Annotated in this window: 35 protein-coding genes and 1 riboswitch; of the genes, 10 read left to right on the forward strand and 25 right to left on the reverse strand. The window is 39.5% G+C overall.

The window, feature by feature from the left end; translation table 11 throughout:
- Positions 1-241: 241 nt before the first annotated feature.
- Entirely contained in the window at positions 242-400 is a 159-nt protein-coding gene (locus tag J3U42_RS10980; protein WP_267336466.1) for a hypothetical protein, read from the forward strand.
- A 762-nt stretch (positions 401-1,162) separates the two neighbouring features.
- On the opposite strand, the gene J3U42_RS10985 is transcribed toward J3U42_RS10980, so the two are convergent.
- The 15 genes from J3U42_RS10985 to J3U42_RS11055 all read right to left on the reverse strand — a co-directional run bounded on the left by J3U42_RS10985 (position 1,163) and on the right by J3U42_RS11055 (position 20,537).
- Entirely contained in the window at positions 1,163-1,957 is a 795-nt protein-coding gene (locus J3U42_RS10985) for an ABC transporter ATP-binding protein (protein ID WP_267336467.1), read from the reverse strand.
- A gap of 1 nt (position 1,958) precedes the next feature.
- Positions 1,959-2,903: an ABC transporter permease gene (locus tag J3U42_RS10990; RefSeq protein ID WP_220218292.1), complete on the reverse strand. Its 945-nt coding sequence runs from the start codon at positions 2,901-2,903 to the stop codon at positions 1,959-1,961.
- Positions 2,904-2,962: 59 nt separating this feature from the next.
- The gene (locus tag J3U42_RS10995) at positions 2,963-3,940 is read right to left on the reverse strand and encodes an ABC transporter substrate-binding protein (RefSeq protein WP_220218291.1); all 978 of its coding nucleotides are present in this window, start codon (positions 3,938-3,940) and stop codon (positions 2,963-2,965) included.
- A 325-nt stretch (positions 3,941-4,265) separates the two neighbouring features.
- Positions 4,266-5,228 carry an ABC transporter substrate-binding protein gene (locus J3U42_RS11000; protein WP_267336468.1) on the reverse strand — a complete coding sequence of 321 codons (963 nt, stop codon included), beginning with the start codon at positions 5,226-5,228 and terminating at the stop codon, positions 4,266-4,268.
- Positions 5,229-5,453: 225 nt separating this feature from the next.
- On the reverse strand, positions 5,454-6,362 hold the full coding sequence (fdhE, locus tag J3U42_RS11005) for a formate dehydrogenase accessory protein FdhE (protein ID WP_267336469.1): 909 nt from the start codon (positions 6,360-6,362) through the stop codon (positions 5,454-5,456).
- A gap of 86 nt (positions 6,363-6,448) precedes the next feature.
- Complete coding sequence (locus tag J3U42_RS11010) at positions 6,449-7,150, reverse strand: formate dehydrogenase subunit gamma (RefSeq protein ID WP_220218288.1); 702 nt, start codon at positions 7,148-7,150, stop codon at positions 6,449-6,451.
- A complete protein-coding gene (gene fdxH, locus J3U42_RS11015) occupies positions 7,143-8,117 on the reverse strand; it encodes a formate dehydrogenase subunit beta (RefSeq protein WP_220218287.1) in 975 nt (324 codons plus the stop codon). The genes J3U42_RS11010 and fdxH overlap by 8 nt, the downstream gene beginning before the upstream one ends.
- Positions 8,118-8,133: 16 nt before the next feature.
- A complete protein-coding gene (fdnG, locus tag J3U42_RS11020) occupies positions 8,134-11,202 on the reverse strand; it encodes a formate dehydrogenase-N subunit alpha (protein ID WP_267336470.1) in 3,069 nt (1,022 codons plus the stop codon).
- Positions 11,203-11,526: 324 nt separating this feature from the next.
- On the reverse strand, positions 11,527-13,953 hold the full coding sequence (gene plsB, locus J3U42_RS11025; RefSeq protein WP_220218285.1) for a glycerol-3-phosphate 1-O-acyltransferase PlsB: 2,427 nt from the start codon (positions 13,951-13,953) through the stop codon (positions 11,527-11,529).
- Positions 13,954-14,186: 233 nt separating this feature from the next.
- Entirely contained in the window at positions 14,187-16,229 is a 2,043-nt protein-coding gene (locus J3U42_RS11030) for an FAD-dependent oxidoreductase (protein WP_267336471.1), read from the reverse strand.
- A gap of 196 nt (positions 16,230-16,425) precedes the next feature.
- Positions 16,426-16,716 (reverse strand): putative quinol monooxygenase, encoded by a 291-nt coding sequence (locus tag J3U42_RS11035; RefSeq protein ID WP_267336472.1) that lies wholly within the window; start codon positions 16,714-16,716, stop codon positions 16,426-16,428.
- A 111-nt stretch (positions 16,717-16,827) separates the two neighbouring features.
- The gene (locus J3U42_RS11040; protein WP_267329173.1) at positions 16,828-17,676 is read right to left on the reverse strand and encodes an SDR family NAD(P)-dependent oxidoreductase; all 849 of its coding nucleotides are present in this window, start codon (positions 17,674-17,676) and stop codon (positions 16,828-16,830) included.
- Positions 17,677-17,853: 177 nt separating this feature from the next.
- The gene (gene aroD, locus J3U42_RS11045; RefSeq protein WP_267336473.1) at positions 17,854-18,618 is read right to left on the reverse strand and encodes a type I 3-dehydroquinate dehydratase; all 765 of its coding nucleotides are present in this window, start codon (positions 18,616-18,618) and stop codon (positions 17,854-17,856) included.
- A 177-nt stretch (positions 18,619-18,795) separates the two neighbouring features.
- Entirely contained in the window at positions 18,796-19,668 is an 873-nt protein-coding gene (locus tag J3U42_RS11050) for a shikimate dehydrogenase (RefSeq protein ID WP_267336474.1), read from the reverse strand.
- A 47-nt stretch (positions 19,669-19,715) separates the two neighbouring features.
- On the reverse strand, positions 19,716-20,537 hold the full coding sequence (locus J3U42_RS11055) for a sugar phosphate isomerase/epimerase family protein (protein WP_220218279.1): 822 nt from the start codon (positions 20,535-20,537) through the stop codon (positions 19,716-19,718).
- Positions 20,538-20,958: 421 nt separating this feature from the next.
- On the opposite strand from J3U42_RS11055, the gene J3U42_RS11060 reads away from it, so the two are divergent.
- Positions 20,959-22,302 carry a Na+/H+ antiporter family protein gene (locus J3U42_RS11060; protein ID WP_220218278.1) on the forward strand — a complete coding sequence of 448 codons (1,344 nt, stop codon included), beginning with the start codon at positions 20,959-20,961 and terminating at the stop codon, positions 22,300-22,302.
- Positions 22,303-22,332: 30 nt separating this feature from the next.
- Entirely contained in the window at positions 22,333-23,625 is a 1,293-nt protein-coding gene (gene rsmB, locus J3U42_RS11065; RefSeq protein ID WP_267336475.1) for a 16S rRNA (cytosine(967)-C(5))-methyltransferase RsmB, read from the forward strand.
- Positions 23,626-23,678: 53 nt separating this feature from the next.
- On the opposite strand, the gene J3U42_RS11070 is transcribed toward rsmB, so the two are convergent.
- Positions 23,679-24,221, reverse strand: a complete 543-nt coding sequence (locus tag J3U42_RS11070; protein WP_267329170.1) for an NAD(P)H-dependent oxidoreductase — start codon at positions 24,219-24,221, stop codon at positions 23,679-23,681.
- A gap of 105 nt (positions 24,222-24,326) precedes the next feature.
- Between J3U42_RS11070 and J3U42_RS11075 the strand changes: the two genes are divergently transcribed.
- From J3U42_RS11075 to radA, 3 genes are all read left to right on the forward strand, one after another.
- The gene (locus J3U42_RS11075) at positions 24,327-24,668 is read left to right on the forward strand and encodes a winged helix-turn-helix transcriptional regulator (protein ID WP_267336476.1); all 342 of its coding nucleotides are present in this window, start codon (positions 24,327-24,329) and stop codon (positions 24,666-24,668) included.
- 199 nt (positions 24,669-24,867) lie between these two features.
- The gene (serB, locus tag J3U42_RS11080) at positions 24,868-25,842 is read left to right on the forward strand and encodes a phosphoserine phosphatase (protein WP_220218275.1); all 975 of its coding nucleotides are present in this window, start codon (positions 24,868-24,870) and stop codon (positions 25,840-25,842) included.
- Positions 25,843-25,851: 9 nt separating this feature from the next.
- On the forward strand, positions 25,852-27,234 hold the full coding sequence (gene radA / locus J3U42_RS11085) for a DNA repair protein RadA (protein ID WP_220218274.1): 1,383 nt from the start codon (positions 25,852-25,854) through the stop codon (positions 27,232-27,234).
- Between the two features lie 79 nt (positions 27,235-27,313).
- On the opposite strand, the gene ppnN is transcribed toward radA, so the two are convergent.
- Positions 27,314-28,690 carry a nucleotide 5'-monophosphate nucleosidase PpnN gene (gene ppnN / locus J3U42_RS11090; RefSeq protein ID WP_220218273.1) on the reverse strand — a complete coding sequence of 459 codons (1,377 nt, stop codon included), beginning with the start codon at positions 28,688-28,690 and terminating at the stop codon, positions 27,314-27,316.
- 224 nt (positions 28,691-28,914) lie between these two features.
- Here ppnN and J3U42_RS11095 point away from each other — a divergent pair, with 224 nt between their 5' ends.
- From J3U42_RS11095 to moaA, 3 genes are all read left to right on the forward strand, one after another.
- Entirely contained in the window at positions 28,915-29,658 is a 744-nt protein-coding gene (locus J3U42_RS11095) for a hypothetical protein (RefSeq protein WP_267329168.1), read from the forward strand.
- A 32-nt stretch (positions 29,659-29,690) separates the two neighbouring features.
- Positions 29,691-30,695 carry a hypothetical protein gene (locus J3U42_RS11100; RefSeq protein ID WP_267336477.1) on the forward strand — a complete coding sequence of 335 codons (1,005 nt, stop codon included), beginning with the start codon at positions 29,691-29,693 and terminating at the stop codon, positions 30,693-30,695.
- Between the two features lie 32 nt (positions 30,696-30,727).
- A riboswitch (molybdenum cofactor riboswitch) is annotated at positions 30,728-30,853 on the forward strand.
- The gene (gene moaA, locus J3U42_RS11105; protein ID WP_220218270.1) at positions 30,846-31,820 is read left to right on the forward strand and encodes a GTP 3',8-cyclase MoaA; all 975 of its coding nucleotides are present in this window, start codon (positions 30,846-30,848) and stop codon (positions 31,818-31,820) included. (Overlaps the previous riboswitch by 8 nt.)
- On the opposite strand, the gene gluQRS is transcribed toward moaA, so the two are convergent.
- The 3 genes from gluQRS to folK all read right to left on the reverse strand — a co-directional run bounded on the left by gluQRS (position 31,800) and on the right by folK (position 33,811).
- Positions 31,800-32,696: a tRNA glutamyl-Q(34) synthetase GluQRS gene (gene gluQRS, locus J3U42_RS11110; RefSeq protein ID WP_267336478.1), complete on the reverse strand. Its 897-nt coding sequence runs from the start codon at positions 32,694-32,696 to the stop codon at positions 31,800-31,802. The two genes, moaA and gluQRS, sit on opposite strands and share 21 nt — an antisense overlap.
- A 38-nt stretch (positions 32,697-32,734) precedes the next feature.
- On the reverse strand, positions 32,735-33,190 hold the full coding sequence (gene dksA, locus J3U42_RS11115) for an RNA polymerase-binding protein DksA (RefSeq protein WP_220218268.1): 456 nt from the start codon (positions 33,188-33,190) through the stop codon (positions 32,735-32,737).
- Between the two features lie 135 nt (positions 33,191-33,325).
- On the reverse strand, positions 33,326-33,811 hold the full coding sequence (gene folK / locus J3U42_RS11120; RefSeq protein WP_267329163.1) for a 2-amino-4-hydroxy-6-hydroxymethyldihydropteridine diphosphokinase: 486 nt from the start codon (positions 33,809-33,811) through the stop codon (positions 33,326-33,328).
- 172 nt (positions 33,812-33,983) lie between these two features.
- Between folK and J3U42_RS11125 the strand changes: the two genes are divergently transcribed.
- Positions 33,984-35,336 carry an MmgE/PrpD family protein gene (locus J3U42_RS11125; RefSeq protein WP_267336479.1) on the forward strand — a complete coding sequence of 451 codons (1,353 nt, stop codon included), beginning with the start codon at positions 33,984-33,986 and terminating at the stop codon, positions 35,334-35,336.
- Positions 35,337-35,391: 55 nt separating this feature from the next.
- Here J3U42_RS11125 and J3U42_RS11130 read toward each other — a convergent pair whose 3' ends face one another.
- Genes J3U42_RS11130 through purB form a run of 5 tightly spaced genes read right to left on the reverse strand, consistent with a single transcriptional unit; the run spans position 35,392 to position 39,489 of the window.
- Complete coding sequence (locus J3U42_RS11130; protein ID WP_220218265.1) at positions 35,392-36,144, reverse strand: amino acid ABC transporter ATP-binding protein; 753 nt, start codon at positions 36,142-36,144, stop codon at positions 35,392-35,394.
- Between the two features lie 12 nt (positions 36,145-36,156).
- Complete coding sequence (locus J3U42_RS11135; RefSeq protein ID WP_267336480.1) at positions 36,157-36,828, reverse strand: amino acid ABC transporter permease; 672 nt, start codon at positions 36,826-36,828, stop codon at positions 36,157-36,159.
- Positions 36,825-37,610, reverse strand: coding sequence for an amino acid ABC transporter substrate-binding protein (locus J3U42_RS11140; RefSeq protein WP_220218263.1), 786 nt, complete (start codon positions 37,608-37,610; stop codon positions 36,825-36,827). Before J3U42_RS11140 ends, J3U42_RS11135 begins: the two co-directional genes overlap by 4 nt.
- Complete coding sequence (locus tag J3U42_RS11145) at positions 37,598-38,131, reverse strand: GNAT family N-acetyltransferase (RefSeq protein ID WP_267329159.1); 534 nt, start codon at positions 38,129-38,131, stop codon at positions 37,598-37,600. Before J3U42_RS11145 ends, J3U42_RS11140 begins: the two co-directional genes overlap by 13 nt.
- Positions 38,128-39,489 carry an adenylosuccinate lyase gene (gene purB, locus J3U42_RS11150; protein WP_267336481.1) on the reverse strand — a complete coding sequence of 454 codons (1,362 nt, stop codon included), beginning with the start codon at positions 39,487-39,489 and terminating at the stop codon, positions 38,128-38,130. Before purB ends, J3U42_RS11145 begins: the two co-directional genes overlap by 4 nt.
- Positions 39,490-40,825 lie beyond the last annotated feature (1,336 nt).

Consider the following 40,825-nt stretch of genomic DNA (forward strand, 5'->3'; position numbering starts at 1 on the left):
CCGTAGTGCCGATGGTAGTGTGGGTATTACCCATGTGAGAGTAGGGTGCCGCCAGACTTTTAAATTAGAGCGAAAGCCCAGCAGAAATGCTGGGCTTTTTTGCTATTTGTTGTTGCCAATCTAGATATGAATAGATTATTAATTTGATTACTTAAAAACATCGGATAATCAATTAGTCATCACTATTTTCCCAAATTATCGTTCACATTAACTTGTGGTTTCCCGCATAATTAACATTTAATTGGATATTTCCCAATTACTCAATTACTCAATTACTCAATTACTCAATTACTCAATTACTCAATTACTCAATTACTCAATTACTCAATTACTCAATTATTCAATTAACCAATTAATCAATTACCTAATTATCCAATTACCTAATTATCCAATTACCTAATTATCCAATTACCTAATTATCCAATTACCTAATTACCTAATTACCTAATTACCTAATTACCTAATTAACCAATACCCAATTATCCTATTTCTATCTTTTTATATCTCAAATATAGTTCATTTAAATTAAGACAAATCTATGTCATGCTTATGATAACTACCAATAAGACGAATGGCTGTAAAAGTAAACTACTAACTATTCATTGTTGGTGTTTAAGATCTTGTCAGTATATAGTATTAGATCTGTCATTAAATAAACTCACATTCAAAAGTGTATTTATTTTGGTTAGCTTAAGTGATTACAGGCACAAAGAGAAAGGCATATTATTGGAACAATAAGGCATGAGATTTAAATGTTGATAAATATGTCTTAGAGGCAATCTATCAACCTACTTTGATGAGAGTTTATAAGGATTTGGTTTTGATAACGGTGATTGTATAAGATCATCATTGAAAAACCGTCAGCTAGAGAAAAATTTGAAAGAATAGAGAGAATATATTTATTTTGGTTAACTAAAGTGATTACAGGCACAAAGAGAAAGGCATATTATTGGAACAATAAGGCATGAGCTTTAAATGTTGATAAATATGTTTTAGAGGGTATCTACCTACTTACTTTCATGAGAGTTTATAAGAATTTGGTTTTGATAATGGCGAGCGTATAAGATCATCATTGAAAATACGTCAGTTAGATAAAAAATTTAAAGGAATAGAGAGTAGCAAGCAATATTTCCGGTAGAAATATTGCTTATTATATGAAGGATTAACCTAATAGTAAGGCATCGTCGGTAACTTTCTCACCACGGGTTTTTTCAAACATTTCAAGCAAGTCTGTGACCGTTAATTTACTTCTTTTTTCTCCTGATACATCAAGTACAACCTGTCCTTGATGAAGCATTACTGTTCTGTTTCCATATTCTAAAGCTTGTTTCATTGAATGGGTAACCATCATTGTGGTTAATTGATTTTGACCAACAATTTCATTAGTCAGTTCTAAAACAAACTGTGCCGTTTTAGGATCAAGGGCGGCAGTATGTTCATCAAGTAACAGTAATTTTGAAGGTTGTAAAGTCGACATTAGCAAGCTGACCGCTTGTCTTTGACCGCCAGAAAGCAAACCCATCATATCGGACAGGCGATTTTCAAGTCCTAAGTTCAAAGTAGCTAGCTTGTCTTTAAAAATTGCACGAAGTTTACCATTTAATGCCGGGATTAATCTAAATCTATGACCACGGTTATAAGCAATGGCTAGATTTTCTTCTATAGTTAAGTTCTCACAAGTACCGACCATAGGATCTTGAAAAACTCGGGCAACCATACCCGCTCTTTTCCAAGCTGGGCAACGGGTGACATCCTGATCATTGATAATAATATGTCCTGAATCAGCAAATAAATCACCACTTATAACATTAAGTAACGAGCTTTTACCTGCACCATTACTACCAATAATAGTAACAAATTCACCTTTGCGGACGTTAAGATTTAATCCTCGTAAAACATGATTTTCAATCGGTGTTCCTTGATTAAAAGTTAATTGTATATCGCTAACCTTAATCATGTTAACTTCCTCTTTTCTTTGAACGTTTCTGCAACTGCTTAGGTAACACCAGCGCAAGGACAACTAAAATTGCTGTAATAAGATTTAAATCTTCCGTTCCAACGCCAATATCTTGTAAGAATTGATTGCTAAGGGCAAAGGCAATAAATAAACGATATAAAATAGAGCCAAAAATAACCGCTAACATCACTGCCCATATACGTTTAGTAGGAAAGATACTTTCACCAATAATAATCGAAGCAAGACCTATCACAATTGTTCCAACACCTATAGTAATATCGGCACCACCTTGAGTTTGAACAAATAAAGAGCCGCCTAATGCGATTAGACCATTGGATATTGCCATGCCAAGAATAGTGATACTGCCGGTTGGAATTCCTTGCGATTTTGCCATTCGTGGATTTGTACCGGTCGCCCTTAATGCTAAACCTTTTTGGGTATTTAAAAATAGATTCAGTAATACCCAAAATACCACAACAAAAGCAAGTACCATTAAAGGTTGTACGATGTATTGATTACTATAATCTTCCGCAATAAATGGCGAGAATATTGTTTTAGCATCCAGTAACGAAAGATTTGGTGAGCCTGCTAATCTAGGTGTTTCACCCATAACATATGGACCAATACCTAAGATCCGCAGATTGATCGAATAAAGCCCAATCATCACTATAATACTTGAAAGTAATTGTAAAATATTGAGTTTAACGTACAGTAAACCTGTCATCGCACCCGCTAAACAGCCAGCAAGCATACCAAGCAAGGTTGCAATCCATGGATCGATACCAACATAGATACATAATCCACAAACTGCGCCCCCTAACGGAAAGCTTGCATCAGCCGTTAAATCGGGAAAATCAAGTAAACGGAAGGAAATAAATACACCTAAACTCACAAGGGCATAAATAAGTCCAATTCCAATTGAGCCTAATAAAAATTCAAAAGACATGAAAAGATCCATTAAAAGTAACCGCCAAAATTGGCGGTTTAGTTAATAAGAATAAACAGTTATTTTTCAATAATATTTTCTGCTGATTTTAACACCTCTTCTGACAATGTGATTCCTTGTCGTTCAGCAGCTTTTTTATTAATTGTTAATTGTGTGATATTTCCCACTTGCGGCGGAATATCACCGGGTTTTTCACCATTTAGTATTCGAATAACAATTTTACCAGCTTGACGGCCAAGATCATAATAGCTCATACCTAAAGCGGCAATAGCACCACGCTCTGCTGATTCAGGGTTTGAGGCAATAAGAGGGATTTTGCTTTCGTTAGCAACCTTAGCCAAAGCTTCATAGGCAGAAACCACATTGTTATCGGTGGTAGTATAGATCAAATCGACTTTACCTTTCAAACTTCTGGCTGCAGTAGAAATATCTGAAGTGCGTTGTGCCGGGGCGGCTATGATTTTCATTCCACGTTTTTCTAACGCTATTTGAAGCTCTTTTAAAATGATTGTCGAATTCACTTCGCTAGGGCTATAGACATAGCCAATATTTTTCGCATCGGGTTTAATTTTCAACATCAGATCAATTTGTGAATCGAGTGAAAGCGCATCAGATACGCCCGTTACATTTGTTTTTGATGCTTCCCAACTGGTTGTTAATTTAGCGGCAACTGGATCGGTAACGGCGGTAAACACAATTGGGATAAGTTTTGTTGTGGCAACTAACGCTTGCGAACTTGGTGTTGCGATGCCAACAATCACATCCGGTTTACTTGCCGCAAACTGCTTGGCAATTTGAGCAGCATTAGCACTACTACCTTGTGCACTTAAAAACTGCAATTTAAGATTTTTACCCGCAATATAACCGTTGTCTTTTAACTCATCTTCAACACCTTTTCGCACATTATCTAATGCCGGGTGTTCAACAATAGCGGTGATAGCTACATTTTTTTGCTCATCATTTGTTTCTGCGGAAGATGAGAAAGCCATAATGGATAAGCTTAATAACATACAAAATTTTATAATCGTATTACGCATAAGGTGCTCCTGTAAGAATTTTTTTACAATTAAGCGATTAATAGATTTACTATAAAGCAAAAACAGATAATTTTCTAGAAAAAAAGAACAGTAATGGTGTAAATAATTTATTACACACTATGAGTGGGGGATAGCAAAAACGCAATCTATTATTGGTAGATTAAATAACACCAATTTAAGCGCATCATCAACTTTATGGGATAAGTTAAGAGTAGTGAAGTGAATCAGGGGGTGACTATAAGTTATACTTTGCTCAGTTTCGTGAGCAAAGTATAAAAGATATTGATAAGATAATGTTGGCGCCTGGTTATCGCTTAGTTATCAATTAGTTATCGCCAATGACTTTATAAGCCGACTCGATAATTTGGGGAGAAAGCGTGATCCCTTGTTTTTTCGCCGCTTGGGTATTTATAACAAGGCGTAATGCTTCACCTATTTCTGGTTTGATATCGCCAGCTTTTTCGCCTTTCAAAATCCGCACAACAAGTTTCCCGGATTGACGCCCAACATCATAATAACTCATGCCGTATGCCGCAACGGCACCACGCTCAATCGCATCGGGGAAAGATGCTAACAATGGAATTTTATTTTCATTAGCGAATTTTACTAAAGAATCATAAGCAGAAACCACATTATTATCAGTGGTCGTATAGATAAGATCAACTTTACCTTTTAGGGTATTTGCAGCAGTTGAAATATCGGCTGTTCGTTGTGCTGGCACGGCGACTAAAACGATATTGTGTTTAGTTAACTCAGCTTGTAAATTTTTTAATACGACAGTGGAGTTAATTTCGTTTGGGCTATAAATATACCCAACTGATTTAACGTTAGGGACAATTTTTTTCATGAAATCGACCTGTGGCACAATTTCTTGATAATCCGACACGCCCGTAATATTGGTGCCACTTGGTTGCCAATCTTTTATTAATTTTGCCGCTATCGGGTCGGTGATCCCGGCAAAAACAACCGGAATTTGTTTCGTTGCCGCCGCAGTAGCTTGAGCACTTGGCGTTGCGATTGCGACAATTACATCGGGTTTAGCTGCAACAAATTGTCTGGCTATTTGGGCTGCGGTAGCGCTACTTCCTTGCGCACTTTTATATTGCACTTTTAGATCTTGGTCTAATTTAAAGCCACTTTCTACTAATTCGTCTTTAACGCCATCACGAATCTGATCTAACGAAGGGTGTTCAACAATCGCCGTTATAGCGACATTTTTAACCGTATTGGCCGAACTGAAAAATGGCGCAATGATTAACATAACAAACAATAAAAAATAACGTTTCATAGATTACACTCATAAACTAGTACAGTGGTTCTAATTCTAGTCTTATTATTTGCAAATGTTAAGTTGTATTTTATTTTTATTTACTTTGTACTTAATTAAGATAACTGGGTCTTCTCACGATTATTTGTCGATCAGCTATCATCGGATGTTGAATAACCAAATACAATTGGCAAACATCTAATCGCTGACTAATGTTTAATAGCAATAATATAAAGCAATCAACGATTAGTTACCAAAAATAAACGGATTGATGCCACTTTTAGCAAATCCTTCTTCTTCGGTTTTTATATCTAAAATTAATGAAGCGATATCATCAGCAATAACTTCTAAATGTGGGTCTTTATCTTGATCAAAGATTTTCAGATAGCTTTGACAAGTATGACAACATTCCGTTTTAATTGCGGCTAATGTATTATCCAGTGAAAAATATTCTATATGTTGTAAATCATCACAACTGGTACATTTTACTCGCGGTACATACCACTCACTTTCACACAAACTACAATGTAAGTAACGTAAACCATTATTACCGCCAATTTGAATGACACTTGCCACCGGCATACTATTACAAACAGGACATAACCAACTGTTATCGGTATTTTCCGCAACCGCTTTACCTTTAATTTGGCTAGCTAACTGGCAATAGTAAAGCGAAAGCGCCGACCAAATAAATATTGATTCATTTCCCTCTACCTTATTGAGCTTACCATTGAGTAAATAAAACGCTTTTTGCTGTAGTTGCTCAGCACTATTTTTAAGCAGTGACTCAATGACCAATGTAATTTGCGGGGTTGTGTCGGAAATGGCTTGTAACAATTGATTTAAATATTTTTGCCACACATCGCTTAATGGTAAATTTTTTAAACTTAATGGTGGATTATCGTTATTTAACGGGATTGATTGGTGAAGCTCAACTGGTTGTTGTTTTACTAAATTAGCTTGTTGCTGGGCTATTTGAAGACAGAAATTTAAATAATCACTAAATGGGCTTTTTCGGGCTAATGCTTGTAAACGTTCTATTCGATGAGTATAAAGCGTTTTTGCAGAAGGATAAAAAACTAACGGGATTTGTTTAATAACTGAATTGAAATTGTGTTGTTCGAGTTGTGCTTGTGGGACAATTTTTATACTCATTATTGCTTACCTGTAATTATTATATTAACCATGATTTATTGTCAATTAAGAAACTTCCGCCGACAGGCATCAGCGGATGGTTTTAATTATATTTCAGCCGGTTTTTGATCACTTTGCGTTGCCTGCTCAGTTTTGCTGTTTGAATTTTCTTTCAGTTCTTGTTGATAAAGCTGTTGCATTTCCTCCTCATACCATGCTGAGTGATTTTTACGTGCCCATGCTCTTGATACATAACCTGTAATCATCCCTTTGATCGAGCCTTTAACCCAAATAGCCATATAAGCGTGACCGATAGCAAGTAGAATTAAAGCGATTGCGGCAAGTGAATGGAAAAATATCGCAATACGGACAATATAAACCGGGAAATAATCTGAAACGTATCTACGCCACATGATCATACCGGTAATAAACAAGACCGAAATTAAGCCCATAATGCACCAGAATAAAAACTTTTGCCCGATATTGTATTTGCCTATCGGAATGCCTTCTTCTTTACCCATAATGACGCTTTTGAAGTTTTTAATCCAAATAATATCGTTTTTATTGGGGATGTTATGATGAGCCAGTTTTAAAAACATAAACATCAACAGTACAAAAACAACACAACCAATAATTGGATGTAATGCCCTAACTAATTGTGGTGTTCCGAGCACTAAGCTAAATAGTTTAATCGACGGAAAAAACAAAGATAAACCTGAAAGCGCAGTTAAAATAAACAAGCACACCATACACCAGTGGCAAAAGCGAACAATAAGCGGTGTTCTTAATATCATTCCTTTTTTATTCATGGTGATTCTCCTGTTGTGATGAATCGATACTATTTTTTCGACCAAAAATAGGTAGGCCTAAACGTTTTCTTGCTTGTTGATCGGCTTGTTTTTCGTGTTCAATATCATCTTCATCTACTTCTATTGCACCGACACCCATATAATGGAATAGTAATCCACCAAATGTAGCAACAAAGGCCGCAGCCGAAATCGGCTTCCAGACACCTTTCCAAAATTTAACAACGTCACTGATATGCGGATCTTTGGGTAAACCGTGATAAAGTTCTGGCTGATCAGCATGATGTAACACATACATAACATGCGTACCACCCACACCTTGAGGATCATAAAGCCCGGCATGCTCAAACCCACGTTTTTTCAGATCTTCAATACGATGCTCAGCATGGCGAATCATATCTTGCTTAGTACCAAAATGAATGGCGCCGGTTGGGCAGGTTTTGACGCAAGCTGGCTCTTGACCCACTGAAACCCGATCTACGCATAACGTACATTTATAGGAGTGATTATCTTCTTTACTGACTCTTGGAATGTTAAATGGACAACCGGCCATACAGTAGCCACAGCCAATACAGTGCTCTGACTGAAAATCAACGATACCGTTGGCATATTGTATAATTGCCCCTTCTGAAGGACAGGCTTTTAAACAGCCCGGATCGGAACAGTGCATACAACCATCTTTGCGTATTAACCATTCGAATTTACCATTTACTTCCACTTCCGAATAGCGCATAACCGTCCACGCTTTCGGTGCTAAATCAGCGGGATTATCATAAACACCAACGGTATGACCAACTTCAGCGCGCAAATCATTCCATTCGCTACACGCAACTTGGCAGGCTTTACAGCCGATGCAAGTTGTGACATCGATTAATTTGGCTACCTCTTGCTGGTAGTCCCGAGCTCGTGGCGCCGGTGTTAAAGCATTGGTTGCTGAGCGGCGAATAATATCTTGAGTTTGTAATGACATAACTAAATCTTCCTCCCTATGCCGCTGGGGTAACTTTTTCGATATTGACTAAAAACGATTTATACTCCGGTGTTTGTGAATTAGCATCGCCTAAGTGCGGTGTTAACTCATTGACCAAAAATCCTTTTTTCGTCTGGCCGGTAAATCCCCATACAATAGGAATGCCAATAGTTTCGATCTCTTTACCGTCAACTGTTAAAGTTGGCAGGCGTTTAGTGACAACTGCTTTAGCCTTGATGTAGCCTCGATATGAAGAGACTTTAACCATATCGCCCAGTTTTATGCCTTTTTTACTTGCTAAATTCTCGCTAAGTTCAATAAATTGCTCTGGTTGCGTAATGGAGGCTAGCCTTGCATGTTGAGTCCAAAAATGGAAGTGTTCAGTAATACTGTAAGTGGTGCCGACATAAGGGAAATCATTGGCGCTACCTAAGCGAGCTAAATCTTCTTTAAATACTCTCGCAACCGGACTACTGACTTGTTTTGGATGCATAGGGTTATTTGAAATTGGTGTTTCAAACGGTTCATAATGCTCCGGGAAAGGTCCGTCAACTAACCGATTTAAGCAAAATAATCCGCCTAAACCGTCGTTATTCATAATAAATGCGCCAGCGCCTGAACTCGGTGGTAATGTAGCGGTAAAATCGGCGACATCATTACCCACCCAACTTGAGCCATTCCATTTAACTAATACCCGTTTAGGATCCCATGGATTACCATTCTCATCAGCAGAAGCACGGTTATACAGTACTCGGCGATTCATTGGCCAAGCCCACGCCCAGCCGGAATGCACACCTTTACCGGACGGATCGCTAGGATCTCGCCGCGCCATTTGGTTGCCTTGTTCAGTCCATGAGCCACAGAAAATCCAAATACCTGAAGAGGTGGTACCGTCGGCTTTTAATTGAGCAAATCCGCTCAATAATTGTCCTTTTTTCAGCACCACATTGCCATTAGCATCGGTGAGATCGGCTAGTGCTCGACCATTACACTCTTTGGCTAACTCTTCGGCTGCTGGTCCTTCTGGATCTTGATAATCCCAGGTTAGATTATCGATAGCTTCATGATAAGCACCACCTTCAAGGGCATATAGCTCTTTAATTCTTAAATAGATACGAGCAATGATTTCCGGATCGTAAAGTGATTCATATGGTGGTCTTGCCGCCGCCCAGTGCCATTGTAACAAGCGTGAAGAGTTTACGATTGTGCCGTTCTCTTCAGCAAAACAGTTTGAAGGTAACCTAAAGACTTCAGTTTGGATTTTGCTAGAATCAACATCGTTAGACTCACCATGATTTTTCCAAAATTCGGCTGTTTCGGTTGGTAGCGGGTCTATGCTTACTAAAAATTTTAAATTAGATAACCCTTCACGAATGCTGTTTTTATCCGGTAAAGCCGCAAGTGGATTAAAACCTTGGCAGATAAAACCATTAGCTTGACCGTCACGCATCATCTTACTAAATCGCAACATGTCGTAAGTTTGATCCCACTTAGGTAGCCAATCAAATCCCCAATTATTCTCTTTTGTGGCTTTATCGCCATACATGGATTTCATAAAGCTGATAAAGAATTTAGGATAATTCCCCCAAAAATTGACCTCGTTGGGACCAAGCGGTTTTGGGGTTTTTTCATCTAAATACTGCTCAAGTGAAATTTGCGATTCTTTTGGTAAATCAAGATAAGCTGGCAGGCGATTGGATAGCAAGCCCACATCGGTTAAACCTTGAATGTTAGAGTGTCCACGCAAGGCATTAATGCCTCCGCCCATAACGCCAATATTACCTAAAATCAGTTGAATCATTGCCGCTGTGCGGATAATTTGGGTGCCATAAGTGTGTTGTGTCCAACCTAACGCATATAAAAATGTCGCAGCTCTATCATTGGTTTTGGTGCTAGCTAAAGAACGACAAACGTGTAAAAAATTGTCAATCGGGCTACCGGTTATTTGATTAACCATTTCCGGCGTATAGCGGCTGACATGTTTTTTAAGCAGATTCCAAACACAACGTGGATGGCTAAGGGTTTTATCTCTTAAGGCGTAGCCATTGTCATCTTTTTGGTAAGCCCAACTGGTCTGATCATACTGACGATTAGCCGCATCATAACCACTAAATAGTCCGGAAGCTTCATCAAAATTAAAATCATCCCGAACCAGTAAGCTGGCATTACTATGGGTGACTAAATATTCAAAATTAACTTCGTTATGCGTGATCAGATAATTAATCACCCCAAGTAAAAAAGCAATATCAGAGCCGGAGCGAATGGGGACATAATGGTCAGCTACCGAAGCTGTTCGATGAAACCGTGGATCAATAGCAATCAGTTCGGCGCCATTTGAAATTTTTGCTTCAATAGCCCATTTAAAGCCAACCGGGTGCGCTTCAGCCGCATTACCGCCCATAACAATAACCACATTGGCATTTTTAATATCATTCCAATTGTTGGTCATGGCGCCACGACCATAGGTTGCCGCTAAGCTTGATACCGAAGGACCATGGCAGACCCTAGCTTGCGTTTCAAGGCTTAACATACCCAGTGAACGGGCAATTTTAAACGCTAACCAACCAGTTTCATTACTGGCTGCTGAGGTTACCGCCCAACCGGTTGTTGTCCAGCGATTAACGGTGGTACCTTGTTTATTTTTCTCGATAAAATTTTTGTCACGGTCAGCTTTCATTAAGCGAGCGATACGGTCTATTGCGTCATCCCAACTAATGCGTTGCCACTTATCAGAGCCTGGCGCTCGATATTCCGGATATTTAACCCGTTGCTCGCTTTTAATATAATCAAGCACACCAGCACCTTTCGGACAAAGAGAACCTCGACTCACCGGATGATCAGGATCGCCTTCAATATGAAAAATCGAAGACTCGGCATTTTTAGCACCATCCCCACGACTATAGAGCAACATGCCACATCCTACCGAACAATAGGTGCAGTTATTGCGTGTTTCTTTTGATTTTAATAGTTTATATTGGCGAGTTTGTGCAAGCGCTACATTGGGCGCAAATCCCAACGTAGCAACCGTTGTTCCTGCCATGCCACCAGCACAGATCTTAAAGAACTGTCTACGGTTAAATAGCATATGAACTCCTTAAAAAGCTGACATTACATTATTAAATTTATTATGTTGGAAGCAGTAAAAAACATCCCTATTAATTGTAATGATAATATTTAATTGACCGGAAATAAAGGGAAAAACAAGTACAAAAATGTAAAGTTTTGACATATGTCAAATAAATGGGGCTGAATTAATAAAAAAAATAGAAATCTGTTGAATAATCTCGATTATTCATGCAAAAAATTAAGATTTAAGCTGTGTTTTAGTGTAAAAAAATGAAGTATTGTATTATTGTCTTGCTCATGGGAAGTTCATGAGCAAGATTATCCAAAATAGGCGTTAATTTATCTACTTATCAAGTGGATTAATTTCATCAATCGTTTGCATCACTCGGGCGGTGATAAGGGGTTTAAGAATGTTATTCATAGCCTCAATTTTCGGCAAGTTAGCATCGCCTTTATCATCTAAATAACCCTGTTCTCGCATTGAACTGACCAATGCTGAAAAAACGCCTTTATCGAAAAATTCAGGTGCATTAATACCATGTAAAACTGATAATCTTTCAGCAATAAGGCGTGCTTCTTTCTCTAGCGTGCCTCGGCTAATGCTTGGATCTTTTTGCAATAACGAAAAAGCAATAACGTAACGCTGTAATGTATCTTTAGAAGATGAAGAGAGTAATTGCAATCCCGACATTTTTAAATAATTCAATGTTAATTTATCCGGAGAATAACTGATCAAATTCAACTCAGCATAAGCGTCAATGATCTGATGAACATATTGAGTTAATTGCTCATCGTTATGATAAAGAAACAGTTCCGATTTAATTAACGGGAACAGCAATTTCACTTGCTCAACAACCTCTTGTGATGAGATTCGATTATGCTTTAACAAAATTCTGGCAACAATGGCTGGAATAATTAACAAATGTTGAATATTGTTGCGGTAATACGTCATTAAAATGGCTTGTTCGGCTGTAAGCCCAACAATTTCACCCGCTTCATCGGTTGTGATGACAAATTTACCCATTTGTTTAGCATGCTCGAATAACTCTTCGGGCGTCTGATCGGGAATGGTTATCAAATCCGAATAAGGAATGCTTTTAAATAGTTTAATCAAATAACTGATATGCTCAAGCAATCTCACTTTAGTTAGCGCTCGTTGATCGGCTGCTAATAAGATCGAGCAACATAAGTTCATCGCATTAATTGCCGCTGATGAGTTAATGCGCTCCATAATCTCTTTAGCCAACAAATTGGTTGTCGGTGTCAGCCAGTTCGGGCGCACTGTGCCGGTTGGTTCGATAGCATCTCGCCATTGCGGAACTTGTTGCGTTAAAAATTGGTTTAAAGGTATAGGGTGGCCAAAATTGACATAACCATAACCCAATTTTTTCAGTTTTAAAAAGGCTTTAATGGTGCGCCATAAACTCTCTTTCTTTTTTTGAGCGCCACGCAGTTCATTGGCATAAGTGGCAACTTCTAAAACATGCTCGTAGCCGATATAGACCGGAACAATAGTGATCGGCCTTGCATCGCCACGCAAAAGTGTTTGAACGGTCATCATTAACATACCGGTTTTCGGATCGAGCAATCGACCGGTACGTGAACGGCCTCCCTCGATAAAGTATTCAACCGCATAACCACGGATAAATAGTTCAGCAAGATATTCCCGAAAAACAGAAGTATAAAGTTTATTGCCTCGAAACGAACGTCGGATAAAAAATGCCCCCAATCGTCTAAAAATCGGACCTGCAGGCCAGAAATTGAGATTAATACCAGCGGCAATATGTGGTGGCACTAATCCTTGACGATACAGAACATAGGATAATAACAGGTAATCCATATGACTTCGATGACAAGGTGCGTAGACAATTTCATGACCATTTTGAGCCAGTTCTCGCACTGGGTCAGCATTGGTAACTTTTAAGCCTTGATAGAGCCTATTCCATGCCCAAGTCAGTACAAAATCGGTGATACGCAGCATTCGGTAAGAAAAGTTAGCGGCAATCTCATTTAACATCGCTAACGCATTTCTTTGCGCTTTCTCTTGACTGATATTTTTACTTTTCGCCTCTTCTTCGATCGCTTCAGCTAATCCCGGTTTTTTAAGTAAACCGTTGAGCATCTCTTGTCTGACCGGCAATTTAGGTCCGACCGAAGCCATTCTCTGTTTAGCAAAGTGAATGCGGGCAACACGAGCCAATTTATGAGCTAATACCGAAATATCTTGCTGCTTATCATTCTGTAAAGCTTTAAACGATACTGTACGGGAAAAACGGGTATAGCAGTCTCGACCTGATACAATGATTTTATATAATTTATAAGTTGCACCAAGCACTTGCAACGTAGGTTTCTTTTTACCTTCTTTATCCGGGCTACGTCCAAACATAACCGAAACCGGTAACATTTGGATATCCAGATCTTCATTTTGCTGATGCGCCGAAATATAGTCTTTTAAAATATCGATAGACATATTTTGCAGCTGATTAGAAGCAAAAAAGCCAGGACCTTTATCAATATAGATAAAAGCCGGCACAATTTTGCCATTAATATCGATGCCTTTTAATGGATCAGGTAAATCATAACGTAAACACAGCGAACGAACGACCATTAAATCGATCTGAGAGTTATAAGGTAGTACATATAAGATAGGTCTATTGGTATCCAAATCTAATTCAGTAATTGGATCGGTCGGAATCGGTTTGCTTTTGACAAAAAGCTTAACCGGGATCTGAATTAGTGACAAATAGATTTTAGTCCACCAAGGAAACATAAAGATAAACCTCTTAATTTACTGCTAATGATATACTTAAATAACTTAAGGTTAATTCGCCAACCCGATATGAAATGAGCGTTTAAGCCATAAAAAATTATTAGCTCTCATTATTTTCAATCAGAGAGCCTAATTAAGTATATACTTGTTAAAGTTCAACCGTAAGCAAATTTGCACAATCTTTCAGCTATGTGCGTTCAATTGCTTGAAAATTCGGTTATCATAACAGCGTATTATAAAGGTTTATTGATATCAACTCCACGTACTTTGTTGGCTTTAATTCTTTCTAAGCGTTGAATTAAGGTGATCACATCTCGTCCTTCACGCATTCCGTCAATAAGTTTGCGCGCCTGCTTATTATCACCAATTTTATGAAAAATATAGTTATGTGCTTTGGCGTGCTCAATAAATGCAGCGCTATAAGTATTTTCACTTTGCATACCCAGACAAAAAAAACCGTAATCGAAAGGTAGTTTAAATTGGTTGCCGTCTTTATCGCTTACCAAAAAGTAATCGTCGGCGACTTCTAATAAAGTCGTTGATAAATGAACATTTACTCCATTGTGATTAAGCATTGTCATCATGGAAATTCGACCAATATAATCTAAATCTTCTGCCATAGCAGATTTCATTTCGACAATCGAAACATCTTTAGCCTTGTTTTCTGAGAAATATTCCACCACATCCAAACCGACGGCGCCACCACCAATCACCACCACTTTTTTATTAGGAATATCGGTAAATTGTGAAAAATCTTGCATAATATCGAAGATCGAAAACACCTTACGATTATTCGATTGCAGTTGAGCTTGCAAGCCTTTAATTGGTGGCAAAAGGGGCTTTGAACCGGTAGCACTCACCACTAAGTCTGGCTTAAGACTTTCGATAACTTCTGGTGTTGCTGTCGTATTTAGCTTAATGGTCAGATTTTTTAATTTTTTTGCCCGATTAATTAAAAATTTAGGTAAATCGGCAATGCGTGCTTTATAAGGAAAGCGTGAAATCATCATTGAAAGTCCACCTAAAAAAGGTTTTTCCTCAAATAAAGTGACTTTACAGCCAACTTCAGCTGCGCTGCATGCTGCTTCAAGACCTGCCGTTCCGCCGCCAATAACCACAACATTAATTGGTGTTGAAATTTGATAACGTTTGTAGTCTTCGTAGCTAATAATATCGGGATTAACCGTGCAGCGAATCGGTTTAGAACGAGCGATACGATGATCGGCACAACCAATATTGCACGAGATACATTTTCTTAACGTATCAAGTTCGTTATTTTGCACTTTTTCAACCCAATAAGGCTCTGCAATCAACCCACGACCCAACACCACAAAATCAGCGGTGCCTTCTTCAATGGTTTTAGCAATAATTGCCGGATCGCGAAAATTACCCGATGCAATTGTTGGCTTATTAAATTTATCACGCACGGCTTTAGCCATATAAGCACGCCAGCCGTCCGGTAAGTTCATCTGATCGATTTGAAATTGAATCGTATCATTTTGTGCCGCTGACACATCAAACACATCCACCCCGTCAGCAAGGTATTGAAGAATTTCTAACGTATCATCTAAACTATTACCGCCGTCGACAAAATCAACTGCACTAATGCGTAATAAAATTGGGAAATGTGGTCCAACTTTTGTGCGCATCTCATCAATAACCATTCGAATAAGGCGAGAGCGATTTTCTGCGCTGCCACCAAATTCATCGGTACGCCGATTATAGATTGGTGATAAAAATTGACTCAGCAAATAAGAGTGCCCACCATGAATTTCAACGGCATCAAAGCCTGCCCGCTGAGCACGTTGAGCGGCAAGCCCGTATTGTTTAACGATTTCATTAAGCTCTTCAACCGTTGCCGGTCTTGGCACATTACCGCCGGTTTTAGACGGGATATTCGACGATGAAATCGGTTGTAAACCATTTAAACGACCGGGGTAGGCTGATGCGCCGGCATGATTAATTTGCACGGCAACCGATGCACCATGTTTATGCATCCGCTCGGTAAATTTAAACAGACCGGGGATATACTGATCATTATCGATTCTCAGTTGGGTTGTGCCATTGGTACCATAGGGAAAATCAACACAGACATTTTCAAGGATAATAAGCCCAGTCCCGCCTTTTGCTCGTTGTTCGTAGTACTGAATATGGTCTTCAACCATTTCCCCGTTAAGGGTGGCGAAGTTGGTGCCAATAGGCGGCATAACAATCCGGTTACGAATAGTTGTTCTGTTAATCACGAACGGTTCAAATATAGCTGAAAGATTAGGCATATTTGGCTCCTTTTTATTAAATAATTTTCTTAATATCCGTTAAATATTTTTGGGTTTTAAAAAATTATTGATGAAAAATTTTATATATATATTTTATTAATTTTATTAAATCGATTCATTTTATCTATAAATCACTTAAAACGATAATGGCTCGCATCTGTTGCTCGATGCGAGCCATGTGAAATAACTAACTTAGTTAATTAAATTTTTTTGTTATATAACACTCTCTACCGACTAACTTGTCATTGAGAAACGTTTTAAATGCTAAAAAATGCGCTGTGTTTTGATGATGCTCTAACGCTTGCCTGTTAGCCCATGTTTCAGTAAAGATAAACGTATTAGAATCGCTCAAATCAATGCCCAGATCATAGGCAACACAACCTGATTCTTTTCTGCTAAGCGCAATTATTTGCTCGGCCGCTTGGCGGTATGCTTCAACAAAAGCCGGTTTAACGTGATGTATTGCGATGATTGACAATTCACTCATCGAAGCTCCCTATATTCTTTCGTTTGTTATCATTGATTATGAGTTAACTTTTAATATTCACGACCGCTAATATAAGCTATCTTGACAATAGCTATTTGCCGTTGCGGTTTACTATTTTTTATTCGCATTAAGTGCTGCATGCTGTTCAATGGCAAATTGACGACGCCCACCCGGACGAGGCACTAAATCGCCTAACATCACTTCATACCCACCGTCGACAACCAGCTCAGTTCCGTTAGAGTAATCCGAACGTTTACTGGCTAAATATAAAACGGCGTTGGCAATATCAATGGTTTCACCAATACGTCGGCTGGCTATCATACGTGTTCGCCCTTGTTCAACTTCTTTATCTTCATAGAATTTTCTTGATAACGGCGTTTTGACAAAGCACGGGCATACTGCATTACTGCGAATACCAAATTGCCCCCATTCTGCAGCAAACTGTTTAGATAGCATTGATACCCCGGCTTTAGTTGGACTATAAGCGCCACTGTATGTTTCGGGTGTATGAGAAGCAACGGTTGAGATATGCACCATACGCCCCGATTTTTGCTCAATCATCAAGCGCCCAAAGCGTTGTGACATTAAAAAATAACCGGTTAAATTAATATTGACTGTCGTTTTCCATTCATCAAGTGGCAAATCCTCAATGGGACAAAAACGCAAAATAGCCGCGGTGTTAACCAGCACATCACAGCGACCGAATACTTGTTTTACTTTGGCAACAGCGGCATCAACCTGTTCTTCAATTGTGGTGTTACACGCAATACCGATCGCTTGTATTCCATACTGCTTTGTGAGCTCTTTGGCAAATTGTTGGCATTTGGCTTCATCTAAATCAATCAATACCAAATTTGCTTTTTGTTTAGCAAATTCACGGCAAATTTCTAACCCCATACCGCCCATAGCGCCAGTGACGACACAGACATCATTTTCTAACCCTAACCAACTTTGGCTCATAAAAAACTCCTATTTCGTAAACTTGTTAACGACCGCTAAGTAAACGGTTTTAGCTTGTTATTTATTGCTTATTATTGTTTAAGCAGTGTTGCGATAATAATTTAGCTAAATATTTAATTATTTATTGCGCGATTAATTTAACTATCTATTTAGCTATCTATTTAACGACCTATTTATTTAACTGTGACTTCGATACAACACATCTAAAATATAACGTAACTCTTTGACATCAAGTTGCCCGGGGGCCGAAGCATTTTTTGCCGCACCAAATGTCATTGCTGAACCAAATGTTGTGCCAGCTATACGGCTAACTGCGCCTAGCCCCGCCATTGACATGGTGATAATTGGCTGGGTTGCGTACTTTTCGTTCATTTCAGTGGTGGCGGCAAGTAGCGTTAACACATCATCTGTCGATTTTGGCATCACTGCAATTTTCGGAATATCTGCCCCTAAGTCCTGCATTTTTCGTAATCGAGCGACAATATCGCTTTGTGCCGGGGTTTTTTCAAAGTCGTGATTAGAGCTGACCACAAAGACATGATGTTGGTGTGCAACGTCAATAATCTCTTTGACATACTCATCACCAATAAACACTTCAACATCGATCAGATCGACAAGTCCACTGCTGGCCATTTCTTTGTTTAACCGGATATAATCGCTAAGTGGCCATGGTTTTACCCCGCCTTCGTTTGCTGTTCGGAAGGTAAAGAGTATCGGCTTATTGGGGAGTAATTGTCCGATTTGTTTAGCCACTGCTTTTACTGCATCAATATCATCGACTTGGCTGAAGTGATCCACACGCCACTCAAGGACATCAAAATCAATAGATTGTAAAAATTTAATTTCATCGAGTAGTTCTGCTTCGGTTTTACCCACTACAGGTACGATAATTTTCGGTGCGCCGGTACCGATTTCAAGCTGTTTAATAGTAACTGTTTTCATTTTCAATCCTGTTTGCCAAAAGTTAGGTTAATAATCAATAATGCCACATAGCTTATTTCAAATAAGACAATAGCATAGATTAATCTGATAACTTACCTTTAATTATCTGCTTAATCTAAAAGCCGGTTAAAGCGTATGATAAATCAGTTAAAAGTAAGTTATTAGCCTGCGTAATTATTAATCATTAAATCCCATTTTTTCTTTTACATAGTCGATTGGCGCATCTTCACCCGTCCAAATTTTAATTTGCGCAGCGCCTTGCCATAGCATCATACCAATACCATTTAAGGTTTTGCAGCCTTGCTTTTCGGCGATTTCAAGTAATTTGGTTTTTCGGGGACTATAAATACAGTCAGTCACCACCAGATCCGGTCTTAACATGGTTGGATCGGTAATTAAACTTTGACCTTCTAATGGTTTCATACCGACACCGGTTGCGTTACAAAGCACTTGACTTGTGGCGATCGCCTGGCGAAGTTGCTCCGTATCGGCAAGGTCGGTGACAGATACTTTACATTGCGTATTTTCATTTAATTTTTTAGCAACCGCTTCGATTTTGGCGTAGCACTCATCTTTCTGATTAAAGATTGCAATCTCTTTCACACCGTCAAGTGCTGCTTGTACCACAATCGCCGTTGCCGCACCACCGGCACCTAAAATGGTCATTTTTTTGCCTATCACATCAACACTGGCTTCTTTAAGCATGCGCATATACCCAATGCCGTCGGTGTTGTAACCGGTAAGTACGCCGTTATCATTTGAGATCGTATTGCAAGCGCCACTCATTTCAACTGCCGGGGTTAATTTATCAAGATATTGGCAGACCAATTGTTTATTTGGCATCGATACTGCACTACCACGTAGCCCTAAAGCACGAAGCCCTTTTATTGCATCGGGTAACTTTTCTTGATCAACTTCGAAGGCTAAATAGACATAAGGGATATCAAGCTTAGCATAGAGGGTATTTTGCATTTGTGGCGATAAGCTATGACGAATTGGGTAGGCCATTAAACCAATCAATAAAAAATGACCGTCGATATTATTTCTCATTAAAAATTCTCCACTACTGACTTTGCTTTTTAGCAAAGGGTACACATTTACGATTGTTCTGCTACACGTTTTAATAATGCACGTGCATCTTCAATATACATTTTAGCGCGTTCAATCGGTGATTTGGATAACGCTAACTCATCGTTACAGCACTCAATTGAAATTGGCATTTCCGGTAACGCTTTTAACAGTGACACAAGGTCAATACCACCTCGACCCGGTGACAGGCGATAGTTACGAGCTTGATAGAGTAATCCTTCTATATCTTTTGGTTTCTCTTTGGTGCCGTCACACAGTTGCATATAGCGCCAACAATCTTTAGGTACTTTTTTCAAATCATCCAAAGTATTTGCCCCACGATCAAAGTGTAGTGGATCGATAATCATTCCTTGATTGTTTTGATTGGCTGTTTTGAGTAATTCAATCCCGGCATTTACTGTTGGAATATCAGTCCATGGCATCGGCTCAATATTTATTGCAATGCCAAGTGGTGCGGCAATTTCACACAGCTGGGCAAAATTATCGGCCAGGCGATTTTGATCCGGATCGTTGCCCGCCAGCAGTACCTGACTAGCGCCCAATCGGGCACCTGTTTCAAGTACCGGTAAAAAGTTGATTACACGGGTATCGGGTTTTAAGCGAAAAATCTCAATATCTAAGACTTTAATGCCGGTCTCTTTTAACCGACGTTCAATTTCGCGCACCATTGGCGTGTCACCAACAGTTGCATAAACGGGTTCGGTTGGGGTAGCGGGAATAAGCCGTAAACCAACATGAGTATAACCGGCTTCGGCAGCAACCAAAACTTGATTGGCTGGTGAAACATCTAAGACAGTTAACGCTGCCAATCCTATTGGACGGTTAGACATATCTTTCTCCTTAAACAAAAATCAATTCATCAAAACATAAATTGTGTAAATTTTTAGATCAGCCATATTGGTATTTATTATTATATTTCTATAAATAAGTTGATTTCTATTAAAAATTTCTATTGTTTAAAATATCGATTAATTGGGCGATTAGCAAGGTAAAAAAAAGATTTTTTGGCAAAATGCGATCTACATCAACAAATGAATAATCAAATAATTAAATCTAAATTGCGAAAAATTCAATCAACATATTGATTTTATTTTTTTATTTATTTTTTTGGCGGGTTGTTTTTTATTTAAACGCAAAGCGATGATTTTTTAAATAGGCAAGGGCTGGCGGTTAAGTCGGCATGATCAATTGCACTTTGGTTGGCTATCGCCTAGAATAACTTATTTTACTGAGCTACGAAGAATCCATCTTATGCATACCATTCTTGAATTTTTATCTTCAATCAATGCTGTCGTCGTTGCTGTTATTTTAATGTTAGTGCTGTCACTATGCCGTGTGCATGTGGTAATTAGTTTAATTATCGGCGCATTTGCCGGCGGCCTGTTTAGTCACTTAACTTTAAAAGAAACAATCGATGCTTTTAATACCGGCATCAGTAATGGTGCCAACATTGCACTTTCTTATGCCATGTTAGGTGCATTTGCTGTTGCGATATCCAAATCAGGGTTACCCGAATTATTAGCAGACAAAGCGATAAAACAGCTAACATCGAGCAGTGCAAAAACCCGAATTAAATGGACATTAATTGTCATTATTGGATTAGTGAGTATTTCCTCGCAAAATATTATTCCGATCCATATCGCCTTTATCCCGCTGTTAATTCCGCCACTGTTATATGTCATGTCGAGACTACAATTAGACCGACGTATGATTGCCTGTATCATGACATTCGGTCTGATTACACCTTATATGTTTTTACCGGTCGGGTTTGGTAATATCTTTTTAAATCAAATATTGTTAAAAAATATTATCTCATCAGGTATGGATGTGAGCCATGTCAATGTTATGCATGCAATGGCAATTCCGGCTTTAGGTATGTTTTGTGGTTTATTATGGGCAATTTTTGTCAGTTACCGTAAACCACGTGAATATAAAATTATTCGTGAAGAGACAAACCTTGATGCGCTTAACAACGTGAATAAACGTTCAGTTATCGTCTCTTTATTGGCTATTGTACTCTCTTTTACCGTGCAACTTTATACCGGCTCAATGATTTTAGGTGCTCTGATTGGTTTTATCTGCTTTATTGTCTCTGGCACCATAAAATGGGGTGAAGCTGACGGCGTATTTACTGACGGTATAAAAATGATGGCGATGATTGGTTTTGTTATGATTTCAGCACAAGGCTTTGCTGAAGTGTTAAAACAGACCCATGAAATTGAGCCACTGGTTATCAATAGCGCAGCGTTATTTGCCGGTAATAAAGTGGTTGCCTCATTTATGATGATGTTAGTGGGATTAGTGATAACACTGGGGATTGGTTCATCATTCTCAACCGTGCCGATTATTGCAGCCATTTATGTACCGCTTTGTGTGCAATTAGGTTTTTCACCGATTGCAACGGTCTGTTTAATTGGTGCATCGGGCGCAATTGGAGATGCTGGCTCACCGCCGTCAGATACCATTTTAGCTACATCGGCCGGGCTGAACAGTGACGGGCAACATGACCATATACGTGATAGTGTGATCCCAACATTTACCCATTTTAATATTCCGTTATTTATTGCCGGTTGGGTTGGGTCATTAATACTGTAATTTATCAATGCGTTAAGGTTATTATTATTTATGAATAAAAAGTTACAACAAAATATTCGAGCGATTTGCGCACAGGCTATTTATAACGTGCTTGAAGACGGGCAGTCGCTAAGTAATGCCTTAACGGTTTTGCAGCCTAAAATAGCCGACAAAGATCGTGCTTTAGTTCAAGAGATCTGTTTTGGCGTGATGCGCGTGTTGCCGGAGCTTAACTTTTACATTCATCGTTTGATGAAAAAAGTCATGACCGGTAAAAATAGGGTTTTGCACTATTTATTACTTGTTGGAGTTTATCAAATTCTCTATACCCGAATCCCTGAACATGCTGCTGTTGGCGAGACAGTTAATGCGGTCAACGATCTCAAAAAATCGGCATTAAAAGGTTTGGTTAATGGGGTATTGCGTGAGTTTTTGCGCCAGCAAACAACATTAACCCAGCAATTGAGTAAAGAGAGCCAACAACAAGCCAGCCGAACATGGCATCCGACATGGCTATTAAATCGCCTTAAACAAGCTTATCCCGATGATTGGCAAGCCATTGTTGAAGCCAATAATCAAAAGCCACCCATGTGGCTACGGGTGAATTTGAATCACTATACTGCAACTGAGTATCAACAATTACTGGCTGATGCACAAATTCAATCCGCCGTTTTTGCCGATATACCTTCTGCTATTCGCTTATTATCACCGGTAAATGTCACTAAGTTACCGGGTTTTGCTCAAGGTGCGGTAACGGTGCAAGACTTATCAGCGCAATATGCCGCTTACCTATTGGCACCACAAAATGACGAACAGATTTTAGATATGTGCGCCGCGCCGGGCGGTAAAACCACCCATATTTTAGAAGTGGCGCCAAAAGCTCACGTGCTAGCGGTTGACGTGGATGCCAGCCGAGCAAAACGCATTGATGAAAACTTAGCTCGCTTAAAACAACATGCCGAAGTGAAAGTTGGCGACGGTTTAACACCGGAAACATGGTGTAAAGGGCGACTTTTTGATCGTATCTTGCTTGATGCACCTTGCTCCGCTACCGGCGTAATTCGTCGTCATCCCGATATCAAATGGTTACGGCGAGATAGCGATATAGCGCAATTGACTGAACTGCAACATGCGATCTTAACCAATATTTGGCCTTATTTAAAAACAGGTGGCACTTTAGTCTATGCTACCTGCTCAATCCTCCCTGACGAGAATAGATTGCAGATTGAGCGTTTTTTACAAGAAAATAGTGATGCGAAATTGCAAGGCGAGGTTAAACAGTTTTTACCCACCGACAACGGCGGCGATGGGTTTTTCTACGCTATTTTAAGAAAAAGTAATTAGTGCATTTAAAAAAACATGCACTATTAAAAAATGAATAAAGCATTAACGTTGCGCTACTGACTGTAATTTTCAATCAATTGAGCTAATTGCTGGCTATGTTGTAATGCTTTTGCTTTTATTGTCGTTTTTTCTCCTTCTATTACAGGTGACACGCCATATAAAATGGCAGGGGAAAGGTATTTCATTTGGGTGTAGAGTGCTGAAATTTTAACGGATTGAAGTAAATGATTCATTAATTCAGGGGGATATTTTTGAAAATTTTGCTCTGTTTGTCCTACAGTTAAACTTTGCAATAACTTTTTATCTTTTAATTTATCTCCTTTTGAACCATAAGCAAATTGGTAGGTTAATACCTCATCAAACCATATTTTAAGTATCGCTGGCATGTTGAACCAATACATAGGGTATTGTAGAACGATAAGATCATGTCTAAGTAAAGCAGCTTGTTCTTCTTGTACATTGATTTTGTAATCTGGGTAAAGTTGGTGAATATTACGAATTTCAATATCCTTAACTTTATCTTGTAATGTTTCAACAATCGTTTTATTGGCAATTGATTGTTCAATATTGGGATGACCTAAAATAATTAATGGCATAATTGTTCCTTTGTTTTTATACTATAAAAAATTTAGTTACTCTATTTAGTTTATTGACTAATATTTTTTCAGCAATATCTATCAAATTTGATAGTAGGAATGTGTATGCAAAGTCGTGAACATCGATCATCAATACGATATAAGAATAAAATTTATTATTGCCCAATAAGTTTAGCTATGGATTTAATCGGTGGAAAATGGAAAGGTGTTATCCTTTATTATTTGCTTTCTGGTGAAAAACGATTTAGTGAGTTAAAAATGGTGATCCCAGAAATCACTGATATGACGCTAAGCATCCAGCTTAAAAAGTTGGAAGAAGATGAACTTATTACTCGCCGTGTATATGGTGAAAAACCACCACTTAAAGTGTTATATAAATTAACCCCTTTGGGTGAAAAAATTGGTCCGGCACTTGAACAGCTTTGTTTGTGGGGATTAGCCGTTTAGAATTCTTTCATCATATCTAAACCAAACTAAAGGCAACGAATAATGATTAACAATGACCCCATTTTTTTGCAAAAAAAGTTGATGAGCGGGGTTTTTTAGTCCGAAATTTCAATTAATAACATCTTATAATCCTTACTTGGACAATTTTTGATAGATATGATAAATTCCAAATCTGTTTTGCGTTATTAAGATTTTTGTTATGGCTTACACATTAACCTATAATGATCTCCCCGAAAATATTCAATACTGGCAAGGTTTACCTTTATCTTTAAATGGCTGTGAAGTGGTACCGCTTGACTATAATGCCGGTAAAACAGGTTGGATTATTTATGGTAAAAAATTAAATAAAACGATTTTATCGAACTTCCAAAGACAATTGGCAATGCCAATGGTGATAGTGTCATCTTGGAAAGTGAAATCTTATCAAATTGTCCGTATTGCCGGTATGATCCCCAAAAAAGCGAAATCAATTTCGCTGGCATTAGGTATTGACGTTTCACCTATCGATAATTTGCCAACTTTAAACTCACCGGGCTTATTGGTTATGGATATGGATTCAACGGCAATTACCATTGAATGCATTGATGAACTGGCAAAACTGCATGGCGTTGGCGAGCAAGTTGCAGCCGTTACCGAACAAGCCATGCGAGGTGAGCTTGATTTTGCAACCAGTCTACGTAAACGAGTCGCAACCTTAAAAGGGGCACATCAAGATATCTTACAGCAAGTTAAACAGTCACTACCAATGACATCGGGATTAACCTATTTGGTTAAAGAGTTACATAAAAAAGGTTGGCATGTTGCCATTGCCTCTGGCGGTTTTACCTATTTTGCAGATCACCTAAAGCAGAAATTAAAGTTAGTTGATGCGTATGCCAATGAGTTAGAGATTAAAAACAATCGCTTAACCGGTAAAGTCATCGGTCAAATTGTCGATGCTAAATATAAGGCTCGCACTTTACAACAATTAGCCGCCTCATTAAATATTCCTATTGAACAAACCGTGGCAATTGGCGATGGTGCCAACGATTTAATGATGATTCGTATTGCTGGTCTTGGGGTTGCTTATCATGGCAAACCAAAAGTGGTAGAAAAGGCGAGAATTAGCATTAATTATGCAGATTTAACTGGATTATGGTGTATCTTATCGACAAGTTTATTAAGTGAAGGTTAGGAGAATAATTTGGCAAAAAGTGTTAAACGTGCGTATGTTTGTAATGATTGCGGGGCTGATTATCCACGTTGGCAAGGGCAATGTAGTGCTTGTCATGCTTGGAACACCATAACCGAAGTTAGGCTTGCAAGCTCATCATCACGTAATGAACGATTAACAGGCTATGCCGGCAGTGTCGCTGGGCAAGCAAAAATCCAAAAATTATCTGAAATTAGTTTAGAAGCGCTACCGAGATTCTCAACTGGATTTTCTGAATTCGATCGGGTGCTCGGTGGCGGCGTAGTGCCGGGGAGTGCGATATTGATCGGTGGTAATCCCGGCGCCGGTAAAAGTACCTTACTATTGCAAACGATGAGTAAACTCTCAGCGCACATGAACACCCTTTATGTGACCGGGGAAGAGTCTTTACAACAAGTCGCAATGCGCGCCCACCGATTAGGTTTACCGACCGATAATATCAACATGCTGTCTGAAACCAGTATCGAGCAGATCTGTTTACTGGCCGATCAATCTCAACCAAAACTTATGGTGATTGATTCGATACAAGTGATGCATCTGTCTGATATTCAATCCTCGCCCGGTAGTGTTGCGCAAGTGCGGGAAACCGCCGCTTATTTAACTCGCTTTGCCAAAACCAAAGGTATTGCCATTATTATGGTCGGTCATGTGACTAAAGACGGTTCGCTTGCGGGGCCTAAAGTGCTGGAACACTGCATTGACTGCTCAATATTATTAGACGGTGATGCCGATTCAAGGTTTAGAACGCTGCGCAGCCATAAAAACCGTTTTGGTGCAGTGAATGAACTTGGCGTTTTTGCCATGACTGAACAAGGTTTGAAAGAGGTAAGTAACCCGTCAGCAATATTTTTAAGTCGGGGTGATGAAATGCTACCCGGTAGCTCCGTTATGGTGTTATGGGAAGGTACCCGTCCATTGCTGGTAGAGATTCAAGCGCTGGTTGATCACTCCATGTATGGCAACCCAAGGCGAGTGACCGTGGGCTTAGATCAAAATCGCTTAGCGCTGTTGTTGGCGGTATTGCATCGACATGGTGGATTACAAATGGCCGATCAAGATATTTTTGTCAATGTGGTCGGTGGCGTAAAAGTGACAGAAACCAGCGCCGATTTAGCTTTAATCGCGGCCTTAGTTTCAAGTTTTCGCAATCGCCCGTTACCGCAAGATGTGGTCATTTTTGGCGAAATTGGTTTAGGTGGTGAAATCAGACCGGTTCCTAGTGGGCAAGAGAGAATTGCCGAAGCAGCTAAGCATGGCTTTAAAAAGGCGATCGTACCTATAGCCAATATGCCCAAAAAGAGACCAGAAAATATGCAAGTTTTTGGTGTGAAAAAAGTTTCTGAAGCGTTAGATATCTTAAATGATTTGTCATGATTTTAGCTACTTGCTAACTACTCTGCCGACATCTTTGCTGGCAGAGTAGTGATATCATTAAAGGTTATAATTAACAGGACTAATAACAGATCTCATAACATGGCTGGTAAGCACTTCCGCCCGGTAATTTCATCCGATCTTGTTTAACAAAACTGCGTAACAGATTATCCAACTGTTTCATCAGCTCACGATCTCCTTGCAACTTGTATGGACCATGTTCAGCAATTTGCTTCATGCCAAACTCTTTGACATTGCCGGCAACAATACCGGAAAAAGCACGGCGTAAATCGGCGGCTAATAGCTCAACCGGTTGATCTTTATGTAAATTCAGCGCAGCCATATTTTCATGAATTGGCGTAAACGGATGCTGGAGTGACTCATCGATTTTCAGTAGCCAGTTAAATCCATAAGCGTCGCCGGTTTTTAAGCGGGAAGATTTAACCTGTTTGACCCCTTCTTTCATAATCCGAGCGACCTTTTCCGGTGAATCAATCACAATTTGATAAAGTTGAGTCGCTTGTTCACCAAGGGTATTACGAATAAAGTCATCAATTGCCGTAAAATAATCTTCACACTCTTTTGGACCGGTTAAAATAAGCGGTAAGGTTTGATTTTTATTGGCCGGATTTAACAAAATACCCAAAATATAAAGCAGCTCTTCAGCGGTGCCCGGACCGCCTGGAAAAATAACAATACCGTGCGCGATACGGACAAACGCTTCAAGCCGTTTTTCAATATCGGGCATAATAATAAGTTCATTTACCAGTGCATTAGGTGGCTCAGCGGCAATGATTGAAGGCTCTGTCATACCAATAAATCGGCTTTCTTTATAACGTTGCTGAGCATGACCAACAGCGGCGCCTTTCATTGGGGCTTCCATAATGCCGGGTCCACAGCCAGTGCAGATATTAAGCTCACGTAACCCTAACTGCATGCCGACTTGACGGGCATAATAGTATTCGTTTTCATTAATCGAATGCCCACCCCAACAAACAATAAGGTTAGGCTCTTCGCCAACATGTAGCGCATTGGCGTTACGCAAAATCGAAAACACAAGGTTGGTGATGTAATAGGAGAGATCTTTTTCAAGTTTCACATTGGAAACTAACTGTTTTACCGCACTAATTTGGCTGTTTAAGAAAAGAATATCACGCAACACCGCAAAAAGATTTGCCTGTATTGAGCGAATAATTTTCTTATCGACAAAAGCGCTTTCCGGGGCATCAATAAGCTCTAATTTGACCCCACGCTCTTTACTAATAACATTGACTTCAAACGATTTAAATCTATCTAAAAGTTCTTTAGTACTATCGGTTTTACTGCCAGCATTAAGTGTCGCTAACGCACAATTTCTAAATAGCTGATAGAGTTCACTATTGGCTGATTTTTTTAAAATATCAACCTCAGCTTGTGCCAGCAAATCCATTGATCCAAAAGGGCTTACTTGGGTGATCATCACAACCTCCATTTGACGGTTTTATCGACAAGGGAATCATTATATACCGAAATAGAATGAATACTAAGCAAAGCTGCAAATAACCTAAAAATATAGGCTAATAGGGTGAATGAAAAAAATTTTCTAGTTATGAAATAAATAAACCCCCTATAATAAACAAAAAACGTAAAAAATTGTCATATTATTCAAACTACAAGGTATTAATCAAAGTTAGCGAGTTATCAATGAAAAAAGATTTTTATTTACTTAAAGGGACTGTCAGTAAGTTGAAGAAAGGAGAAAAGGACGATCAAACTCTGCTATTAATCTCATCGATTCTGGCTTTTTTTAGTTATTTATTCAAATCTCGCCCGTTGTTAAAGGGAAAATACTTCACCTGTTATGTGGGTAATCATGCGGTCGAAGGGCGAGTTAGCCGCATTGCTTTTGAAGAGGGTGACTATGTTGAAATGCTGGTCAAACCGCCACAAGACTACGATACTTATCAATGCTATGCCATTCGAATTCCAGCGCAACACATGTTGATTTTTCCCCGTTATATTGGCATGTCAACATGTGAATTTTTGAAAATAAACTTTATTTTAACTACCATTATGGTTGTGATTTGTTGTCTTGTATTTTTAATTATAAGCCTTTGCAATGATGCGTCATTGAGTTACCTGCTTAATGTAATTAAATATAGTTTTTGGGGGTGGATATTTAGCATTATTTTCATCTTCTTTGCGGCAGGTGGCGGGTACTCGTTTTTTGGTAATCAAGTTTTAGCTTCTTGGGGTTATCCAAAACCTTGGCGACATAGCGTTGCTGGCGAAACCATACGATTTAAAAAATTATATCGTGCAGGTGCCAGTGACATATTTAATGATCCGCAGACACCCGAATTTAAACCGTTAGCGCAATTTAAAGGCGAATGTGATTATTATTGTAAAACGCCAACATTACCTAACTGGCTACCAATTATTGACTAGATAGCATCAACGAATAACAAAGAAGGAACTTTATGAAATCTTGCACCACAACCTCGATTGCACATTATCAAATTATCACTGGTTATATCACGGATTTAGCTGTCTATTCATCACGAGAGACTTTTATTCAAGCCCGCCAATTAGCTGGGTGTGCGGATATTAATTTAAACTCAATCGGTTATCTCGCTGTGGTGTATAAAATCAATCAAATGATTGCTGCACAGGATTCAGCCGGCAAGGGCGATACGCCAAATATTGAACAATATTACCGATTTAAATTAGGTGATAAGCTAATTGAAGGGGTTTGTAGTCGTGTTGCTTTTGCTGACGGTGATTATGTTGAGGTAGTGGTTGACCCAATTGACGGTGGTAGCTATTTTGCCTATGCGCTACGTCGACCTGCTGATCATATAATATGGATGCATCCTTATGTTATAGAGGGTACAGAAGCGAGCGTTGAAAATCCTAAAACTCGCACATCACTGATTGTAAAGGTCTTGGAGCTGATCGGCATTTCAAGTTGTATTTGGGGCTTGATACAGCTCTATTTGCAAATCTCATTGGTACCGACATCGTATCTCTTTATTTTGGGGGTAATATTGTTGCTCCCTTTAAATATATTTTGTGGCAAAAAAAAACAAGTCAACACAGGTTCACCGATCGCAGACAGGATTTATACCACTTTAGGCTATCATAATCCTAAGCAGTTTAATATTGAAAAAGAGCAAGCCTTATTCTTAAAGAAATTAGAGCAGTTAAGTGCAGATTATATAGCAAATTATCAAGGCCCATTAACCGAGGGTGAGGAAATAATAAAAGAATTTCTTGATCAATATAAAGACCAACAATCGCCTAATGATACTGAAACTGACAAATTAGTTAAGCAATATCTAAAAACTGAGCTAAATGGTATGCAGTGGGTCTACCTTTATCGCTGTACGCCGACTATCCCCAATTACATCACCGTTATTCATACTGAAAGTAATAATGATGAAATTGAATCCTCTAATCAATCATCGAATAGTGATAACAATTAATTGTCCGTAGTCAATAAATAGTGTCTATGCTAGACTTAAACAAACTCTGAAGCTTTTTCACCTAAGTGAGTTTGGATTTCATATGGTGGACTAGCCGCGGTATAGCGCAGAAATGGCTATGCTTCCCGATTTGGATAAGGTGTTTGTGATATGCAATTAATGGATAATTTTCAGCGTCGATTTCAATATCTACGCTTGTCGATTACCGAGCAGTGTAATTTTCAGTGTCAATACTGTTTGCCTGACGGTTATCGCCCCAACAAAGAACATCAGTTTTTATCGCTTAATGAGATCGGTAATGTTGTCTCAACATTTACCGAACTTGGCGTGCATAAAATTCGCTTAACCGGTGGTGAGCCGACCTTACGTCGTGATTTTATTGATATTCTATCGCTGATAGCCACTTATCCGAGTGTGACTGAACTGGCAATAACCACCAATGGATCACGTTTATTAAAAAATATTGCGCATTGGCAGCAAGCTGGTCTGAACGCTATTAACCTGAGTATTGATAGTTTTTCGCCACACGTGTTTAAGCTCATCACCGGGCAAGATAAATTAACTTCATTAATTTTAGGTGTTGAAAAAGCGTTAGAAGTCGGCATTAAAAAAGTTAAAATCAATACTGTATTGATGAAAAATCTTAACGATAACCTGTCTGATTACCTGATTTGGCTTAAAGATAGACCGGTTGAATTACGCTTTATTGAACTAATGGAAACTGCTGAAAGTCAGCCTTTTTTTCAACGTTATCACTTTTCCGGTCAAATGATTGAGCGGCAATTAATTGAGCAAGGTTGGCAGTTACAGCCCAAAGCGCCGTTATCCGGCCCGGCTAAGGTTTATGCGCATAGCGACTATCAAGGCAAGATCGGGCTGATTATGCCGTATTCAAAAGATTTTTGTAAAAGTTGTAACCGTTTGCGAGTCTCATCATTGGGTCAGTTGCATTACTGCCTATTTGGGCAAGCGGCGGTTGATTTGCGTGACTTATTGGTTAGTCCAGCGCAAAAAGCCCAACTTAAAGCTCGAATCCTCGCTTCATTAATGATAAAACCGGAAAAACATTTACTGCAAGAGCATCAGATCGGTATGTTACCAAATCTATCCTATATTGGCGGGTGATAGGCGATTTTGTTGTGGCACATCGGTTAACTGCCAGTGTTCAATCGCCCATTGCAGCAGTTCGGTTTGGCTGGCATCTCGCCAATCCGGCAAGATAGGTTGCCCTAAAAATTGTAGAGCTTGAACGGTTAACGCTGTTAAATTGTTTAAATCAATCGGTTTAGCGTGATTTTGCTTGGAAAGTTTATTTCCGTGATTATCCAACACGAGCGGTAAATGGCAGTAAGTTGGCACCGAATAGCCAAACAACTGATAAAGCGAAATTTGTTGAGCGGTAACCGGCAATAGATCCGCACCTCGCACAATTTCGCTAATGCCTTGATAATGATCATCTAACACGACAACCAAATTATAGGCAAATAGCCCGTCTTTTCGATGAATAATAAAATCTTCCTTTGCCTTAGCTGGCTCAACTGTTTGTAAAACTTGAATTTTATCTTCAAACTGAAAAATCGGATGATGTTGTGCTAAGCGAATCGCTAAAGGTTGCCCCTGACCAATGGTTAAATATCGCTGGCGACAATAATTATCATAAATACCATTTTCAAGTTGGTGAATGCGCGCACGGGTGCAGTTGCAATAATAAGCTTGCTGCTTAGCTAATAGTGAATGCAGTATATCTAAATAGCGCTCGCTACAAGCTGATTGATACAATACATTGTCATCCCAATGTAAGCCAACGGCTTCAAGTGTTTTTAATATAAGGGATGATGCACCTTTCGCCTCACGGGGCGGGTCGATATCTTCAATCCGAACTAACCATTTACCTTGGCAAGATTTGGCTTGAAGATAGCTACCCAGAGCCGTCACCAATGAACCAAAATGAAGTGGCCCTGAAGGCGACGGGGCAAAACGACCAATATAGCGTTTAGGCATATCGGATTAATGAAGATAATTTATTGATTAAATGGGAATTATATACCCATTTGTTTTTCGCGGAGTTCTGCAAGCGTTTTACAGTCGATACATAAATCCGCTGTTGGTCTTGCCTCTAAACGACGAATACCGATTTCAATACCACAAGAGTCACAATAACCAAAATCATCGGATTCGATTTTCTTTAATGTTTTTTCAATCTTTTTGATAAGTTTTCGTTCTCTATCACGAGCACGTAATTCTAAACTGAACTCTTCTTCTTGTGTTGCCCGGTCAGCTGGATCTGGAAAATTAGCAGCCTCATCTTGCATGTGAGACACAGTTTTCCCCATTTCACCTTGAAGTTGTGAAAGCCATGCTTCTAAGATAAGTTTGAAATGTTTCAATTGCTTAGGATTCATATACTCCTCATCTTTTGCCTCTTTATAAGGCTCTAGCCCAGCAATTGAAAGTAGGCTAAGAGAAGATGTATTTAATTTTTGTTCCTTTTTCACAGCAATCCCCTTAAGTACAGATTATTTGCAAGCGCTAAACTATAGCAATAAATTAGCCTTTGGCAAATTTTTTTTAATATTTTTTTGCTGAAAAATAAATCAAAAACGACAACTATCTGTTATTAATAAAGATAATTACTTATTCCACTTTTTTATTCCATTTTCACAACATTTGGAAACTAAATCAGACAAGTTATCGTTATCAGGTAGAATAAGATCGGGTGCGATATCAAACAGCGGGTAAAGCACAAATTCTCGGTTTTTCATATGATAATGTGGGATAGTTAATCTTTCACTGTCGATGATTAAATCATCATAAAGTAAAATATCGAGATCTAACGTTCTTGCACCCCAACGGTTATCTTTACGAACACGCCCTTGCGATTTTTCAATCGCTTGCAGTTGATCGAGTAATTCAATGGGTGATAGCGTGGTGGTCAGTTTGATAACTGCATTAAGATAATCATTTTGATCTTGCGGCCCTAAAGGTTTACTGCGATAAAAAGGCGACACCGCAGACACGCTGGAATTAGGTAACTGTTTTAACGCCGCAATAGCACGATTAGCTTGAGCAAAAGGATCATCAAGGTTGCTACCTAAAGCAATATAACAAATTGACATAATAACCGGTGACTTTATCAGATTATGATTAACGAAGGTCGAGCATTTTAACATAGAAAATAGTGATCAAACATATTTATCTAAACCGATTAAGTGATATGATTCATTAAACCTAGCCAAATAGCGTTTATTAAAAATATAAGCAGCCATTAACCCATGACGAGAACAGTCCATGAATTTAGCTCAACAATTAGCGCAGATTATCGAACAGACACCAGTAATCAGTGATCGCATGGTTATCCGTCGAGCCATTGCCGGAGTTACTGACTATTTTGCCAGTAGCTTACAAGCGCATAATGATGCAGATGCGCAAAAATTGCTGGCGTGGTTAACCGATGAAGGCGGGCATCAACGAGCATGGCTGGTTGGTCGCAAGCAGTTAGCGACTGCTCGTCAAGCGGCGCTGTTTAATGGTTTTCAAGCGCACTGTCTGGATTATGATGATGTCCATGCCGATGTACGAGGTCACCCTTCAGCCGTCATTTTATCTGCACTATTTGCCAGTGTACGGTTAGATAAACCACCAACAAATATTGACGGCCGGCGCTTTTTAACCGCCTATGTGATCGGGATTGAAGTTATGGCATTGTTGGGAAAAAGTGTCAATCCCTACCATTACGAAAAAGGTTGGCATGCGACGGCCACTTTAGGCGGCATTGCCGCAACAGTCGCCATTTGCTACTTATATCAAGAACCTTTTTTAACCGAAGCTTTTGCTTTAGCGGCGACTCAAGCCGCCGGCATGCGCCTGTTAATGGGGACACCGATTAAGTTTTTACATGCCGGGCTAGCCGCTCAACAAGCATTGCAAACCGTTGAATGGTTAAGAGCGGGTTTGACTGCCGATCAAAATTTTTTAGATGAAAACCTCGGTTTTTTAGCTATTTATGGGCAGAATAATGAGCAATTGACCTTACAACAATGGGCAAAACCGTGGAAAATCGTTGAGCCCGGGCTATGGTTTAAAACCTACTCTTATTGTTCAGCGGCTGCTTACATTGCCGATGCTGGGCAATTACTTTATCAGCAGCAACAATTTAAGCCGGATAACATTGCCAACATTACCCTCTGTTTTGCGCCTCCGAAAAGCGATGCGGCGTTAATTTACCAATCCCCGACAACCGGTGAGCAGGGGCGGTTTTCCGCAGAATATATTTTAGCCTTGACGATACTGGGTTATCCACTTGATTTTGAACGTTTTTCCCCTGAGCCGATTGCTGACAATATTGTGTCGTTAATGCAAAAAATGCAACGCCATTATCAAACGGCCAATACCTGTCATAAGTCCTCAAATCGCTATGTGGTTGTTGAAATCGAATTTTTGTGCGGTAATAAGCTTTCACAGCGGATTGATTTTCCTAAAGGATCACCACAAAATCCTTATACCAATGAGCAGATGCGCTTAAAACTACTGCAAGCAGTCGGGGATGAGCAAAAAACCGATAATTTATTGGCCGATATTGAACAACTGGCAAACGGGTTAAGTTTAGATCAATTTTTACAGCGCCATTGGTTGACGCTGTAATCAAGCTCGGTTTTTACCTCAGTTGGCGGTTAATTAACTGCGGTTAAACAGTTAACTAAATTTGAAAATCGATATCATCCGTTAATTGCCGTAAAAAGCGTTGGGTTAAGGCATTTTGGGGATTGTCGATAATTGATTTTGCTAAGCCTTCCTCAACAATAATGCCGTTAGCCATAAAGATAATCCGATCGGCTACATATTTAGCAAACTCCATTTCGTGCGTCACAATAATCATTGTGATATTTTCTTTAGCAAGTTGCAGCATCACTTGTAACACCTCGTGCACCCGCTCCGGATCGAGTGCGGAGGTTGGCTCATCAAATAACAACACTTTCGGTCTGACTGCCAGCGCTCTGGCGATAGCAATGCGTTGTTGTTGCCCGCCGGATAACGTGATCGGATATTGATTGGCATAATCAACCATGCCCACCCTTTCAAGTAACCACAGTCCTCGTTGCAACGCCTGTTTCTTATCCATTTTTTGGCCAACAATTAACGGATAAGTAATGTTTTCTAACGCCGTTTTATTTTTGAACAAGTTATAGTGTTGAAACACCATTGCCGACTGTTTACGCAATTCGGTCTCTTGCCTGTGATTATAGTGCTGACAATCAAGCGTCACCTCGCCAATTTGGATAATGCCGCTGTCGGGTTTTTCTAATAAATTTAAGCAACGCAATAAGGTGGATTTTCCCGAACCTGACGGACCAATAATTGCCACCACTTCACCTTGTTTTACATTTAGGTTAATTTCTTTTAATACTGGATTATTGGCAAACCTTTTTGATAGCTCTGATACCTTAATCATAATCCGCCTCCTTTAACGATGATATGGCTTAGTCAGTTTTCGTTCTAACTGCTTTTGTAGCCACGAATAAGCGACTACAGTAAGCCAATAGACAATACCCACCGCTAAATAGGTTTCAAAATAGAGAAAAGAGTTGGCCGTTAACATCTTCCCTGCGGCAAGTAACTCTTGCACACCGACAAAAAAAGCTACTGATGAATCTTTAAGTAACGAGATAAACATATTACCGGTATTGGGCAGGGCGTTAACCATTGCTTGTGGCAATATTATGCCTCGATAAACTTGAAAGATAGTTAAACCTGATGTCAACCCCGCCTCTTTCTGACCGATATCGACCGATGCCAAACCCGCCCGAAAGATTTCGGCTAAATAGGCTGAATATTTTAGGCTAAAGCAGATAATGGCCGCCGTGGTTGCACCCATTTGCTTTAATACCGGAAAGATTTGCGGTAATCCGTAATAGATAATAAACAGTAACACGACCGACGGTATACCACGAAATAGCGAAATAAACAGCGAAAAAATCGCATCAACAATTATTATCTTGTTATTACGCAACAGGGCGATAGCCAATCCTAAAACAATGGCAAATGATATTGAGACTATCGCAATAAAAAGCGTGACCGGCAAATACGGTAATATCTGTCCAAACACGCCAAAAAAATAGTCTATATTAAAATTCATGAGGTAATATCTTCGCCAAAATATTTAATCGATAGATTTTTCAAGGTGCCATTAGCACGTAACTTTTCTAAAGCTTGATTAAATTTTTCACGCAGTGCCTGACCTTTCTCATCTTTACTAAATGGGAACGCCACTTGTTCGATAGTGATTGGATCACCGACTAATTTAAACGGTAAATTTTTGCGTTTGATTTCGGCCAGTAAAATCGGTTTAGAATTCACATAACCGTCAACACGCTGATATTCCGTATCATACATCGCTCCGTCCCTTGTTTCGTAAGTTTTAATGGTGATCTCATTATTCGGGAAGGCTTTTTTCAGATTGTTAATGTGATTTGACCCTAAAACGCCGGCAATAGTTTTGCCGTTAAAGTCGGGCAGAGTGTTAATGGTTTGATTATCTTTATGTGTCACAATTTGGCTACCATAAAAGCTGTAAGCATTGGAAAAATCATACTTAGCTTGACGGGCTGGCGTAATGGCAACGGCATTGGCAATGGTATCTAATCGCCCCGAATCAAACTGCCCCATTAAGCCACCAAATTCAGCAATCACCCATTCAACTTGATAGCCTAACTCGTTGGCAATGGCTTGTGTTACTTCCACATCAAAACCGACTAATTTATCATCCTGCTTATAACCATTAGGATAACTTTGACCGGTTGAACCGACTTTAATAACGGTCTTTTCGGGGGCTTGAGTTTTCGATTGGTTATCGCATGCCGTTAATAAGGTTAAGCTAGCGATTAACGCTGCTGAACATAGGGTTTTTATGGTTTGCATACTTTGGTACTCCTGTTTTGCCATTCGCTGTAGCTTTGATGATTAAATATTTTTTCAAAATAGATAGTGGTGTGATCAGCGGTTAAATCGGCTTGACCAATTTCATGGTAGCCTTTTTTAATATAAATCTGTGCTAACCATGGGTGATTTGCTGCTGTGCCGAGGGTGACGGCGGGTAACTTTAGCTGGTTAATTAAAATCTGCTTTTCAACAAATTCCCATAACGCATTGCCAAAACCTTGTCCTTTATAGTGCTGACAGGTTGCAAACCAACCTAAATGCGGTAACCCATAAGGCCCGGGATTATTGCCCCACGGAAAACGGATGCTTAACGTTGAAACTAATTGCCCCTGTTTTTCATAAACATAAACAGCATTTGAATCAATATGCCGGGCGATTTGTTCTGGCGTGACCGTTGCGGCAGCGAAATGGATCCCTAATTGCGTGGTAGCTTGATAGGCATCATGTAACAGCCGTTGATAAGCAGGAATATCGGCGTGGGTGATCAGGCGAACGCTCATGCTAATACTCCACTTTGCTCAGCATAATCGATAACCTGATCGACTTTTTCCGGTGCCAAACCAAGATAGTTAATTGGGTCGAGCCAACTATCAAGTTCGGCTTCGCTAAATTCTTGATTTAAATTTGGATCGGCCAGCAACACGGTTTTAAACGTTTGGTTTTGCTCAAACGCTCGCATCGCACATTGATAAACCAAATGATGTGCAGTCTGCTTGCCTAGCCGTTTACCTATTTCAAACATCACTTTTTCTGACAGCAGTAAGCCATTTTGTAGAGATAAATTGGCTAACATACGATCGGCATTGACTTTCAAACCTTTAAGCACCGCTAACGCTGTTTGTAATTGTGCTGAAATGTAGAGGTTAATTTCTGGCAGGGCGATCCACTCCGCTCGCCAGCTCATGGCGTCACGTTCATGTTCAACTTTCATCGATTCATGGATTAATGCCACACTTTTTAATAAAGGCGCAGTTAAACTGGCAAGGCCTTCTAAAGCTGCGGGATTGCGTTTATGGGGCATAGTGGTTGAACCGATTTTACCGTCAGAAAACGGCTCTTCCACTTCATTAATTTCAGTGCGCATTAAGTTATAAAACTCATTGCCAATTTTGCCTAAACTGCCGCTGATAAGTGCAATGACTGAGGCATATTCGGAAAAGCGATCACGTGCTGCTTGCCAGCCAATATTAGGGGTATTAAGTCCTAGTCGAGATAAAGCACGTTCTTCAACTTGCGATCCCAGTTTACCGATTGAGGCATAAGTACAAATTGCACCACTGATATTCCCCACCAGCACCCGTTGTTTGATTTCGTTTAACCGCTGTAAATGACGGACAAACTCATCAAGCCAGACTGCCAGCTTAAAACCAAAGGTCGTCGGTAACGCTTGCATACCATGGGTGCGCCCAACCATTGGTAAATATTGATACTGTTTGGCTAAACGTTTCAACTCAAGAGCGACCAGCTTGGTATCACGTTCAATAATGGAAAAAGATTGTTTTAACTGCAACACCGTTGCGGTATCGACAATATCTTGAGTGGTTGCACCATAATGGATAAACTGACCGGCTTGACCAACTTGCTGTTGAAGGGCGTTAATGGTAGACATTAACGAGTGCTTAGCTTTAGCCGCTTGTTCGGCAATTTCTTCAAGGGATAATTGAGCGGCATTGGCTTTACTCACAATGGTTTTTGCTGCATCAGCAGGAATAACACCTAATTCACCTTCCGCTTGTGCTAACGCAACTTCCACCTCAACTTGCTTTTCTAAGCGATTTTGTTCCGACCAAACCGCTCGCATTTCACTGGTGCCAAAGTTATTACCTAAAACTAAAAAATCTAAAATATGTGAAGCCACCCAACAATCCTCAATAATTCTTGTTATCCTTTTGCACAATTATTAATAATTATCGAGGTATCGTCTAATAACCAGTTTGCCTATGGATATAACTAAATGGAATATTCTAAACATTAACGAAGGGATCTGTTTAAAAAGCCAACTAATCCCTGGCGGAAAGCTTAAAAAAGTTAGTGTCTGTCAAAAAGTTTCAGAAAACATAGGTGTTTAAGCAAAAAACACAAATCACTGACAAGAACTTTCAGAAAACATACACGTTTAAGTATAAAAACAAAATTTTAAGATATTGTTTAAAATATCCAAATTCCCATACCATTACTTTCCACAAAAACAAACAAGTGCACCAGACCGCACCTTCACAAAGCGCCGACAACTGAGCGAGGTTAGCACGCCAAACAGGGATGTTTGGCGAGGCGCTGCTTTGTCCGGAACAAATCAGCGCCGGTGCGTTAAGACCGAACGAAGGCGGAGGACAGTCGAAGACCGCTTTGGGTGGTGCTGCGAGGGGGTATAGGGGGATTTCGCAAAAAATCCCCCTATTCGGACGCAGACACCAAAATGAAAATATCGACAGATTAACAGCGTCCGAAACCTGCGGACTAAAAACCCGCAATTTTTAAAGAAATAAAAACCTTGTCAAGAAGTTTCAGAAAATATAGGTGTTTAAGCAAAAAAACAAATTACTGACAAGAACTTTCAGAAAACATATACGTTTAAGTATAAAAACAAAAGTTTTAGATATTTCCAAAATATCCCAAAACCCATACCGTTACCTTTCCCAAAAGCAAACAAGTGCACCAGATCGCACCTTCACAAAGCGCCGACAACTGAGAGAGGTTAGCACGCCAAACACGGATGTTTGGCGAGGCGCTGCTTTGTCCGGAACAAATCAGCGCCGGTGCGTTAAGACCGAACGAAGGCGGAGGGCAGTCGAAGACCGCTTTGGGCGGTGCTGCGAGGGGGTATAGGGGGATTTCGCAAAAAATCTCCCTATTCGGACGCAGACACCAAAATGAAAATATCGACAGATTAACAGCGTCCGAAACCTGCGGACTAAAAACCCGCAATTTTTAAAGAAATAAAAACCTTGTCAAAAAGTTTCAGAAAATATAGATGTTTAAGCAAAAAAAACACAAACCGCCGACAAGAACTTTCAGAAAACATATACGTTTAAGTATAAAAACAAAATTTTAAGATTTTGTTTAAAATATCCAAATTCCCATACCGTTACCTTTCCCAAAATCCAAAACCTGCACCAGATTGCACCTTCACAAAGCGCCGACAACTGAGAGAGGTTAGCACGCCAAACAGGGATGTTTGGCGAGGCGCTGCTTTG

The sequence above is a fragment of the Gilliamella sp. B2923 genome (genome assembly GCF_026536565.1).
Taxonomy (GTDB): Bacteria; Pseudomonadota; Gammaproteobacteria; order Enterobacterales; family Orbaceae; genus Gilliamella.

Coding starts and splice junctions, on each gene's coding strand:
- J3U42_RS10985 (WP_267336467.1), bottom strand. CDS start 1,957: ATGATTAAGGTTAGCGATATACAATTAACTTTTAATCAAGGAACACCG.
- J3U42_RS10990 (WP_220218292.1), bottom strand. CDS start 2,903: ATGTCTTTTGAATTTTTATTAGGCTCAATTGGAATTGGACTTATTTAT.
- J3U42_RS10995 (WP_220218291.1), bottom strand. CDS start 3,940: ATGCGTAATACGATTATAAAATTTTGTATGTTATTAAGCTTATCCATT.
- J3U42_RS11000 (WP_267336468.1), bottom strand. CDS start 5,228: ATGAAACGTTATTTTTTATTGTTTGTTATGTTAATCATTGCGCCATTT.
- fdhE (WP_267336469.1), bottom strand. CDS start 6,362: ATGAGTATAAAAATTGTCCCACAAGCACAACTCGAACAACACAATTTC.
- J3U42_RS11010 (WP_220218288.1), bottom strand. CDS start 7,150: ATGAATAAAAAAGGAATGATATTAAGAACACCGCTTATTGTTCGCTTT.
- fdxH (WP_220218287.1), bottom strand. CDS start 8,117: ATGTCATTACAAACTCAAGATATTATTCGCCGCTCAGCAACCAATGCT.
- fdnG (WP_267336470.1), bottom strand. CDS start 11,202: ATGCTATTTAACCGTAGACAGTTCTTTAAGATCTGTGCTGGTGGCATG.
- plsB (WP_220218285.1), bottom strand. CDS start 13,953: ATGTTTCCTTGGTGGACTAAAATCTATTTGTCACTAATTCAGATCCCG.
- J3U42_RS11030 (WP_267336471.1), bottom strand. CDS start 16,229: ATGCCTAATCTTTCAGCTATATTTGAACCGTTCGTGATTAACAGAACA.
- J3U42_RS11035 (WP_267336472.1), bottom strand. CDS start 16,716: ATGAGTGAATTGTCAATCATCGCAATACATCACGTTAAACCGGCTTTT.
- J3U42_RS11040 (WP_267329173.1), bottom strand. CDS start 17,676: ATGAGCCAAAGTTGGTTAGGGTTAGAAAATGATGTCTGTGTCGTCACT.
- aroD (WP_267336473.1), bottom strand. CDS start 18,618: ATGAAAACAGTTACTATTAAACAGCTTGAAATCGGTACCGGCGCACCG.
- J3U42_RS11050 (WP_267336474.1), bottom strand. CDS start 19,668: ATGAGAAATAATATCGACGGTCATTTTTTATTGATTGGTTTAATGGCC.
- J3U42_RS11055 (WP_220218279.1), bottom strand. CDS start 20,537: ATGTCTAACCGTCCAATAGGATTGGCAGCGTTAACTGTCTTAGATGTT.
- J3U42_RS11060 (WP_220218278.1), top strand. CDS start 20,959: ATGCATACCATTCTTGAATTTTTATCTTCAATCAATGCTGTCGTCGTT.
- rsmB (WP_267336475.1), top strand. CDS start 22,333: ATGAATAAAAAGTTACAACAAAATATTCGAGCGATTTGCGCACAGGCT.
- J3U42_RS11070 (WP_267329170.1), bottom strand. CDS start 24,221: ATGCCATTAATTATTTTAGGTCATCCCAATATTGAACAATCAATTGCC.
- J3U42_RS11075 (WP_267336476.1), top strand. CDS start 24,327: ATGCAAAGTCGTGAACATCGATCATCAATACGATATAAGAATAAAATT.
- serB (WP_220218275.1), top strand. CDS start 24,868: ATGGCTTACACATTAACCTATAATGATCTCCCCGAAAATATTCAATAC.
- ppnN (WP_220218273.1), bottom strand. CDS start 28,690: ATGATCACCCAAGTAAGCCCTTTTGGATCAATGGATTTGCTGGCACAA.
- J3U42_RS11095 (WP_267329168.1), top strand. CDS start 28,915: ATGAAAAAAGATTTTTATTTACTTAAAGGGACTGTCAGTAAGTTGAAG.
- J3U42_RS11100 (WP_267336477.1), top strand. CDS start 29,691: ATGAAATCTTGCACCACAACCTCGATTGCACATTATCAAATTATCACT.
- moaA (WP_220218270.1), top strand. CDS start 30,846: ATGCAATTAATGGATAATTTTCAGCGTCGATTTCAATATCTACGCTTG.
- gluQRS (WP_267336478.1), bottom strand. CDS start 32,696: ATGCCTAAACGCTATATTGGTCGTTTTGCCCCGTCGCCTTCAGGGCCA.
- folK (WP_267329163.1), bottom strand. CDS start 33,811: ATGTCAATTTGTTATATTGCTTTAGGTAGCAACCTTGATGATCCTTTT.
- J3U42_RS11125 (WP_267336479.1), top strand. CDS start 33,984: ATGAATTTAGCTCAACAATTAGCGCAGATTATCGAACAGACACCAGTA.
- J3U42_RS11130 (WP_220218265.1), bottom strand. CDS start 36,144: ATGATTAAGGTATCAGAGCTATCAAAAAGGTTTGCCAATAATCCAGTA.
- J3U42_RS11135 (WP_267336480.1), bottom strand. CDS start 36,828: ATGAATTTTAATATAGACTATTTTTTTGGCGTGTTTGGACAGATATTA.
- J3U42_RS11140 (WP_220218263.1), bottom strand. CDS start 37,610: ATGCAAACCATAAAAACCCTATGTTCAGCAGCGTTAATCGCTAGCTTA.
- J3U42_RS11145 (WP_267329159.1), bottom strand. CDS start 38,131: ATGAGCGTTCGCCTGATCACCCACGCCGATATTCCTGCTTATCAACGG.